The following is a 55426-nucleotide window of genomic DNA, read 5'->3' as shown; positions in this document are numbered from 1 at the left end:
ATTACGCAAAAGCCGCAACCGACTTCGCAAGCGCGTCGGCTGAAGTTGCTGCTGAAAACCTGGCTGCTTTCGCTGAGATTGCGAAAAAAGTTCAGACCGAAACCGTTGAGCTGCTGATGGCGGCTGGCAAAGACGCTGCAGAAGATGCAACCGCAGCTGTCAAAAAAGCCACCAACGAGGTGACTGCTGCAGCAAAGAAAGCAGCAACTGCAAAGTAAGATAAGACTGCGACTTAGCACCCATTCCTCCCAAATGGTGCAATCGCTGCGGGCAGGTCGCTTGACCTGCCCTTTCTTTTTGTTCTGCAGTCGCATAACCTCTGCTGCAACGCATCATCCTTGGGGAGGGTACAGGGTGTCGGAACAAGAAAAACCTCTGCTGATCAAGCGTTATGCCAGCCGTCGGCTGTATAACACTGAGACCAGCGATTATGTGACGCTTGAAGATATCGCGGGCTTTATTCGCGACGGGCGTGAAGTGCAGATCATCGACCTGAAAACCGGCGATGACCTGACCCGCCAATATTTGCTTCAAATCATTGCCGAACACGAAAGCCGTGGCGAGAATGTGCTGCCGGTCAACGTGCTAAATGATCTTGTCCGTAGCTACATGGTGCCGGGCGGGGGTATGATGCCGCAATTCCTGCAGAGCTCGTTCGAGATGCTGCGTGAAAGCCAGTCCAAGATGATGGAAAACATGAATGCGATGAACCCGATGTCACAGATGCCGGGTTTCGACGCGATGCAGGCGCAGCAAAAGGCTTTCCTGAAGGCCATGACCGGGGGGTTGGCTGGCAACTGGTCCAGCCCCGAGCAAAAGGCTGATGCACCGTCCGAACCAAAAGAAGATCTGGACGATATCAAAAAGCAGCTTGCCGATTTGCAGCAGAAGCTTTCAAAGCTGAGCTGATTTTACCGATGCGCTGGCTGTTTGTGCTGTGCGCGGTGCTTTGGGCATCCCAGACTGCAGCACAAGGGCAGTTCACGTCGATCTGGGAACCTGTCTGCACATTAGGACAGGATTCCGCTGCGGGCTGCGATGAAATCCGCGCGCGCGAAATTCTGGACGCTTCGACTGAACCTTGGCGCGCGATAGGGCGCGTCAACTTTGCCAGTCGTAGCCAACGGTCGCACTGCACGGGCGTTCTTGTCGCCGAACATTTGGTTCTGACCGCAGCGCATTGTCTGTTCAACACTGCCCGTCAGCGCTGGATCCCTCCTGGCAGCATCCGCTTTGCTGCGGGGTATCAACGCGGTGAGGCCATTGCTGTCTCATCCGTCGCTGCCTACCGACTTGATGCAGAGCAGGGTGTTGGAGGTCGTTTCAACAATCGCGCTGATCTGGATTGGGCCGTATTGGAGCTGGACCAACCGATTGGAGCTCAGCTGGGCTTTTTCCCAATTTCCCAGACAGCTGAGAGGGGCGGTTCGGTCGTAGGGTATCCCGGATTACGCCCGCATGTGCTGAGTCTAACGGGCTCATGTGCCCCAAACCCGTCAGGTGATGGGCTTTTCCATGGGATTTGCCCGGTCATGATGGGAGATTCTGGTGCACCGTTCCTCGTACAAACCGATGCGGGCCTCGCCGTTGCAGGAATACTATCGCGTATTGCACCAACCCCCGATGGGATTGATGCATTGTTTCTGTCAATACAGGAGTTCGATCTGGGCAGGCGTTAGAGTTAGGTGCCATAAACCGGCATCGGACCAACAACTTCACCAATCGAGGCCAGTAGGATGTCGCCAATGACGTCCAGCTCTTCGCGTGTCAGGCGCACAGGCAGGCGCACATCACAGGCCTTCATCAACATTGCGCAGGTCTGCGGCAGATCAAACTGCTCGGGTAGGAACTGCCAGTTCCAGAAGGCGCGGGCATTGTCCTGACTCATGCCAAACACCTGCACTTTGACGCCACGCGCTTCGGCAGCAGCGGCGAAGGCGCGAATTTCTTCGTCGTTAAGGTCAACCAGATTGAACTGGATTGAATCCGGTGCGCGCTGCTCGGGTGCTAGCGGGGCAGGGACATCGAAATAGGGCGACGTGTTCAGACGATCAGCCACATAGTCATGGTTTGCCAGCCCGTCCCGCACGCGGCGCGCCAGTTCGGGAATCTGAGGACGGATCACTGCGGCGCTGAGGTTGCTCATGCGCAGATTGTACAGTGGCAACCGGTTCTGCCAGCGGGCAAAGGCCTGTTCCAGCTCGGGCGAACCTGAGTGCTTTTTCCAGTTATGCTCGTACGCACCCGACATAATGACCGCCTGAGCAACCAGATCAGCATCATCGCTGACCAGAATGCCACCTTCACCGGCGTTGATCATCTTGTAGGATTGGAACGAGAAGCAGCCGACCTTGCCGATGGTGCCAATATTGCGCCCATGCCATGTGGTACCCAATGAGTGGGCTGCATCTTCGATCACCGGGATATCGCGTGCGTCACACAGCTCCATGATGGCGTCCATATCCGAAGTATGACCGCGCATGTGGCTGATGATCACCGCCTGCACGCTGTCGAGCTTGGCGGCGAAGTCGGCCATATCGACGCGATAATTGTCGCCGACTTCGCACAGAACCGGAATGCAATCCGCGTGCACGATTGAAGACGGCACGGCCGCAAAGGTAAATCCGGGAATCAGAACCCGCGCATCGCGGGGTAAGCCCAACGCTTTGAGCGACAGAAATAGCGCTGCGGAACAGGACGAAACAGCGAGCGCGTATTTCGTGCCGAGTAGTTCTGCGAACTCTGTTTCCAGCAGGGCGACAGGCGCATCCTGCGGTGCGGTATAGCGGAACAGATCACCAGATTGCATCAGGGCGTCGATGGCGTCTCGGGCGGCTGCGGGGATGGGTTCGGCGTCATGAACGTTGGGTACAAGCGTCATATTTGGATTTCCCGAATTTTATCTTTGGGAAATATAAATTCGATGCACAGACAAGCCAAGTCCCAATTCGCATCGTCAGCGAGATTTCACCAATTCGTCGTATTGGTTGTGTTCAGATACCCAGCCTGTCGCGCATCGCGTACCAAGTCATCGCCAAGACCAACAGGGGCGTTCGCAATGCGGGTCCACCAGGGAATGGCAGCGCAGGAACGCGGGCCATGGTATCAAACCCCTCAGCCTGTCCCTGAATCGCCAGTGCCATGAGTTGCCCCGCATGGGTCGCAGTGCCAACGCCGTGACCGGAATAACCCGAGGCGGACAGGATATTCGGTGCGATCCGGGCGAGGTAAGGCATACGCCGCATGGTGATACCGAGGGTTCCACCCCAGGCATAGTCAATCTTGACGTCTCGCAGATGCGGGTAAATCTCGGTCATCGGTTTGCGCACCTTGGCGGCGATGTCCTCCGGGAAACGATAACCATAGCTTTCGCCGCCCCCAAACAGCAGCCTTCCATCTGCACTTAACCGGAAGTAGTTCACCACGAATTTCGTGTCAGCAACGGCGATATCCTTGGCCAATAACTTTTGCGTCTCAGCGCCCAGTGGTTCGGTTGCCGCGATGAAATTGTTGATGGGCATCACGCGCGATGCAACTTGCCGGTTCAGATCGCCGAGATATCCGTTGCAGGCCAGAATAACGTGATCTGCGGTGATCTTGCCTTTTTCCGTGCGCACAGTCACGCGAGCGCCCTGATCGATGCCAAGAACCTCGGTGTCTTCATGCAGTCGTAACCCCGCTCCGACCGCGGCGCGCGCAAGGCCAAGCGCATAGTTCAACGGATGCAAATGCGCCGCACCATTGTCCAGATACCCACCCGCATAGGCAGGTGAGGGACAAAGCCCGCGCGCGGCATCGGCGTCCAGGGCTTCGATTTGGTCGTATTTGTATCTGCCCGACAGATGCGCCGCATGATTATGTAGCTCAGCGCGCTCCGAGTCGTTGAAGCCCAGAACCGCAATTCCTGGCTTCAGATCGCAGTCGATCTTGTGCTTCGAGATCAGAGATTTGACCAGATCCTTTGCATCTTCGGCCAGATCCCAAAGCTTTAAGGCGTCGTCATCGCCGACGAGCCGCTCAAGATCCTCTTGATCCATCCGCTGTGCGCTGCCCAGTTGGCCTCCGTTGCGACCCGAAGCGCCAAAGCCCACGCGGTGAGCTTCGAGCAGGACAACATCGAACCCGGCCTCGACCAAATGCAATGCGGCCGAAAGGCCTGTATATCCGCCCCCGACAATGCAGACGTCTGCGGTGTGGTCGCCTTCAAGTGCCGGATAACGGTCGAATGGATGCGCAGTCGCGGCGTACCAGCTCGGCGGGTACTCCGCCTTGCGATCATTGGAATACAGCAGGTTCATCGCGTCGTTGCCTTAGACGTTCATCAGCAGATGCTCGCGTTCCCATGGGGAAATGACCTGCAGGAACTCTTCGTACTCAGCACGCTTGACGATGCCGTAGACGCGGGCGAATTCAGGACCCAGAACTTCGTGCAGGGCGGTGGCTTCATCAAACAAGTCCAGGGCTTCACCCATGATCTGAGGGATATCGCCGTCGCCTTCGTAGGCGTCGCCGTAGAATTGGCGGCGAGGGCGTTCTTGCTGAGTCAGCCCTAAATAGCCACAGGCCAGTGACAATGCGATGCCCAGATATGGGTTGCAGTCCATGCCTGCGATGCGATTCTCGACCCGGCGTGCCTCGGGGCCGGACAGAGGTACGCGAATGCCGGTTGTGCGGTTGTCGCGCGCCCACTCAAGATTGATCGGCGCCGCATGGTCTTTGACGTAGCGGCGATAAGAATTCACATACGGCGCCATCACCGCCAGCCCTGCGGGCAGGTGGTTCTGTAAGCCGGCGATGAAGTTGTAGAAGGCGTCCGTTTCTCCGCCCTGAGGGCCCGAGAAAATATTCTGACCCGTTTCCATATCGATAATCGAGTGATGGATGTGCATGGCCGAGCCCGGCTCATCCTCGATTGGTTTCGCCATGAATGTTGCAAAGCAGTTGTGACGCAGGGCGGCTTCGCGGATCAGACGTTTGAAGTAAAATACCTCATCGGCCAGTTTTACAGGATCGCCATGGCGCAGATTGATCTCCAACTGCCCGGCCCCGCCTTCTTGCGTGATCCCATCGATTTCAAACCCCTGAAACTCGGCAAAGTCGTAGATGTCGTCGATCACCGGCCCGAACTCATCGACCGCCGTCATCGAATAGGCCTGCCGCGCCGCCGCCGGACGGCCCGAGCGGCCCATCATCGGCTTGATCCCTTGCGCCGGGTCTACATTCGGCGCGACAAGGAAAAATTCCATCTCAGGGGCGACAACTGGCTTCCATCCTTTGTCATGGTACATCTTCACAACGCGTTTAAGCACATTGCGCGGGCTGAAGGGGATCGGTTCCCCATCCCGGTCGAACGCGTCGTGAATCACCTGCAACGTCCAGTCACCCGTCCAGGGTGCGGCGGACGCAGTTGAGAAATCGGGCTTCAGGATCATGTCGCGTTCAATGAAACCATCTTCACCTGCGGCTTCGCCCCAATCCCCAGTAATGGTTTGGTAGAAAATACTGTCAGGTAGATGAAAATAGGATTGCTTTGCGAATTTCGACGCAGGGACCGCCTTGCCACGGGCGATGCCGGGCAGGTCAGAGATGATGCATTCAACCTCATCCAGCCGTTTGCCTTCGAAATAGGTGCGTGCCGCCTCAGGCAGCTGATCTGTCCAGTCGGCCATCAGGCCCTCGCTTTCTTTAGGAACTCCGCCATGTGGTGGCCGATTTTGGCATTATCATCCGGGGCATCATGCCGGTTCGCCGCCGCCTGCATCAAGGCATCAGGAACCACGCCTCTACCTCGGGTCTCCATCAAGCCCTGAATGAAGTCATTTCCATATTCAGGATGGGCCTGCACGGTCCAGATCGTATCGCCATAGGTGACCATGGCGTTTTGGCAAAAGTCATTCGTGCCAGTGACCACAGCGCCTTCGGGCAGTTGGGTCACCTGATCCTGATGCCATGCGTTCAGAGTGACGGTCTGGTCGCCAAAGCGATAGTCCGTACGACCAACCGCCCAGCCGCCATAGAATTTTTCCACTTTACCACCAAGGGCTTGCGCGATGATCTGGTGGCCAAAGCAAACGCCGATTAGCGGGTTTCCGGTTTTCTGAATATCCCGGATCAATTGTTCGAGCGGTGGTATCCACGGGTGATCTTCGTAGGCACCATGGCGTGAGCCCGTGATGACCCATCCATCCGCCTGATGTGCGTCCTCAGGAAACTCGCCATCGACGACTGCATATGTCTGGAATTCGAAGCCGTTCCCGCCCAGCAATGCACGAAACATTCCATCATATTCCCCGAATTGATCATACAATTCGTCGGGTGGGTGGCCGGTTACAAGGATGCCGATTTTCATAGTTCACCAAATTTGATCAAATTTATTCTAACGGAGCAGAACGAGGCGGGCAAGAGGCTCATACGCTCTCAAGATAGCTAAGCCAGTGGCTTTCTGGGGCCCGCTCTGCGAAGCGCGCGATTTCCTGACGTTTTGTCATCGCCATGTTGCGGATCAGGTCAGCAGGGAAGATGCGCGCAACCAACGGGTCTGTCTCAAATGCGGAAATTGCCGAGGACCAGTCGGGAGCAAGCTGCGGAAGGTCTGCAACCTCATAAGCATTTCCGGATATCGGAGCAGGTGGCTGCAAGCCGTCCTCTATACCAAGCAGCGCGGCACCTAGCACGGCGGCCAGCATGAGATAGGGGTTGATGTCTCCCCCAGCGACGCGATGTTCGATCCGTCGGGCGGCAGGGGCTCCGCCCGGAATGCGCAGGGCGGCTGTGCGGTTCTCATAGGCCCAACTGGCACCAGTGGGGGCGTGCGCGCCGGGTACAAGCCGTGTGTAAGAGTTTCCGTGCGGCGCGAAGATCAGGGTTGAGCCGGACATCGCGGCCAGACATCCCGCAACTGCTGAGCGCAGCAATTCGGTGCCTTTGGGCCCACCGTCGTCAAAGATATTTTGGCCATCAGCGTCGATAACCGAGAAGTGCACATGCATCCCGTTGCCAGCATCCTCGGCGTAAGGCTTGGCCATGAAGGACGCAGTGAATCCGTGTTTTCGTGCAAGTCCTCGGGCCAACACCTTGAAAAGCCACGTATCATCCGCGCACCGAAGCGCGTCCTGATGGTTCAGGTTGATCTCGAACTGACCGACACCGCCTTCGGATATTGCGGTTTGAGCCGGGATACCCATCGCGGCGCAACCATCATAAAGATCGGTAAAGAACGCATCGAATGCATCCATCTCGGCCATGCATAAAATGGCATCATCGCTAAGGCGGCGGCCGGTGATCGGGTTGAGCGGGGGTGTTGGTTGCGTGCCCGACGAGTCCAGCAGAGTGAACTCAAGCTCAGTCGCCGCGACCACGGACCAGCCGCGCTGGGCATAGCGACCAAGCACTGCGGAGAGGGCGTGGCGCGGATCGCCAAAGAAGGGCGTATGCTCATCATCATACAGGCACATCGGCACGAGGGCACTGGGCGTGTCGAGCCATGGCATGGGCACTGGACCACGCTCTGTCGGATACAAAACGCCATCGGCATCACCGCTTTCGAAGACCAACGGGCTGCCTTCGATATCAGCGCCCCAGAGATCGACATTGAGCGCTGAGAATGGCATGCGAACAGCACCCTTATCCAGCTTGCTGGCATAGGAGGGCGGCACGCGTTTGCCGCGCATCTGTCCGTTCAGGTCACAGGCGGCGACGCGAAATGTGTGCAGGGCGCTCAGGTCCATTTAGGGCTCCGTGGATTTGTCACGAGAGGTTTAAATCAGGATTGGCGCGTTGTCACGAAATTTGATCAAATTACGATTCAACGCTTTTTGCGATGAGAACCGAAACTGTAAATCTTCCAGCTTGTACAGGGATCAAAACCGCTTTCTTCCGAGTTGTCCAACATTCAGGCACCTGATTGTGCCTGGCGCGGTGATCCCTATAGTCTCGGGTATGTTCATCTTTCTTACTATTGCGTTACTGGTCGCAGGCGGGATCGGCTATTACCTCTGGTCCAAAAAACAGGCCCGCGCGGCGCTGCTGGCGACCCATCTGACCTCGCATCAGGGTGAAATTATCGAACAACAGGTGCCCATCATCCGGCGGCTACCCGCCTCATTGCGCAGCCACCTGGATGGCAAAGTGAATCTGTTTCTGGATCAGGTCAGCTTTTACGGCTGCGACGGGCTGGAAGTGACCGAAGAGATGGAGCTGTCGATTGCGGCGCAGGCCTGTCTTCTCGTGATCAACAGCGATCTTTGGTATGACAATCTGACGACCATTCTGATCTATCCCAATGCGTTCAAGTCAAAGCAGCAGCGACGCTCGGGTTATGTAGTCTCGGAGAAAGAGATCGTACGAACCGGAGAAAGCTGGGATCGCGGGCCGGTCATTTTGTCATGGGCACACAGCCGGCAGGGCGCGCTGGATGATCGCGATGGGCAGAATGTGGTGCTACATGAATTTGCGCATCAGATTGATGATCTGTCCGGAGGTACGAATGGTGTGCCGATCCTGAGCGAAGGGCAGAGTTTTGCCGAATGGGAAAAGGTTTTCCTGACCGCCTATGACGCGCATGTCCACGCTGTTGAGAGCGGGCGGCACACGGTAATCGACCCCTATGGTGCGACGGGGCATGAAGAGTTCTTTGCGGTCTCGGTCGAAGTATTCTTCGAACGCCCCCGTGCGTTGAAGCACGAGGTGCCAGAAGTCTACGAGCAGCTTTCGAAACTGTTCCGACTCAATCCAGTGGACTGGGCTTAGCGGGCAAGGTTCAGGCGGAACCGCATCTTTGCTTTTCGCTCTGCTGGCAGGTGGCGGTTCAAGCGTTTGTTGATCATGCCAAACCCCCAAACGATCACCAGCGTCAACAGGATGAAATAGAATGCCAGAATCGGGTAGGGGATGAACGGGTTGAACGTCTTGTCCGCGAAATAGCTGGCGTAGTACAGCGCATCGCCCCTTTGCTGCCAGGCCGGGAAGGCCGAGAAGAAGACCAGCGTAGTTGCGTGGAACAGAAAGATCGCCTCGTTCGTATAGGCGGGCCATGCCAGCCGCAGCATGGTGGGCCAGACGATGCGGCGGAACCGGGACCAGCCCGACATGCCGTAGGCATCTGCCGCTTCGATGTCTCCCTTGGGGATCGAGCGTAGGGCGCCATAAAAGATCTCGCCCGAATAGGCGGCTGTGTTCAGGAACAGCACAATCAGGGCGCCCAGCCAAGCCGAGGTCAGAGCGTCGAACATCGGGTAAGTTTTCTTCAGCGACAAGAAGAAGAAATATGCAAAGAAGAACTGAATGAAGAGCGGCGACCCCCGGAACAGGAAGATGAACCACTCGGACGGTTTGCGCAGCCATTTGTTGGTGGATGCTTTTCCAACGGCTAGCGCAGTGGCCAAAAAGAACCCGGTCGCCAGCGCCATCGCGCCGAAATAGACGTTCCAGATCATACCCGAGCCGATCAGGGTAAACTGCTCACACAATGTGAAATCGGTCTTGGGCAGAAGGCGTTCACCGAAGCCAAGCGAACGGAGGCCATAATCCTGTATGGTCTGGATGCAGCTCATGCGGTGGTCTCCTTACGCAGAAGCTCGCCGCCTGATGTGGCCTGACCGTGGGACAGGCGACGCATCAGTTTTTCAAGCCCGAGTTCCGAGAAACGCGTCATGCCAAGGTAGAAGATCAGCAATCCAAGGAAGTACCACATGCGCCAATCGCCATGGGGGTACTGCGTGAATTTCGAAGTTTTTGTGCCGCCCAATTCGCGGGCCCAATAAACGATATCTTCGACCCCCAGCAGGAACAGCAGGGGGGTCGCCTTGATCAACACCATCCACAGGTTGGACAGACCGGGCAGGGCATAAACCCACATTTGAGGAACAAGGATTTTCCAGAATGTCTGGCGTCGGGTCATGCCGTAGGCTTCTGCCGTTTCCAGCTGCGCATGCGGCACGGCGCGCATGCCGCCGAACAAGACGTTGGCAGCGAAAGCGCCGAACACAATGGAAAATGTGATGACCGCGAGGAAAAAGCCGTAGGTTTCGTGCACCCATTCAGGGGCGCTGCCCAGTGGTAGTTTGGCGGCCTGACAGACGAGGAAATCGTTGCCCTGACGGATCGGATCGGTCCAGTCGGGGCAGAGAATCTTGTGTCTTACCCACTCAAAACCCTGATCCAGAGCGATCACGAAGAACATGAAAAAAGCAATATCGGGCACGCCGCGTACTATCGCGATATACCCTTTGCCCAACCAGCTAACCGGCGGGATATGTGAGCGCGCTGCCATGGCTCCGACAAAGCCAAAACCCAATGCAACCGGGGCGGTGACCGCCAGCAAGGCCAGCACCTTGAGGAATGAGGCGTAGAACGACCAGTGGACACCGTTGGTCAGGTAGCATGAGAACCAACGGAATGTACCCAGCGTATCGGGATCGGAGCAGTACGAGAAAATGGCGGGCCTCTTAGACTGGCAAGGGCGCTGCAGCGACGCGCCCAGCGTTCAGGGCGCGCCACTTGGATCATCAGATCAGAAGGTCGAGGACACTTCCCACTTGGTGATCAGCTCGTTCAGGCTGCCATCGTCCTTCATGGATTGGATCGCTGCGTTGAACTTTTCTTTCAGTTCACCGTCCGATTCACGGATGCCCATGCCGACGCCACCGCCTAGCGGTACGTCATCGGCAACAAATTTCAGCTCACCGTCTTCTTCGACGATCGGTGCGAGGAAGGATTTGTCAGCCAGCACAGCATCGGCTTCGCCGTTGCGGACGGCTGCGATGGTTTCTTCAGGGCTGGCGAATTCGACCAGAGTTGCACCGGATTCAGCAATGTAACCCGCCTGAATGGTCCCGGTCTGAGCCGCGACAACTCCACCTGCGACGTCAACGTCATCGGACAGCGCAACATAGGCAGACGGATCCGGTGGTGTATAGTTCTGGGTGAAGTCGATGACTTCGTCCCGCTCGTCGGTGATCGACATACCAGCGATGATCACGTCATAGTTGCCTGACACCAAGTTCGGAATGATCGAATCCCAGTCGTTCTTGACCCATTCGCATTCCAGATTCGCGCGCTTGCACAGCTCATCGCCCAGTTCACGTTCGAAACCGTCGATCTCGCCCGCGTCGTTGATGAAGTTCCAAGGCGCATAGGCGCCCTCGGTGCCCATGCGCACGGTATCGGCCATGGCGATACCGGCGGTCAGCGCCAGTGCTGCAGTGGTCAGAATCAGGTTTTTCATTGTTACTCCCCTTATTGGTTCTGTCCGTTGATTAAGCCGCCTGAGTGGCGGAGAGAAAGCCCTGAAGCCGTTCGGATTCAGGGGTGGTGAATAGATCTTCTGGCAGGCCCTCTTCTTCAATCAGGCCCTGATGCAGGAAGACGACGTGGCTCGAGATATCCGCAGCCATCTTCATGTCGTGGGTCACGATGATCATGGTGCGGCCTTCCGCAGCCAGATCCTTGATCACCTTGATCACTTCCTGTTCCAGTTCGGGATCGAGCGCCGAGGTCGGTTCATCGAACAGCAGCGCCTGCGGTTCCATGCACAGCCCCCGCGCTATGGCGGCGCGCTGTTGCTGTCCGCCCGATAGCTGTGCCGGATAAACATCGCATTTGTCGCCGATGCCGACCTTTTCCAGATACCTGCGAGCGCTGTCCTCAACCTCAGACCGATCTCGGCCCAGAACGGTGACGGGGGCCTCCATCACGTTTTGCAGGATGGTCATATGCGCCCACAGATTAAACTGCTGAAACACCATCGACAGATTGGTGCGGATGCGTAGCACCTGTTTGGGGTCGGCTGGACGACGGTGATTGTGGCTGCCGGTCCAGCGGACTGGTTCGCCTTTGAACAGAATCTCGCCTTCTTGGCTGTCTTCCAACAGGTTGCAGCAGCGTAATAGGGTGGATTTCCCCGAGCCTGAAGACCCGATCAGCGAGACAACGTCGCCGCGATGCGCGGTGATATCCACGCCCTTGAGCACCTCAAGTTGGCCAAAGCTTTTGTGAAGGTTCTTGATCTCGATGACGGGAGCGGCGTCTGTCACGGGCTGTCCAGATATGATTGGTGTTGGTGCGGTAATAGGGCTGAAAAATCGGGCTAATGCAATGCGCAAATAACAAGTTCACGCTGAGAAATAGCCAATTTGGCCAATGACGCTGTCAGAATTGTCAGTTGGTTGGGCGATTTGCGTGCCGTTAGGGCGAATAGACAGGTAAGCTTATGAGATTTGCAGTGACGGTTCTCAGGCTTTCGACACCACCATCATATGAACGATATCCAATGCCAACATTGCGGACTTTTCAGTCATTCAGTCGAAACGTGTGAAGGCAGAAGAATGGATCAAATCGTAAGATGGGCAATTTGCTCGAAGTCACAATGGGTGTTGCAAGAGCGATCCAAGCTGAACCTATTCGGGTACACGTAACCATCGAACTGAAGCTTGTCACACAAACCGCAAATAGTGGCCTCAGCAAAGCGATGAGCTTAAGCGACACTTTCAATCCAAATATTACTCGACCGGTGACCAATTCGTGTCTGGATCATAAGCAGAAATTTCAGATGCAATACTGAGTGTCTCTGGGCCAAAATCTGCCTCGTAGACTATGCCGTTTTCGCCCACCAGAAAGGAATGAATACCAGTTTCTCCGTAGTCTGCCGGTATTGCCAGCAAGGCATGTCCTGCAACAAAGTGATCCCCGACGAAATAGGGGTAGGCACCCCCTGGAGCGTTAGGGCCCTGCTCTTGCAGGATTGTGTAATAATAGCCAAGAAACGGTTCGGCTTCATAGTCAACCTGACCGTCACTCCACCCCGAAGCTGCGGCGCGGGCAAGCGCTGCACCGACAAAGCTGTCTTTTCCAGGCCAGAAGAGACCGTTCTGCTCTTCCGGATCGGAAATGATCGTCTGAGCGAATTCCATAACGCCATTCCCGTTATGGTCCACAAGACGGAAAGCTGCCTGCAGGTCAACATAGGCCTCAAGCAATTCGATCACTTCCAACTCATTCAAGCCTATTTCACGAGCTGAAAGTTCCTCGATCCCAGCCTCCAGGTCAAAGCGCCAACCGTCATCTTTACGCAGAATTGGGATAGGAAAAGGCCAACCGTCTTCACCTAGAAGAAGTACAACGCCATCGTCCTCAGGCCGGAAACGATACCCCTCGGCATACATGCCAAGCACTTCCTGCCTTCTTTCTTGATCTTCCGTCGGATCACCCGTTCCAACCAGATCCTCGGCTTCAGGCCCGAAAATTTCGATCAGCTTGCTCTGATCATTAGCCTTCAACGCATCAACAAAAGCATCCAGTGCGGTTTGCGGCGTATCAAATCTGGCTCCTTCAGAGAGGGCCGGGCTTGTGGTCGCGGCAAGCAACAAAATTGAAAATACTGAGCTACGCACTTTACCGTCTCCGCTTGCCTTTAGCGGCGTGTCCACGCTTGGACGCGCTTTGAGTTCTGCTGCCGGACGCCTTTTTCTTCATCGCTTGCCCTTTTGATGCCGCGGGCTTGCGCTGCGTCGATGCGGCTTTCTTCGCTTGCGGCTTCTTGGCGGTCTGCGGTCTTTGTGCGACTGGCTTTTTCGCTGAATCGGGACGTTTGGTGCGATCAATGGCTTGTTGCTTTGCGGCAGCCTTGTCCCGATCAGCGTTGTTCCGGTTCGCCAAGGCACCGCCTGCTACAGCCCCTGCACCCGCACCGACTGCGGCTGCAGCCGCCCCGCGGTCCCGGCTAATATCTGCAGCACCGGATTCTCGGCTCAACTTTGCACGCAGCTCATCCGTGCGACCGTCAGGACGGTTAACCGGCAAGTCGCTACGGCCACCTTCGGGTCTTTTGTGGTCCGCTATTTTGTTTCGGGCCTCCTGTTGCCGGTCAGGATCGGGGTTCCATCCGATATCCGTTCGGTCACCTAAATCTATATCATTGCCGATATTGACGTTGCCATCCACGTCTATGTCGATGTCTGGATTTCTATAAATCGGACCGCCGCCCCAGCCACCGCAATTTCGGCACCCCCAGTAGTCGTTCCAATCATCGTCGTCGTCGAAAATTTCGTCGATCAGGGCAACAGCGCCAAAAGTCAGTAGTGCTGCGCCCACAACATCCCCGGTTGACGGGCCAGTATAAATCGTCTCGGGATTGTATTGTGGAACGTATACCGTCTCGGGTTCTGTCGGTGTAATTACTACGTTGTCATCCTCAGACACTTCGACAGTTTGCTCGGGCCCTGAAACAAGAGCGCCGCTGTCAATTGCCTGATCCCGCATGACCTGCACCGCATCCATCACATCGTCGGACTGGGCCAACATGGCAGTGCCAACTGTCTCGGTCCAGTCGATATGGGTGGCCATCTGACCAACAACTTGGGGGAACGCCGTTGCCAACACACTGACAGAAGGATCCCATCCCATTGCATCGATTTCCGGTTCTAGTTCAACAGGGTCGCGGTCGGCGTTATCGAGCAAATACCGTTCAGCCTTAACAATTTCCAATGGCTGGGTTGCCGCGACAAATATCTGTATGAGTAACGTGTCGGGATAAAGAGCAACCGGGGCGACCAATGTCTGCAACTCAGCGTCAGTTAGCAGACTGGACGAGGTCGCCGAGGTATCATCTTTTGCCGCTACATCTTCGGACGACTCTTGCGTTAACGCTGAAGTAGATACGCAAATACCGAATGCAATTAATAGAAACCTAAACATATTGCGATCCTTCGATTTCTTGAAGGATCACCTAAGACTGCGATTCTGGCAACCGATCAGTCAATAAACGGTTGTGGGATAATAATCGACACCCGATCAAGTTTAAGCGATTGTCCGCTTCGGGCTCGAAGCCGACATCAACCTTTCTCAGCTCAGGTAAAATTATCCAGCAGCTTCGTAGTTGGGCTTTTCGCTTGGCCGTGCTGCAATTGGCTCAGGCCTTGGCTGCTTTTTGCCGTGCCAGTGCCGAATCCACGTCGCTGACACCCAACAGGCTTACGACGAGACGCAGCAGCGAATCCTCTTCTCCGCTGCGGTGTCCATCTGCCAATGCAACCGACCACATAGCCTGCACCACGGCTAGGCGATCATCATAGGCAATGGCCTCTTTGATGGCGCGGGTAAAGCGGACGGTGTCGGGGGCTTCGGCCTCAAGATCTTCAGCACGGGCGCGCAAGGCGGCGGCTTCGAACGGGGACAGGCCAAAACGTTCAGCCGAGATGCGGTCGATCCGGGCCATTTCGGTATCGGCATAGTCATTATCGGATCGTGCAATGCGCACCAACAAGGAGGTGAGGGCCAGACGGGCGTCATCTTCGACAAGCGGGTCGGGCTGCGGCTGCGTGAGCCGGGACAGGAAATCACTGAACATGGTCAAACATATAGAGGCTGCTCAAGTCGCTTCCAAGCGGCTTTGTATCCGTTCGCGTGCGGCCTTACTGTCGTTGAAGCTGAGACCCATGGCAATGCGGGCTTCTTCGACGATCTTGACTTCTCCTTCATCCGTATTGCCGTCGGCTAGCACCACCTCCCAAAGCGCGTCCAGAGCGGCCAGACGTTCGTTCAGATTGGTGGTTTCGCGGATCAGCTTGCCGAACGTGTCGGTTTCGGGGGCGGCTGCGTGCAGCTTCTCACAAGTGGCGCGGACCTTGGCGGCCTCAATCGCGTTGTGCTGGTAGAGACGCGCAAGGATGCGGTCGATCAGGCTGATCTCTTCCAGCTTATAGTCGCGATCGGCCTGTGCCACGCGCACCAGCAGCGCCCCCAAAGCCAGTTCGGCATCAGGATCGGGCAACTTGTCATGTTGCGGAGGCCGGAAGGCCTGGAAGAATTTTTTCAACATGAGGTCAAGATATTCCGTAATTCGAGGCGCGCCAAGCGGTGCTAGCCCTCATAGCCCTGAATAATAACAAGATCGGCGGTTGATACCGGATCACGAAGGGCTTTGGCGGCCTGATATCCTGCACTTTCATAACAGGCCAGGGCCTGTTCATAGCTGGGAAACTCGATCACGACTGTACGGGCGCGGGCTTTGCCCTCGACCTCGGTTCTTTCACCGCCACGCACCAGAAATTTGCCGCCATATTCGGCAAAAGGGGCCGCGTTGGCAGCGACATACGATTTGTAGGTTTCGATGTCGTCTACATCGACATGGGCGACCCAATAACCTCTGGCCACGGCAATTCCTCCGCTGGTATCTGATGCAAGGTGCGGAGGAACCGCATAAAATGCAATCCCTTAAAAGTGGATCAACCGCCTGTTTGCAGCGCCTCGCGGGCTTTGTCCTGCAGCCAAGCGATCATTTGCCGATAAGGCACCGGGCCATAGCTGATCCGGGCTACACCGAGTTTTGCAAGCGTTGGCGTATCCGGCGTGCCGGGCAGGGCGATGATGTTGACGGGCAGGTCGGTGGCCTCGCAAAGCTGGCCAATCATCGCTTCGTCTTTCAGGCCCGGTGCAAAGAAGCCGCTGGCCCCAGCATCGGCATAGGCTTTGGCGCGGGCCATGGCATCATCCAGCATCGCCTGGTCATGCGTTTCCGGAGCCGCCTTGAGGAAAATATCGGTGCGGGCGTTGATGAAAGCAGGCACACCCGCAACATCGCAAGATTCGCGCATGGCGGCGACACGCGCGGCTTGGGTTTCAATGTCGTAAAGTTCTTTAGTACCAACAATTTGGTCTTCGAAGTTGAAGCCGATTACGCCGGTTTCTAGCGCGCGTTTGACATTGGTCGATATGCCGAAAGTATCTTCGGCATAGGCGCCTTCAAGATCCATCGTAACCGGGATATCGACCGCCTCAACAATGCGGCGGGCGTTGTCCAGCGCCGCATCAAAGGGAATGTTCTGCCCATCCGAAAACCCCTGTGCCATCGCGACCGGAGCGCTGCCGGTCGCGAGTGCCTTGGCCCCCGCATCGCGCACAGCGGCGGCGCTGCCGGGGTCCCAGATATTGTAAAGGATGACCGGATCGCCCTTCTTATGCAGGGCGGCAAAGGTTTCTGCTTGGGTAATCTGATCGGTCATGGCCGGTCTCCTGTCGCTGCTATGGCGGCAGTTAACCGTGTAACTGGTCGGCGCGTAAAGATATTTCGCGCCGAGGGGTACAAATCTGTTATCGGCCCGTGATCAGACCAGACGCGAGGTGTCTTTCGCGGCGCGCACGAACTCGCGGAACAGCGGGTGCGGGTCGAAGGGTTTGGATTTCAGTTCCGGGTGGTACTGAACGCCGATGAACCATGGATGGTCCGACCATTCGACGATTTCCGGCAGGCGACCATCCGGGGACATGCCCGAGAAATTCAGGCCTGCCTTTTCCAGTTTGTCGCGATACTTGATGTCGACCTCGTAGCGGTGACGGTGGCGTTCCTCAATCTGGGTGCCGCCATAGACTTCCGCAACCTTCGAGCCTTCGGCCAGAACCGCGTTATACGCGCCCAGACGCATGGTGCCGCCCTTGTCGTCGCCGACTTTACGTTCGACCTTGTGGTTGCCCTGCACCCATTCCTTCAGGTGGTAAACAACGGGTTCGAAACGCTTTTTCCCGGCCTCATGGTCGAATTCTTCCGAACCCGCCTCGGTGATTCCCGCCGCGTTGCGTGCGGCTTCGATCACGGCCATCTGCATGCCCAGACAGATGCCCAGATAGGGCACCTTGTGCTCGCGCGCGTATTGAGCGGCTTTGATCTTGCCTTCGGTGCCGCGTTCGCCGAATCCGCCGGGGACGAGGATTGCGTGGAAGCCTTCCAGATGCGGGGCGGCGTCTTCGGTATCGAACACCTCGGCATCGACCCATTCGACCTTGACCTTGACCCGGTTGGCCATGCCGCCATGGGTCAGGGCCTCGGCAATCGACTTATAGGCATCTTCCAACTGGGTGTATTTTCCGACGATGGCGACCTTCACTTCGCCTTCGGCGTTGTGGATACGGTCGCTGACGTCTTCCCATTTGGCCAGATCGGGCTTGGGGGCCGGGCTGATCTGGAACGCGTCCAGAACCGCCTGATCCAGCCCCTCGCGGTGATAGGCCAGCGGGGCGTCGTAGATGGTGGACAGATCCTGTGCTGCGATCACGCTGTCGGGGCGGACGTTGCAGAACAGAGCCAGCTTTTCGCGCTCTTTCTTTGGGATTGGGCCTTCCGAGCGACACACCAGAATATCGGGGGCCAAACCGATCGAGCGCAGCTCTTTCACCGAGTGCTGAGTCGGTTTGGTTTTCAACTCGCCCGACGCCTTGATGTAGGGCAGCAGCGTCAGGTGCATGAACAGGCACTGTCCGCGCGGCTTGTCCTGACTGAACTGACGAATGGCTTCAAAGAAGGGCAGACCTTCAATGTCGCCCACAGTGCCGCCGATCTCACAGAGCATGAAATCGACCTCATCCTCGCCAATGGCGATGAAATCCTTGATCTCATTGGTGACGTGCGGGATCACCTGAATGGTTTTGCCGAGGTAATCGCCACGGCGTTCCTTTTCCAACACATTGGAATAAATCCGGCCCGAGCTGACCGAGTCGGTTTTGCGTGCGGCCACGCCGGTGAATCGTTCATAGTGGCCAAGGTCCAGATCGGTCTCGGCCCCGTCATCGGTCACGAACACTTCGCCATGTTCGAACGGCGACATGGTGCCCGGATCAACGTTCAGGTAGGGGTCCAGCTTGCGCAGACGCACCGAATACCCTCGGGCCTGCAACAGCGCGCCCAGAGCCGCCGAAGCCAGTCCTTTGCCCAAGGATGAAACCACACCACCAGTGATGAATATAAAACGCGCCATGTTTTTTCGGCTGCTCCCGTGAGACGTCATTATCAGCTGCCCGGCGGTTCAAAAAAACCGCTGCATCACGGGACTTCACATATAAAGGATTCGCGCACATAGCGCAAGAGAACCGCAAGATGCTGTTGCAGTTCCCTTATGAATTTCTAGGTTTTGTGGCTTAGTCGGCAGCCTGCGGGATCAACGGAGCGTTGTCGCCTTGCGCCGGAGGCAGCAATTCATCCGCCGATGGAACCGCCGGAGTGCTTTCCTCAGTCGCTGCAGGGGCCGGTACACCCAGACGGTCGATCACCGAGCTGCCCGAAGATTTCTGAGCCGCAAGAATCGTCAGCGTGATCGAAGTCACGATGAAACACGCAGCCAGAATCCAGGTCAGCTTGCCCAAAGCAGTCGCCGCCGCGCGGCCGGTCATGGCGCCGCCGCCACCGCCACCCATACCAAGGCCGCCGCCTTCGGAACGTTGCATCAGCACAACGACAATCAGGCCCAATGCCAGAAGAAGGTGGATGATGAGAACGACGTTTTCCATGGTGGTCCTGTACAGCGTGGCGTGTATCGCGTGGTACTTATGCAAGTTTGCCAGCGGGGGCAAGTCACGAGTTGGCATCACGAGCAGTGATGTTTCATATCACACCAAAGAGACTGGACAGGGTGCGGTTCTGTCGCGCAGGCTGCGCCCCATGCCACATGATGATCACGACCACCCGCACGCCCTGTTGCCCCCTGAACCCGCGCTTCGCGTCAAAGCGCTTGAAACGATTCTGACTCGCAAGGGGCTGATCGATCCGGCCGCTTTGGATGAAATCATTGATACTTATCAAAACAAGATCGGTCCTCAGAACGGCGCGCGTGTTGTTGCCAAAGCCTGGAGCGATCCTGCTTTCAAAGCCGCGCTGCTGGAAGACGCCACTTCGGTCGTGGCCGATCTGGGGTATTACGGGCGGCAGGGTGAGCATATGGTTGTGGTGGAAAACACGCCCGAGCAGCACAACATGGTCGTGTGCACTCTGTGCAGCTGTTACCCGTGGCCGCTGCTGGGTATCCCCCCCGGCTGGTACAAATCCGATGCCTACCGCGCCCGCGCCGTACGCGAACCACGCAAGGTTCTGGCCGAATTTGGCGTGACGCTGCCCGAAGATACATCCGTACGGGTGTGGGATTCGACCGCTGAGATTCGCTATCTTGTCCTGCCGATGCGACCGGAGGGGAGCGAGGGGCTGAGCGAGGAAGAACTCGCCGCGCTGGTAACCCGCGACAGTATGATCGGCACCGGGCTGCCCAAGGTGCCTTCATGACGCGGGTTCATGACATGGGAGGGCGTTTTGGCGATGGCGCGGTTGTGCCGGAGGCTGAGGACGCTCCGATCTTTGCGGAAGACTGGCACGGTCGGGCGCTGGCGGTAACACTCGCTGCGGGATTTCTGGGGCAATGGAATATCGACGTCTCACGCCACGCGCGTGAAAAACTGTCTCCGAAAGACTACGCGCGATTTTCTTACTATGAGAAGTGGATATCCGGTCTAGCCGATCTTTTGGTCGATAAGGGTGTCCTGACGCTTGAAGATTTGCGCGGTGTGGACCGAGATGGTGCCCATCCATTGGCAGAGCGCACCCTGAAGGCTGAGGCAGTTGTGGACGCTTTGGCCAAAGGTGGACCCGCGGATCGCCCGTCGAACGTCGAAGTTCAGTTTGAAACCGGGCAAGCCGTCCGAACTCTGGGCCAGAGCGCAAATCGCCTGGTTGAGGGCGGTCACACCCGACTTCCGGCCTATGCCTCGGGCGCAAAGGGTCGCATTCTCAGATTGCATGGCACCCATGTGCTGCCGGATTCCAACGCCCATGGATTGGGTGAGGCCCCTGAGCCGCTTTACGCCGTCGCGTTTCCCGCCTCGGAGCTTTGGGCAAATCCTGAGCATCCGGCGGATGAGGTCGTATTGGACCTGTGGCAATCTTATCTGGGGCCCGCATGAGCGATTGTATCACCCAATCGGCCCCGGAGCCGATTTTCGCCGAGCCCTGGCACGCGCAGGTTTTTGCAGTCACCGTAGCTTTGAACGAAACGGGCCGGTTTGATTGGTCGGACTGGGCAGAGCGGTTTTCCATTACTTTGAAACGGAACGGTCTCAAAAAAGAACTGGATGGTGGTGACGATTACTTTCACGCTTGGTTGGAGACCTTGGAGGCGCTGCTGGCTGAGCAGGGAGAAGCACCCACTGATGATGTCCAGGATCTTCGCAATGCATGGGAAGAGGCCTATCTGACAACACCCCATGGTCACCCCGTACACTTGCGCTAAAAGCAGAAGGGGCGCTGCCCCCGCCGCCCGTCCGGGCGACTCCCCCGGGATATTTAAAGCCAGATGAAGCAGGGCTTCCGCTCTTCATCTGGCCATATCTACCTCCGCCGAAAGCATCGCGCGCAGCGTGATTTGCATCTGCGGCGAAATATCGGTTTCCCTGCCGTCTGTGCCCCGCTATATGAGCCGGGTTTGAATATTCAGCGCAAAAGGACCGGATATGGCCAATGTGGTTGTTGTCGGCGCCCAGTGGGGTGACGAAGGAAAAGGCAAGATTGTCGACTGGCTCAGCGAGCGTGCAGACGTGATCGCGCGTTTTCAGGGTGGACATAATGCCGGGCACACACTGGTCATTGAGGGCGAGGTATACAAACTGCACGCGCTGCCTTCGGGCGTGGTGCGCGGCGGCAAGCTGAGTGTGATCGGCAATGGTGTTGTTCTTGATCCGTGGCACCTGATCAAAGAGATCGGAACAATCCGTGCACAAGGCGTCGATATCACGCCAGAGACGTTGATGATCGCCGAAAACACCCCACTGATCCTGCCGTTCCATGGCGAGTTAGATCGTGCGCGCGAGAGCCAGAATTCAGTCGCCAAGATCGGGACAACCGGTCGCGGGATCGGTCCGTGTTATGAAGACAAGGTCGGGCGTCGCGTAATTCGGGTGGCTGACCTGGCCGATGACGCAACGCTGGCGCTCCGGGTGGATCGGGCGCTGGTCCATCACAACGCGCTGCGCAATGGTTTGGGGCTTGATCCGATTGATCGGGACGCGTTGATCGCGCAGCTGAAAGAGATCGCGCCGCAGATTTTGCCTTTCGCAGCACCGGTGTGGAAGGTGCTGAATGAGAAGCGCAAGGCTGGCAAGCGTATCCTGTTCGAAGGCGCGCAGGGCGCGTTGCTGGATATTGATTTCGGGACCTATCCGTTTGTGACATCGTCAAATGTGATTGCAGGCCAGGCCTCAACGGGCGTCGGAATCGGACCGGGCTCGATCGACTTCGTTCTGGGCATCGTCAAGGCTTACACGACCCGCGTGGGTGAGGGGCCTTTCCCGACTGAGTTGGATGATGCAGATGGCCAGCGTCTGGGCGAACGGGGACATGAATTCGGAACGACGACGGGTCGCAAGCGACGCTGCGGGTGGTTCGACGCCTGTCTGGTACGCCAAACCTGCGCGACCAGCGGTGTGAACGGCATTTCGCTGACCAAATTGGATGTTTTGGATGGGTTCGAGACACTGAAAATCTGCGTTGGATACGAGCTGGATGGCAAACGTCTGGACTATCTGCCGACAGCCGCCGACCAACAGGCGCGATGCACTCCTATCTACGAAGAGATGCCGGGGTGGAGCGAATCAACCGAAGGTGCACGTAGCTGGGCTGATCTGCCAGCCAACGCAATCAAATATGTGCGCCGGGTCGAGGAACTGATCGATTGCCCGGTTGCCCTATTGTCCACCAGCCCGGAGCGGGAGGATACCATTCTGGTTACCGACCCGTTTGCAGACTGATGAGCGGTAGCGACAAGGCTGGCCTTAGCTACAAAGCACGGCGGCGCTGGTCTCTGGTACTGCTGCTGGTCGGGTTGCCAGTCTATATCGTTGCGGTTGTGACTATCGTGAACTGGCTTGACCGCCCGCCAATCTGGCTGGAGCTTTTGGTCTATGTCGCGTTAGGCATTCTATGGGCATTACCCTTCAAGTTTGTCTTTCGTGGTGTGGGTAAAGAAGACCCAGATCAGGATCAAAACTAGACTTTCCGACTGCCGTTGCGTCATTCGCGAGGCACGCTGACTGCAGCTTAAATGCGTTGCAGGTAAGGGCGGTTAGGGTATGAACAAAGGGCTTTTCGCGGCGTTCGCCGTGTCTTGTGCCGCATATGGCGCTCAGGCTGGAGACTGGAACTACACGGTTGCACCCTATGTTTGGGGACCAGAATTCAGGACCTCCCTTGATATGGGGCCGAACCCGCCGGTGAACGGGGACACCTCGATCTTCAATATTCTAAAGGGGGCCTTTCTGATTGCAGGCGAGGCCCGAAATGGCCGATGGTCCATTGGAGGCGAGTTCAATTACCTGAACCTTGGAGACGATGTTTCCATCGGACCATTTGACAACGCCGCTAGTTGGGAGCTTGAGGGCACCATGACCTCGCTGGGAGCCGGTTTCGCGGTTTATGAAGATGAACAGTCGCGGCTGGAAGCGATTGCCGGGCTGCGCCATTGGGATCTTGATGTCTTAACCACGGTGCTGGATCGCACATTCAGCACGCTGACCCATTGGTTGGAGCGCGCTACAGTTGTGCTCTGAACGATCGATGGAGTGTCACCGCGATGGGAAACATTGGCGGCTTTGGTTATTGTTCAGAGTTACGGTGAGATGCGCTGGTACAAGCCAGCTAGAAAAGGCGACCTAGCATCAGCGTCGCCGGTGGGTACCGCCATCTGGATGTTGAGTTTCAAGATGGACGTGAATTGAACGATCTGATCCTGACCGGCCCCTACGTGGCGTTGGCCTTTTTATTCTAATCTGGTTGGTCGCGTCGAAGCCGCGCTATTAAAAGAATTAGGGCCAGAGTATCCTCTGGCCCTACTACGACTCGAGGGGGGTAATGCATACGCTGGGAACTAGCCCGCGGCGCGTTCGTCGTCATTGGGGCGGAAGCCGATTTCGGTTGAGGCGGCGAATCGACCACCTCCGGCTTTCTCGATCTTTCCATCGCGAAGCAACTGACCGAAGGAGCGCAAGCTTTCTTCGCGATTAAACGCATCTTGCTTAAGCGAGCGGACCTTGTTCATAAGTTGCGGGCGCGAGAACTGCTCTTGACCTTCGATAAAGGACAGATAGGCAGCTGCAGCTTCAAGCAGATCAGGCAGCGACTGGGCGCCCTGTTCCTGTGCGAAAGTGGCAAATCCGCCTTCTTCTTCACCCGTGTCTTCATCAGTTGAAGTGATCCGGCGCGGCGTAACAGGGCCAGTATCGGCGTTCTCGGTATCGATGCGCTGTTCGGCAACCAGCTTCAAGGGGGCAGCCGATTCTGGGGTCGGGCGCTGGCTGGTGACTTCAACCGCGGGACGACGTGGATTGACGACTGAGGCCAGATCGCCGCGAAAATCATCTTCGGGTGTCTTTGTCTTGTCGCCTACGGCTTCGCGTTCGGCCTCGGTTGCAGCGACCGCAGCGCGCAAGTGCGAGTAGGTTTCACGCTGATCGCTAGTAGCGGGATCGTCCAGCTGAACATCTGCTTCGTCCATTAGGCGCGAGACGTCTTCATCTGGTCCGGATATACTGGGCACGTCGGCTTCAGCAATTGCTTCGAGTTCGGATTCAACAAGCGCGATCTCATCCAACAAAAGCGCTTCTTCCTCGACCGAGATGATGCCGTGCTCGATTCCGGTCAATGCCTCAGAGGCAACGCTGCTGGCTTCATCGCCTAGAATGTTTGATGGGTTTTCTTCCCCGACTTCAGGCGCCTCATCATCCAGATCAGAAAACAGAACGTCGTTTTCCGTTACATCAGCTGTGGCAGGTTCCGACGCTTCGATTTCTTCAGCTTCATCCGCCGATTCCGCGGTAGCGACCAATGCACTTAGATCGTCGGAGGTCTCCTCAACCGTTTCATCTGAGGTCTCTTCAACCAATTCATCTGAGCTTTCTGGTTCCGTAACATGAGCCGCCTCGTCGGCCTGTGCTTCGGCTAACTCTTCGACATGTTCCGGTTCGGCAGTCAGCTCGGGCTCGGGCGCAGGGAAGGTATCTTCTTCTGTTTCCTGCAAGTCGGCGGGATCCAATGCGCCTGCTTCAAAGGCGGCAGAGATGGCATCAACCTTTGGCTTCACAGGCTGAAGATAGCTGGAGTCTTCGTCCTCTGAATAGCCGGGGGAGACTTCTTCGGAATGCGAAACCACAGCCCGGATGCGCTGGAGTTTGGCCGCAATACTGTCCGCCGCTGGGCTGTCCACTGCAGCAGCGGATTGTGCCGCGACGGGCGCAGGGGCGGGGGGAACGGCATCGGTGGTCTGAACAGGTGCAGGCTCAGGCGTGCTCGCGACTGCAGCGGGGGTCGGTACTGCAGGGGCGTCGGTCTCGGTCGCGCGTAGCAGCAGACCGCTGTCGTTCTGACTGGCTTCTACCTTTCGTGCGACATCGCGCTGGGCGATGCGGGTCAGCATCTCGGCATCGGGCTGAGGGGGCTCAGAACCAAAATAGCGGTCGTCCGCCGCGAGATCCCGGAAATACTCGGCTATGGCTTTCATCGTTTCAAATGAATCGTCGAAACCTTCGAGCGTGCATGAAAAGGTTCCGTAGGAAACGGTAAGTACCTTGTTGTTCTGTACCATCAGACGCATGTCCTTTACAAACTACCAGGCCGATCGCCAGACACAGCAGCAGCAATCGACTCGAAACTCTAGTCATGAAGCTACCATTTTGTGGTTTCATTATGTCCAAAACCGGGAATTATGGTCAATCTTGTGGAATCTGGGGTGATTGTTCAGGCTGAAATGCCAATCGGTCTGTTTGGCGGGGGGGAAATCACGTCTGAAGATGTGAGTCTGGTCCTGAATCGCGTCAAAAGCACTGTTGCAGCGGATGGGGGCGCTGCCGCGTTGATTGATTCGGGCCGAATACCGGATGCGGTGATCGGCGATTTCGATTCGCTTTCATCCAGTCTTCGCGCGCAGATACCGGCTGATCGGCTGTATCCAATATCCGAACAGAACAGCACCGATTTCGACAAAGCCCTTCGAAATGTCAGTGCCCCGGTTGTCCTGGCAGCGGGATTTATGGGCGCTCGGGTTGATCATCAGTTGGTCGCGTTCAATACACTCGTTCGCTTGCAGGACCGGCCCTGTATCCTGTTAGGGGCACGCGAGGTAGTGTTTCACGCGCCTCCCCAGATCCGGCTGGAATTGACGGCTGGAGATACCGTTTCTCTGTTCCCTTTGCGACGGGTGACCGGGCGCAGCGATGGGCTTGAATGGCCGATCAACGATCTGGTGCTTGAACCGGACGGGCGGGTCGGAACCTCGAACCGGGCACTGGGCGTACTCGCACTTGAGGTGGATGCGCCGGGTCTGCTTGCGATCCTGCCGCGCACCGCGTTGGATCAGGTCATGCAGGCGTTTCTGTCGGGCCAGACCGGGCATTGGCCCGCTCGTGCAGGATGACATAAAGCCCGGCAGCGATAGTGATGCCGATGCCAAGCGCGGCAAGGCCGTTGGGCAGGTCGTGGAAAATCAACCAGCCAATCAGGGTGGCGACGGGAATTTCAAGATATTGCATCGGGGCGAGGGTCGCGGACGGTGCATAGCGCAGCGACCACGTCATCAGAAGATGTGCCACAGTGCCCAGCACGCCGATGCCCAGCAGCAGCCAAAGCGTTTCACCCTTGGGCATCGTCAATGACATGGCGGGCAGGTCAGCCTGAGAGCCCACATAGACGATCGGCAACAAGAGAGCTGTCGCCATAGCCCCCGAAACCGCTTGCAGCGCAACCGGGTCTGTTTCTTTGGCAATCTGGCGTGTGACCAGCATGAACAGGGCAAAGACCACGGCGACGATCAAAGGCAGTAACGCAGGAGCGCCAACCTGCGCAAAGCTAGGTTGGATGACGAGCAAAGTGCCGATGAAACCCACGACACAGGCAATCAGGCGGCGCGGGCCGACTTGTTCGCCAAGAACGTACTTGCCCAGCAGCAGCATGATAAACGGCATCACAAAAGCAATGGCGACAGTATCGGCCAGCGGCATATATTGCAGCGCGGTAAACATCGCCGCGATCCCAACAATGTGCAGCAGCGTACGGACCATCGTCAGACGCAGGACCATTGGTGTCATCCGCCACGGCTTGCCGGTCACAGCGATGAGCGGGATCAGGATCATCGCTTGCACGCCGAACCGCACCAGAACCAACAAACCCAGAGCAATGGTTTCGCCCAACAGCTTCGCCATCCCGTCACCAAGCGGAGCGAGCACGCAAAAGCCGAGCATCAATACGATGCCAAAAACGGGACGATCCTGAGTCATGTGCGCGACGCTAGCGTTTTCGCGGCAGAGGGGGAAGCTCTGATCTCAGGTATCGGATAGGGGTTGGACTTTGGTGTAATCTGGGCCGATGCAGGTGGGCAGGCCGTCATGGAGTTGAAGCCAGCTAAGCTTTTCCTCGTGCGCGACATGCAAGGTCGGGGTCAGCGCCTCGGGGTTTTCTAGCGTCGCAACATAGAGGTGCATCACATCCGACATCACGGTAGACCGAAAGGATATAGGCGTACCGCAACTGGGGCAAAAACTGCGCTCGACCCCGGGAGAAGAGTTAAACCTTTTCGGCTGTTCACCAGTCCAGCGCCAATTGCCGTCGCGCGCCCCGAAATAGGTGGTCATCGGGGCCGCGCATTGGCGACGGCAGCTATCGCAATGGCAGGTGACACAGGACAGAACCGGAGGGTCAACCTCGTATCCGATCTTGCCGCATAGGCAATGTCCACGCATGTCACCCGCTCTTTCTCGCTGTCAGATCAGCAGTTCGGCACGTTGACGGCCAGCCCGCCCAATGAGGTTTCCTTGTACTTCGCGTGCATATCCTCGCCGGTCTGGCGCATAGTTTCAATGGCTGCGTCCAGGGGCATGAAGTGCTTACCGTCACCGCGCAGGGCGAGTGACGCTGCCGAAACGGCCTTGATCGCGCCAAGGCCATTGCGTTCGATACAAGGCACCTGCACCAAGCCCGCGACCGGGTCGCATGTCATGCCGAGGTGATGTTCGAGCGCGATCTCGGCGGCGTTTTCCACCTGCTCGGGCGTACCACCCATCACAGCGCACATGCCGGCGGCAGCCATGGCCGAGGCACTTCCGACCTCTGCCTGACAGCCCGCCTCGGCGCCCGAGATCGAGGCGTTGAACTTGACCAGACCGCCGATGGCGGCCGCGGTGAGCAGGAAATCCTCGACATGGCTTTCGGACGCGCCGGGGACATGATCGAGGTAATAACGCAAGACTGAAGGCAGCACGCCTGCCGCGCCGTTGGTAGGTGCGGTGACGACTTGCCCACCGGCGGCGTTTTCTTCGTTCACGGCCATCGCATAGACGCTCATCCAGTCGTTTATCGTATGCGGCGCGTTCAGGTTCATGCCGCGTTCGGCCAGCAGGGCATCGTGGATCCCCTTGGCGCGGCGACGCACACTAAGTCCACCGGGCAGGATGCCATCGGTTTTCAAGCCGCGCTCGATACAGTCATTCATGACCTGCCAAAGACGTGCCGTGCCTTTGGCAAAGCTATCCGCGCAACCGCGCGCGATTTCATTTTCGCGCTTCATCTGAGCGATGCTTTTGCCGTTGTCCTTGGCCATCTGCAGCATTTCCGCCGCGGATTTGAACGGGAAGGGCACAGGCGCACCTTCGTCGGTTGCCTTGCCTTCAGCCAGTTCTTCTTCGGTCAGGACAAAGCCGCCACCAATGGAATAATAGACCTGACGCAATATGACATCGCCTTGTGCGTCGGTGGCCATCAGGATCATGCCGTTGGCGTGGCCGGGCAGATTGTTGTCGTAGTCAAATATCAGATCGGCCTTAGGATCGAAGCTTAGCGTAGGCAACCCTTCTGGGGTTACCGTATGCGTATCGGAAATCTGCGTCAGCGCGGCCTCGGCCTTATCGTTGTCATACGTGTCGGGCACGAACCCGGCGAGACCAAGGATCGTAGCGCGGTCAGTCGCGTGGCCGACGCCGGTGAAAGCAAGCGATCCATGCAATGAGCCGCGCAAACCCGCAAATTCAAACGGTGATGCACGCATCAGATCAAGAAACCGTGCGGCGGCGACCATAGGGCCCATGGTGTGTGACGATGATGGGCCAATGCCCACTTTGAACATATCGAAAACTGAGAGAAACATGTCAGGTAGCTGAGCCTTCTGGAGGGGTGGCGTAGGTTGGAGATGTGAACGGCGTCGCCCCCAAACCCTCGGCGGCGATGACCGATCGGGTTGCCGGGCGAAATTCGAGTTGATGCAGTATCTTTTGCAAATAGGGTGTGTCGGCCAGCTGATACCAACTGCGGTCAGCCTTGGCGGGATAAAGCGCCATCCAGCGCATCATGCAGGCGACATAGACGGTCAGGGCCGAGGGCACCTGCGTGTTGAACCAATCGGGCGCGCCTTGGGCCAAATCATCCAGCCGCTTCAGATGCTGGCGCAATCTGGGGCGAATACTGGCACGCAACGCTTCAGCCTGTGCTGCGTCGATGTATTTCTCAGCGTAGAACAGGATGCGCAGATCGGCATGCAATGTGTTTGAAGCAAAGAACAGCCATTTCAGAAACGCCGCCCGATCGGCGCTTTCGGGCGCGGGGGCCATCTGTCGGTGCGTGTCGGCCAGCCACAACAGGATTGCGGCAGTCTCGAAAATTGGTCCTTGTGGTGTTTCCAATACGGGAATCAGCCCATTGGGATTCAGTGCACGATAAGCGGCACTGTCTTGTGCGTTACGTGTGCGATCGACCAGCGCCGTCTCATACGTCAAGCCCATCTCTTCCAAAGCCAATCGGATTATCAGCGAGGCATTGTCGGGGGCATAGTGAAGGCGATAAGTCGATTCCATGACGTCTTTCTAGAGTGTCTGGCGACTAGTATAGTGATCGATTACGACGTTTCCTATAGGAAACTCGTCGTTAAGTGTTAAGTAAGCGCTGCGATCGAGTGAATTGCCTCTCGCAGTTGCGCGGGGCATTCCCTATAAGTCCGTCAATATTCTGAGGGGAAGCTGCCATGATCAAGGATTTGTCGCCCATCGACAAAGCAAAATATGTTGCGGCCTGCCGTGCCGCCGATCTTGTCCAAAGTGGAATGCGCGTGGGCCTGGGGACCGGATCGACCGCCGCGTGGCTGGTCCGGCGTCTAGGCGAGCGGGTGCGCGACGAAGGTCTGTCGATCAAAGGCGTTCCGACCTCGACCGCAACCGCGCAATTGGCGCGCGAAGAGGGGATCGAGGTTATCTCGCTGGATCAGGCTGGGTGGTTGGACCTGACCATAGACGGCGCGGATGAATTCGATGGTGAATTCAATCTGATCAAGGGCGGCGGTGCTGCGCTGCTGCAGGAAAAGATCGTGGCCACGGCCAGCGACCAGATGGTGGTGATCGCCGATGCCGGCAAAGAGGTCGAGACGCTGGGCGCGTTCCCCTTGCCGGTTGAGGTGATCCCATTCGGCTGGCAGACCACCCGCACGCTGATCGAAGAGGCGCTGGACACGATGGATGTGCTGGGCACGTCGGTTACTTTGCGGATGAATGGCGAGGCCCCCAAGGTCACGGATGAGGGCAATCACATATTGGACCTGCACCTCAAACGGATCGGAAATGCGCGGCAGTTGGCGCTGGTGATGAACCAGATCCCCGGCGTGGTCGAGAACGGGTTGTTCATCGACATTTGCGACAAAGTAATCGTCGGCCATGGTGACGGGCGCGTTGAACTGCGCGACCTCAATGAAGGCACTGTGCTGACCAACATGCTGGGCGAGGGTGGGGACAACCTGTTCTCCGATCTGGCAGATTAAGGTCAGGTCAGATAGCGCGGCGGGTATCTGATGAAATCTTGATATTTCAGCGCTCAGGGGTTGGCAGTTTGAATTTTGCGCCCAGATATCCACTGAATATTAGCCACGCGGCAAGCAAAGGAACGCATGTATGAGCTTTGACTATGATCTGTTCGTCATCGGAGGTGGCTCGGGTGGTGTACGCGCGGCGCGTGTAGCTGCGGGTGAGACCGGTGCCAAAGTGGCGCTGGCAGAAGAGGATCGTTACGGCGGAACCTGCGTGATCCGCGGCTGTGTGCCCAAAAAATTGATGGTTTTTGCCAGCGAATTTTCTGGGATGGTCGGAGATGCTCAGGCATTCGGTTGGGATGTTCGGCCCGGTGAGTTCGACTGGAATTTATTCCATGGCAAGTTGGTGACCGAGTTGGACCGTTTGGAGGGCGTTTATCGCAACATCCTTAAAAACAACGGTGTCGAAAGCTTTGATCAGAGGGCCCGTGTGGTCGATCCGCATACGGTTGAACTGGCTGACGGGACGCGCAAGACCGCCAAGCACATCCTGATCGCCACGGGTGGGCGTCCGGTTGTGCCCGAGTTTCCCGGCTCGGATCTGGCGATCACCTCAAACGAGATATTCCATCTGGAAAAATTACCCGAAAACATCCTGATTGTGGGTGGCGGCTATATCGCAAGTGAGTTTGCCGGCATCATGAACGGATTAGGGGTGAAGACTACCCAGTTCTATCGTGGACCTCAGATTTTGCGCGGCTTCGACGAAGAAGCGCGCGGTCTGATCTGCGACGAGATGCGCCAGAACGGCATTGATGTGCGCCTGGAAACCAACGTAGTCGAAATGACCAAAGATGGCGACAAGATCCGTGTCAAAGCCACAGATGGCAGTGAAGATCAGTTCGATGTGGTGATGTATGCCACCGGCCGCGCACCCAATGCAGATGATCTTGGGCTCGAGGCGCTGGGTGTCGAACGCGGTCGCAAGGGCGAGATCATCGTAGATGAATACAGCCAGACCGGCGTGCCATCGATCTACGCCATTGGCGACGTGACGGATCGGGTGAACCTGACTCCGGTTGCGATCCGCGAGGGAATGGCCTTTGTCGAGACGGTTTTCAAGGGCAACCCGACCCCCGTGGACCACGAACTGATCCCGACCGCGATCTTCACGCAGCCAGAAATGGGCACAGTAGGCCTCAGCGAAGAAGAGGCGGCGGCGCAGGAATCGATCGAGGTTTATGCGACCTCATTCAAGCCGATGCAGAAATCATTTGCAGGAGGCTCGCAGAAGGTTCTGATGAAGCTGATCGTGTCACAGGCGACGCGCAAGGTGCTGGGTTGTCACATTGTGGCTCCGGGCGCAGGCGAGATGATCCAACTGGCTGGAATCGCCGTTAAGATGGGGGCTACCAAAGAAGATTTCGACCGCACCGTTGCAGTTCACCCAGTCATGGCCGAAGAACTGGTGACAATGCGGCAACCTGTGCGCACGGCTTGATTTGCAAGCGCGCGCACACACGTTACAAGGGAACCCGTGATCACACGGTCCAAGATAAGGGAAAAGATACATATGGCGGGCAACAGCGGCGGCCCCTGGGGGGGCGGAGGCTCATCCGGAGGCGGAGGAAATCGGGGTAACAATGGGGACGGGCGTAAGCCCCCCGAAGGCGACGGCCCGCAGATCCCCGAGATCGACGAGCTGATGAAAAAAGGCCAGGAGCAGCTGCGCGTCCTCATGGGCGGTCGCGGCGGCGGTGGCCGTGGGACCAATGGCAATGGCGGCGGCGGTGGTCCGGCATTTACCAAGGGCACGATTGCAATTGGTGTGTTGGTGGCAGCAGGTCTCTGGGCTGCGGCGAGCTTCTACACCGTTAAACCCGAAGAACAGTCTGTTGAGCTGTTTTTGGGCGAATTCTCGGCTGTTGGAAATCCAGGTCTGAATTTCGCGCCTTGGCCTCTTGTCACCGCAGAGGTGATTCCGGTCACCCGCGAACAAAACGAAGACATGGGTGGTGCCCGCGGCAGCGACGATGGTCTGATGCTGACCGGGGACGAGAATGTGGTCGATATCGACTATCAGGTCGTCTGGAACATTAACGATCCGGCCAAATATCTGTTCAACCTCCGCGATCCGCGCCAAACGATCCGTGCTGTTTCGGAATCGGCCATGCGTGAGATCATCGCGCAAAGCGAGCTTGCACCAATCCTGAACCGGGATCGTGGCATTATTGCCGACCGTTTGCAGGAACTGATTCAGGCGACAATGGACAGCTATGATTCAGGTGTGAACATCGTCCGTGTGAACTTCGACAAAGCCGACCCGCCGCAGGACGTGATTGCCGCGTTCCGTGATGTTCAGGCCGCCGCGCAGGAACGCGACCGGTTGCAGAACGTGGCGGATGCTTATGCCAACCGCGTTCTGGCCGAAGCGCGGGGTGAAGCCGCTCAGGTTCTGGAAGAGGCTGAGGCCTATCGTGCCCAGCAGATCAACAGCGCAATGGGTGAGGCCAGTCGTTTCAGTGCGGTTTTGGAAGAGTACTCCAAAGCGCCGGATGTAACCCGCAAACGTCTGTACCTGGAGCGGATGGAGCAGGTTCTGGGCGATGTTGACAAGATCATTCTGGATGAAAACTCCACAGGATCAGGGCAGGGCGTCGTCCCGTATCTGCCGCTGAATGAACTGCGCCGTAGCCCTGCAGGGGAGAGCAACTGATGCGTAAATCGACAATCATTCTGCCGATCGTATTCGTCGCAATCGTCGGCATCCTGTCCTCGATCTTCATCGTGGATGAGCGCGAGCGCGCGCTGGTTCTGCAATTTGGCCGCGTTGTTGCAGTGAAGGAAGAGCCGGGCTTGGCGTTCAAAATCCCGTTGATTCAGGAAGTGGTGCGCTATGATGACCGCATCCTGTCGATCGATGTGCAGCCGCTGGAAGTTACGCCTTTGGACGATCGCCGTCTCGTGGTTGACGCCTTCGCGCGCTACCGGATTTCGGACCTGAACCAGTTCCGTCAGGCGGTCGGTGTCGGTGGCATCCCGGTTGCCGAGGATCGCCTGGACCGTATCCTGCGCGCTGAAACGCGTGAGGTTCTGGGTTCGGTATCGTCCCGTGATATTCTCAGCTCGGACCGTGCTGCGCTGATGCTGCGAATCCGCAACAGTGCGATTGCCGAAGCGCAGGCTCTGGGCGTTAACGTGATCGACGTGCGTCTGAAAGCCACCGATCTGCCGCAGGCGAACCTCGAAGCGACGTTTGACCGGATGAAGGCCGAACGTGAACGTGAAGCCACTGACGAACGTGCCCGTGGTAACGAGGCGGCGCAGCGTGTACGCGCGCAGGCCGACCGGACCGTGGTTGAACTGGTGTCCGACGCAAATCGCGAGGCTGAGATCATTCGCGGTGAAGCGGATGCCGAACGGAACTCGATCTTTGCCGAAGCTTATGGCGCAGACCCGGAGTTCTTTGAATTCTACCGGTCGCTCACAGCTTACGAAAACGCCCTGCAAGGCGGCAACAGTTCGTTGATCCTGAGCCCGGATTCAGAGTTCTTCAACTACCTTGCTTCTCCGACCGGGCGTCGGGCCCCGGCTGCTGCGGCATCTGAGTAATGGGTATGATCCTTCTGGCCTTTGGGCTGGTACTGATTGTTGAGGGGCTGGCCTATGCGCTGGCCCCTTCGCTTATTGAGCGCATGCTTGAGGCGCTGAGAACTCTGCCTGAACAGGCGCGGCGTTTGGCTGGATTGCTATGTGTCGTCAGCGGTTTGATCCTGTTGTGGGGCGCATATCAGGTCGGTTTTTGATGCGATGGTTTCACGCACCGGTGATTTCCCCGCGATCCCGAGTTGCGGGCTTGGCCAAACTGACTACATTGGTTGCTAAGAAGGGTGATCTTTGGTTGCCCGCAAAAGAAGTGTCGACAAGGAGACCCCAAGTGCAGGCGAAAGCGCGCAGTGTGTCCGTCCGGCGGGACGATGTTATGGTAATGATGCGGCTTATGTGGCTGGCCTTTTTGGGGATGCTGCTGGTTCTTGCACAGTCAGTGGCCGCGCAGTCGCGCGGTGACAGTCTGGCACCGCTTGCTGAAAAGATCAGCCCTGCGGTGGTCAATATTACCACCTCGACCCTGATTGAAGGTCAGACCGGTCCGCAGGGGATCGTGCCCGAAGGCTCTCCGTTCGAGGATTTTTTCCGCGAGTTTCAGGACCGCAATGGCGGGGATGACGAAAACCGCCCGCGCCGCAGCAACGCGCTGGGCTCGGGGTTCGTGATTTCGGAAGACGGGTATATCGTCACCAACAACCACGTCATCGCCGAAGCCGATGAAATTCTAGTCGAGTTCTTTCCTGGTGATGGTCAGCCTGCAGAAGAGCTGGTTGCTAAGGTGATCGGCAGGGACGAAAAAACCGATATCGCGCTGCTGAAGGTCGAAGCCGAAGGGCCGTTGAAATATGTCCAATTCGGAGACAGCGATACAGCGCGCGTCGGGGATTGGGTGATTGCGATGGGCAATCCGCTTGGGCAGGGATTTTCGGTCTCGGCCGGGATCGTGTCGGCGCGAAACCGGGCGCTGAGCGGGTCGTATGACGACTATATCCAGACAGACGCGGCGATCAACCGCGGGAACTCGGGCGGTCCGTTGTTCAACATGAATGGCGAAGTGATCGGTGTGAATACAGCGATCCTGTCGCCCAATGGCGGCTCGATCGGGATCGGGTTCTCGATGGCCTCGAACGTGGTGATCAAGGTTGTCGATCAGTTGCGCGAGTTTGGTGAAACCCGCCGCGGCTGGCTGGGCGTGCGCATTCAGGACGTGACCGAGGATATGGCCGAGGCAATGGGTCTAGACAAACCCGGCGGCGCGCTGATCAGCGATGTCCCGGACGGCCCGGCCAAAGACGCCGGACTGTTGGCCGGAGATGTGATCATCAGCTTCGATGGTGTCGAGGTCGAAGACACGCGCGGCCTTGTACGGCAGGTGGGTGAGACCACGGTAGGTAAATCCGTGCGCGTCGTTGTGCATCGTGACGGTGGCACGCAAACCGTGCTGGTGACGCTGGGGCGTCGCGAGGATGCCGAGCGCGCTGAAGAAGGTGATGAGCCAGAAATCGAAGCACCGGCGGAAGAGGATAAAGACATTCTAGGTCTGACCATTGCTCCGTTGGGCGACAGCCAGCGCGAGGAATTGGGGCTGGATGCCGATGCCGAGGGCCTGTTGGTCACCAATGTGGATGAAACTTCGGAAGCCTTTGAGAAAGGCCTGCGCACCGGCGATCTGATCACAGAGGCGGGGCAGCAAAAAGTGACCTCAATTGCTGATCTTGAGGCCCGCATGGAAGAGGCGCGAGAGGCTGGGCGTAAATCGCTGTTGCTGCTGGTACGGCGTGGCGGAGAGCCTCGATTTGTGGCGCTGAGCCTGGCACCGTAAACAGCATTCCAATCAAAATTTATGAAGGCCGGGTGAATATCCCGGCCTTTCTTCATTTATTCATACTTTGTTAAGAAAGAAGCCATATGCCGGGGAAGGCATATGGCTCTTGTACAGGGAGAGGTCGGTGGACAGATATCGGGGATGATAAAACCGACCTCCTACGGTAACAGGATTGACCTTAGGGCAATCTTGATGCCGCGTATGTGAAGCGGATCACATCCGTGCAACTTTAGATCAGATCAGATTCGGCAAGTTGCCGTAGTGCGTCGAAATCGTGGATTTGCAGACCTCCACGCGAGGCTTCGACCACATTGTCGCGCTTCCAAGTCGATATGGTTTTTGACACCGCTTCACGCGTTGCACCGACGAATTCAGCCAGTTCGCTTTGTGACAGCGTGATCCGAGCCGTCGGTGTGTCTTGTTGACCTGCCAAATGCAACAGCTTGCGCGCCAGTCTTATCGGCATTGGCAGGAACACCTGCTCGTTCAACTGATCGCCCATCCAACGCATGCGCACCCCCGCGAGGCGGATCAAGTCGACCGCGAGATCGGGGTTCTTTCGGATCTGTTCCATGACATCCTTGTGTCGAACGCGAAGGACTTTGGCAGGCCCTGCTGCGGTGACAGTGGCGGTCCGGGGACCGCTGTCGAACAGAGCAATCTCGCCGAACACTTCGCCAGCGCGCATCAGCCTAAGCGACAGTTTACGTCCGCTCATGGCCAAAAAGGATACCTCGAGCTTGCCGGACAGGATCGCATAAAGCGCCTCTCCTGGGTCGCCTTGTTCGAACAGTACATCGCCCCGGTCGAGCGTCAATTCTGTGGCCTGGGCCGCCAGCATTGTGCGCAGCTCTTCAGAGGCTTCGGATAGGAATCCGCTATTGGGGAAAGCCATCATGCGGGCGATTGTCTCCGGAGTTGAGTGGTGCGGGTGGTGCCCCAGCTTTCCACAGCTTGCGTTCTAAGCCAAGAAAATTCATCAGATATTAACGCTGAGTGATCCGACCAGTTACTGATCCGGGTCATCCATATAGCGTTGCAGCATGCTGAACTGCATCATCAGGAACGCCATCAGCGCGATGGGAAAGCCGAAGGTTTCGATCTTGACCCAAAGGTCGGTCGACATTGTTCTCCAGACCAGTTCATTGGCGACCGCAAGCACTGCAAAACAGGCACACAGTCGGCGCGTCAGGATCATCCAGCCTTCGTCACGCATGGGCAGCATTTCGTCCAGAACATAAGCCAGGTAGGACTTTCCCTGCAAAAGACCGATCCCAAGGATGGCGGAAAAGAAGCCATAGACCAGCGTTGTTTTCATCTTGAAAAACCGCTCGTCATTGAACCAGGCGGTAAGGCCACCGAAGAAAATCACCATGAACGCAGTGAAAATCTGCATGCGGCTGAGCTTGCCTGTGAGGTACCAGAGGATGCCCATTGCGGCGAGCATCAGCGGTACAAACAGGATGGTGGCGACGATAAAGCCCGAATACTCGGTGCCACCGATCACGAAATTGTCATCACGCAGGCGCAGGTAGATGAAGAAGAAGGCTAGCGGAGGCCCAAGTTCCAGAACCTGTTTGAGGAAAGGGTTGATGTCTTTTTTCTCTGCCATGATTCCAACCTACTGCTTACCCGCCCATTTCAACTATTACGGCACCGAGTGCAATCAATGCCATTAACGCAATGCGCCTGGGGCCGACGGTTTCTTTTAGCACTAGCCAACCGATGAGCGCGGCGAAGACGGTTGAGGTTTCGCGCAGGACGGCGGCTTCTCCGACCTTGTCGAGCCGCGTGGCCAACATGACTGCACCAAAAGACAGCGGTGCGACGATACCGCCGACAAAACCGCGTAGCATCAGGGGGCCGAGTGCTGGTCGGTGAATCATGGCACGGTATCGAAGCGCGGCGTATATCGGCATGGCGGCTCCGTCGATCATGAAGAACCACGCGAGGAAGGTGAACGGGTCGGCTGTGGCGCGTATGCCGTAGGCGTCATAGGTCGTATAGAGCGCGACAAAGAGGCCAGTGGCAAGCGCCAGTACCAGCGCGATATGTAGCGTGTCACGATTGGTCTCAAGATAGCGCAGGTTATAGGCGGCGAGTCCGAAGATACCTGCCAGCAAAGTGGCCACACCCAGCCATTGAACACCTGTGAATGTCTCGCCAAACAGAATATAGGCCCCGATTACGGTAAACAGCGGGCCAGTACCGCGGACGACCGGATAGACAACCGTGTAGGAGCCTTTGGTATAGGCCAACGCCTGCAGCACCTTGTAACCGATATGGATCACCCAAACGACGCCAAAGATGGGCCACATATATGGTTCGGGCCATGGGACAACGAAAAAGGCGAAGGGCATCGCCATAAGGCAATAGCAGGCATCGATCGCTCCACGCGACATCCACGGGTCATGGCGCCCCTTTTGTAGCGCGCCGAAGACCGCATGCAGGAAGGCCGCCATCAGCGCGAGGGCGAGGGCGAGGTGGTGGCCTGCTTCGGTGCCTTCGAGGGAGATTAGCCAGTCGCTCAAATCGGGGCTTTCGCTTGGGCGGAGAGAGTGGGGGGCTGTCTGCCCCCCACGCCCCCCGAAGGTATTTTTGGCCAGATGAAGGGGCGGATCAGGTTTGCAGGCCGGTGAGGGCGGCGGCGAATTCTTCGGGGTCGAAGGGGGCGAGGTCGTCAATCTGCTCACCGACGCCAATCGCGTGGATCGGCAGACCGAACTTGTCGGCGAGGGCGACCAATACGCCGCCTTTGGCTGTGCCATCGAGCTTGGTCATCACGAGGCCCGAGACATCGGCGAGGTTGCGGAAGGTTTCGACCTGGCTAAGGGCGTTCTGGCCGGTGGTGGCGTCCAGTACCAGCAGGGTGTTGTGCGGGGCCGTGTCGTCGACCTTGCGGATGACGCGGACGATCTTGGCCAGTTCCTCCATCAGGTCAGCGCGGTTTTGCAGGCGGCCTGCTGTATCAATCATCAGAAGGTCGGCACCTTCGTTTTGCGCTTTGGTCAGGGCATCGAAGGCCAGCGAAGCGGGGTCGGAGCCTTCGGGGGCGGTCAGCACGGGCACGCCAGCGCGGTCTCCCCAGACCTGCAACTGCTCGACGGCGGCGGCGCGGAAGGTGTCTCCGGCGGCGATGACGACCTTTTTGCCTGCGGCTTTGAACTGGCTGGCGAGCTTGCCGATGGTAGTGGTTTTGCCTGAGCCGTTCACGCCGACAACCAGCACCACTTGTGGGCGCTTGGGGTAGATTGGCATTGGTTTGGCCACAGGGTCCATCACACGCGCGACTTCCTGCGCCAGCAGCTGTTTGATTTCCTGGGTCGAGAGTTTGCGGCCAAAGCGCCCCTCTGCCATGTTGGACGTAACGCGCAGGGCGGTGTCGACGCCCATGTCCGAGGCGATCAGAAGCTCTTCGAGCTGTTCCAGCATGTCGTCGTCCAGAGTGCGGCGAACAACCGTGCGGTCTTCGTTGCGGGTAAACAGGCGGCCCAGCAGGCCTTTGGAATCGGGGACTTCCGGGGGCGGAGGGGCCGGTGTGGGATCAGCCGGGATCGGAGCTGGGGGTTCGGCCGGTTGTGGCACAGGCGCAGGCTCCGGCACTTCGGGAACCGGTTGCGGTTCTGGCTCGGGGTCAGGGATCACGGGGTCAGGTGTGGTTTCATCGCCGCCATCCTCGACAATCGCATCCAGCCCCTCTTCGAGTCGCGACGAGGATTTGAACAGCTTGTCCTTGAGCTTTGAGAAAAACGCCATTTTTGGTCTCCGCAGGTGTTCCCCTCACCTAATGCGGATTGAAGGCAGTTGCAAAGGGTCAGGTGAAGGTGATCAGAAACCCGGCCTGCGCCCCCCAATAGAGCGGCCAGACCAGATAGGGCGTAAGCTTCAGGGCCGGGTGCTTGGCGGGCAGCAGAAACTTTTCAGTCGCAAGGGTCAGGTCCGAGGCGATGAAGGCCATCGCGGCGGGCAAGGCCCACCGTAGGGCATCAGTATCGGGAAGCGCGAGAACGGTGATGCCCATGCCCAGGATGATCGGGATATAGGCGAGGACGGGGATCTTTAGGTCTCCGGCGCGCGGGGTGAGAAGCGTGGCCATAACGATGCCCAGAATGATCAGGGACCAGAAGATCGCGGGGTGATCGAAGATCAGTTCGAGGTTGCTATCGGGATGGGTCAGGAACAGAGCAATATAAGCCAGATGGCCAGCCGCAAATGCGCCGATGCCTGCCATGAATGTGCTGTTGGTTTCGCGTGACAGAAGGGCATCCCCGATGGCGCAGAGGGTGAGCGCGAGGATCAGAAGCCATGGCGCATTTGCCAGTAGGGCGCCACCGGCCAGCAGGGCGACCGACGCTGTTTTCAGGGTGCTACGCAGGGTGCTAGCCGGGCGCGCAGTGAGCGGCATATAGGCCAGCGCGCAGGCCGCAGCGGCCCAAAACAGAAGTGTCGTCATGGTGCATCCCCGATGTTTTTTGGGCAATCTCGCCATGATCACGACGGTGCATCAAGGCGTGACGTTGAGTTATCTTGCCGATTTGGCAGAGCCGGAAAGGTTGAATGGTACTCGGTAGCAGCATCTGACAGACTGAAGACATGTTCAGAGCTATTATGATTCTGCTGACCTTCGTGGCGTATTCCGTTGCGGCGCAGTCGCCTCTGACTGCGACTGAGTTCGATGCGTATACCCGTGGGAAGACCTTGTTTTACGGGTTCGGTGGGCAAGCCTATGGGGTCGAGCGGTATCTTCCTAATCGTCGTGTGATCTGGTCATTTCTGGATGGCAAATGCATGGAAGGGGTCTGGTACGAGCAGGAAGATCAGATCTGCTTTATCTATGAGGATCAGTTGGCACCGCAATGCTGGGTGTTCACGGAGTTTGGCGGTGGGTTGATCGCGCAATTCGAAGGCGATCCAACCGCGACCGAGTTGTACGAGGCCGAGGATATTGGCGAAGAGATGCTGTGTTACGGGCCGGATGTCGGGGTATGATGTCAAGCGTCGGTTGGCCTTAGCTCTTCGTAGCCAATCATGACATGTCTTTTATATGCAGGTCTTTCGGTTAACGTGTCGTAGTATCTGCTAAGATGCGGGAGCGTCGCGCGGTCTATTTCGATATCGTAGTAGCGGTAGAGCACGTGGCCGAATTGGATATCGGCCAAAGTGAACGTATCGCCCGCCAGATAGGGTGAGTCGGCAAGCAGAGTGTCTGCTATGGTTAGCTTGATCTCCAGATCGATGACGGCCTGTCGGATTGCCTGATCGTCCCGCTGTTTTGCAGGGGTGCGAACCACTTGCCAGAAAATCGGGACGGTAAACGCCATTGCGACGTTTAGTTTTGCCCATTCCGCCCATTTGTCGATCTGTGCGCGCTGAATGGGATCTGATGGCCAGAAAGTTTCGTTCCCATATCTGGTAGCAAGATACCGCAGGATGGCGCCGGTTTCCCAGAGCGGTGCGCCGTCACCATCTCTTAGAACCGGAATCGTTCGGTTTGGGTTCAGGGCCTGAAACGCCGCGCTGTCCAATCCGCCAAAGCGATGACCCAGATCGTGGCGCTGGTACTCCAGATCGAGTTCGCCGACACACCACATGAGTGCCTGAACATTGGATGATGTTTTACGGCCCCAGATCGTCAGCATTGATTAGAACAACGATCCCTGATCAGGCGGTGCCTGTTTGGGTTTTTTGGTCGATGCTTTGCCCTGTGTTCCGGTTTGGAGGCGACCATCGGCGAATTCGATCTCAAGTGCCGTGTGACCGGCGGCCTGTGCTTTGGTTGTGATGACTTCCCCGTCGGCGCGCACGACGGCGTAGCCACGCCCGAGCGTCGCCTTGTAGCTCAGCGTTTCGCGCAGGCGGTCAGTGGCCTCCATCTGCTGGCGCAGGCGGTCCAGCCGCGTGGATTGCGCGGCGTTCAGGCGATCGCTCAGTCGGTTGAGGGTATCGCGCCGTGTTTCCAGCTCGCGCTGGATCGGGCGAAGAGACAAGCGCGAAGACAGATTGCGCCAGCGGTCTCGGCGGGTTTCGACGAAACTGCGCAGGGTCGAGGGGCGCAGACGGGCCGCGCTATCGAGCAGTTTGACGCGACGGTTCTGAACACCCCGGATCAGCGCGTTGGGCAGGCGCTCGGATATCTGGTCGAGCCTTTGGCGCGGGCTTTCCAGCAGCGTATCGGGGCGGGGCAGGGCTCGAGACAGGTCGCGCAGACGCTGGCTGCGGCGTTGCACGGCATCTGTGGAGGCGCGCGAAAGGCGGGCGCCTTGTTCTCCGGTCCACGCCAGCAGTTCCATGCGGACCGGTACGGCAAGTTCGGCAGCGGCGGTTGGCGTGGGCGCGCGGCGGTCCGAGACATAGTCGATCAGGGTGGTGTCGGTCTCGTGCCCCACGGCCGAGATCAACGGGATTTCTGACGCTGCAGTCGCGCGCGCGACGCTTTCTTCGTTGAAGCCCCAGAGGTCCTCGATTGATCCGCCCCCGCGCGCGACGATAATCAGGTCGGGTCGCGGGAGGGCCCCGCCCGGTGTAAGTTGATTGAAGCCTTCGATGGCGCGGGTCACTTCAGGGGCGCAGTTTGCCCCCTGAACCGCGACGGGCCAGATCAGAACTTTGCGCGGGAAACGATCGCGCAGCCGATGCAAGATGTCTCGGATCACCGCACCGGAGGGCGAAGTGACGACGCCGATGATCTTGGGCAGGTAGGGTAGGCGTTTCTTGCGTTCAGCCGAAAACAGCCCTTCGGATTCGAGCTGTTTCTTGCGCTTTTCCAGCAATGCCATAAGTGCGCCTTGGCCGGCGACGGCGACCTCATCGACGTTCAGATTGTATTTCGACTGGGCTCCGAAAGCTGTGAGACGTCCGGTGACGACAACTTCAAGACCTTCCTCGGGAACAACCGACAAACCTGATATCTGCCCTTTCCACGTGGTGCAGGCCAGAACATTCCGGTCGTCCTTAATGTCGTAATAGAGATGCCCTGAGCGCGCCTTGAACACCCGCCCGACCTCGCCGCGTACACGGATTCGGCCAAACGTGCCTTCGAGCGTGCGCTTCACCTCACCCGAGATGTCCGAGACGGTGTATTCGGGGGTGTTTTGGCCCGGAAACGGGTCATCAAGCAGGTCGGACATTTCAGCGCCTTGTGTCAAATCTCTGCGCAGCTTAGAACGCCGCGCAGGCAAGGCCAAGCAGATCGGAGCGTTTCATGAATATCCTCATTCTCGGCAGCGGCGGGCGCGAACACAGCCTTGCTTGGGCGGTGATGCAGAACCCTAAATGTGATCGCCTGATTGTGGCACCGGGCAACGCCGGGATCGCGCAGATCGCAGATTGTGCTGCGCTGGATATCGAGAATGGTGGCGCAGTCGTCAGTTTTGCCGAAGAAAACGCGATTGATTTCGTAATTGTCGGCCCTGAGGCTCCTTTGGCGGCGGGGGTTGCTGATCGGTTGCGTGAAGCAGGCGTTCTGGTCTTTGGTCCGTCAGCCGAAGCGGCGCGGTTAGAGGCCTCAAAAAGTTTCACCAAGGAAATCTGTGACGCATCTGGCGCGCCGACAGCGGGTTATGCCCGGTTCACGGAAGCAGAACCAGCCAAGGCTTATATCCGCGCGCAGGGTGCCCCGATCGTGGTCAAGGCCGATGGTCTGGCTGCCGGGAAGGGTGTGATCGTTGCAATGGATGAGCAAACCGCGCTGGACGCCATTGATGACATGTTCGGCGGTGCCTTCGGTGGCGCGGGGGCCGAAGTTGTAATCGAAGAATTCATGGAGGGCGAGGAGGCTTCGCTTTTCGTTCTATGTGATGGTGAGGATATCCTGTCGATTGGCACGGCTCAGGACCACAAGCGTGTGGGAGAGGGGGATACCGGACTGAACACCGGCGGCATGGGTGCGTATTCTCCGGCCCCGGTTTTGAGTGCCGCGATTGAGGCCCGTGCAATGGATCAGATCGTGCGCCCGACCGTAGCTGAGATGACGCGGCGGGGGACGCCATTTCAGGGTGTGCTTTATGCAGGGCTGATGATCAAGGATGGTCAGCCCAAGCTGGTGGAATACAATGTGCGTTTTGGCGATCCGGAATGTCAGGTTTTGATGATGCGGCTGGGCGCGCAGGCGATGGATCTGTTGCACGCTGCGGCCGAAGGGCGGCTGGGTGAGACGCGTGTGAACTGGGCTGAGGATCACGCGATCACCGTCGTGATGGCCGCAAAAGGATATCCCGGCACCTACGAGAAAGGCACTGCAATCAAGGGATTGGAAGACCTGCCCGAGGACAGCCGGAACATGGTCTTCCATGCGGGTACTAAGGCGGCTGAGGGGCAGATTCAGGCAACAGGCGGTCGGGTTCTCAACGTGACCGCGCGCGGGGACACGCTGCAAGAAGCGCGCGACCGGGCTTATGCGATGGTAGAAGGCGTGGATTGGCCCGAAGGCTTCTATCGCCGTGATATCGGTTGGCGCGCGCTGTGATCTGATTTCCGGGCTATGCCCGACTTGATTGATTGCAAGTAAGGGGCATTGCCCCCTCGGCCTTTGGCCTCACCCCCCCCCCAGGGTATTTATGGCCAGATGAAGACAGGATCAGCACTTTAGCGCTGCGGTCAAGTCATCGCGTTTTCTGAGCGGGCCGAGATCAGCGGTTTGCCAGCCGTTCTGGTATGAGACGCTGATGATGCGCGTCCAGTTCGCGTTTGCAACGATTAACTCTGGGGCACCGTCGCAATGACGTAGGCCGCCCGAGATGAAGTCCTCTCCGATTTTGTGATTGGTGAGGCTGGGGATCGACAGGATTTCGGTCAGGGTGCCGTTTTCATAGCGCCAGATCCGCAGGGTTTTAGCGAGGTGTGGGCGGTCGACATAGGCGATCTCGATATGGCCGTCACCATCGAGGTCGGCGGCACCGATAGGGGCAAGCCAGCGATTCCGGGTTCCGATATAGGGGGTGGCGGCGATCAGACCGCCGCCGTTGTAGATTGCGAGCCGGGCACCTTTGTCACGATGGCTTTCAACCACTAGCGCTTCGCGAAGGCCGTCATTGTCTATGTCGACAAGACGCGGCTTAATATCTTCAAAGACCCGTTCCTTGGGCAAGCGGATTGTGTATCGCGCCGAATTGGGTGCGTATTGCAATACAAGCGCGCCGTATTCGATCTGATCACCGAGCACGCCGTGCGGGTATCGAGCGGTGGGCTCGGCGTATTCCGCCGATCCCAATGGCTCATACTGCCATGGTTGCTGTGACTGAGCTTTGATCGGACAAATCCCCAGCGCGATTGCTAGGACCATGACCGACCAGGAAGGCATCAGATTTGTTTTTCGGGCATCTGGACAACCAGCCCGTCCAGCGCATCGGTGACCTTGATCTGGCAGGTCAGGCGCGAGCGCTCAGTGTCGGGCTCATAGGCAAAGTCCAGCATGTCTTCTTCCATGTCGTCCTTGGCCGGGATTTTCTCGACCCAGTCAGGGTGAACATAGACATGGCAAGTCGAGCAGGCGCAGGCGCCACCGCAATCGGCCTCGATGCCGGGGATATTGTTGTCACGGGCCCCTTCCATGACTGTCAGTCCGTTGGCGACCTCGACTGTATGTTCGGTACCGCCATGCTCGACATAGGTGATCTTTGCCATTGCGTGCGTCTTCCTTTTTTGATGTTCGAACTCTTCCTTAGTGGAGGCATTTTGGTCTTTCTACCCTCAATTGCGATTCCTCCAGCTGAGACTGGACATTCTTAATGTTTGTTCTTCTTTCATTCTCAAGCTTGTTGCCCCTGTTCAGCCCGTTTCTCAAACCAGCGATTGGTACCGTACATCGCCCAGTCTGCCGACTAATCGGCTAGATGATCTGGCTGTGGGTGCGCGAGTGGCAAGAGCGGTACTTGCGGTCATGCGGCAGAGGCCAGAACGGCCAAAGGGGAGATCAGTGTTAAGCTCAAGGATGAGACCGGAAGCGTGAATGTTTTGGTCTGGCTAAAGATCTACTAACCGTTCCGTCGTGCGGTGATCTCGGGGCTTCTGCTGCGGGTGGAGGGCTAGATAAGAGGGGTATTCTGTAGCCCTTGTATTAGCTCAAGTGATCGAAGATATCTTGCGCATGTTGGATGTGTTGGTGGGGGTGAATTGTAGGCCGTTAGCGACAAACAGGGCCGCCACGACGGCGTGCTGTATCGAAATGGAAATGCCCCTTGTGATAACGGTCCGCTTCGGGGCCGAGCACTGTGCCGAACAAACCGCAGGCACCTGCGTGAAGTTCTCGCATAACGTTGTTCGTCCTTTCGTCCGACCACCCATCTCGGACGGTAATCACGGTTCCATCCATCAGTACAAAGGACGAAATATCGATTGCGCGCCCCCGCGCATGTTCTGATATCCGCGCTCGAGGCATGTTATTCTGCGTCTTACACGCATAGTGGCCTGCCAGTCGCAATCCCTTCAGTCCACCACCCCGATCCGCAAAGACTGGTTTGGCTGTATTTTCCAGCCAAGTTTTTAGTTTAATAGCGGTCTCACAATCCATTAGCGCCAACTGGCTTAGAAGTACGTCAGACACCATGCGGAGGCTTACAGGTTCGGCAATGCCGCATCCCCGGTATCTCCCTCTAATTGGTTTGAGATTTGCGCCAATAATGGTCCAGTCGCCACATACCGCTCCGCGTTCACGCATCTTTTCGCGCCCAACCTCAACCTGGTGGAATTTGCATGGGCGTAGACGTGGTCTGGGGGATGCTGTCAGCTCTCGCCTAGAATTGGTGGTGACGATATCATCGTCTATCAGCAGGTCCAGCTCGAATGGTGGTTCGTGCGCCAATAGCTCGTGTGGTTCAGCCTGAGCAGGTTCCTCGCAGTCAGGCGCGGCGCTTGCCATACAAGCGCATAATACAAGCAAAGGAGTCAATACTCGCATAAAATAACTCGTTCCCTTTCAGGTCCGGCCGAGTTCATCCTGACTGACTTCGAAGCATCTGTCGAGGCGAGTCATGCGGATTGAGTATTATCCTTTTCCTACTAAAGATTTGATTATAGTCAGGAAACGCTATCGCTTGAATAAATTGCCCTGTGCCTGCTCGCCACGGTTGTCAGAGCGCAGCTCGGCATGCAGCGCGCGACCTTCCTGAACGCCGGGGCGGGCGTTCATCATGTTCAGCCAGCGGGAGAAGTGGGGTTTGTCTTCTAGCACCTGTTGTTGCCCTTCCCAAAGGCTCGCCCAACCCCAAATCGACATGTCGGCGATGGAGTAGAAATCGCCTGCGACATATTCGTTTTCGACTAGCCTCCGGTCGAGCACACCGTAGAGGCGCCCGACCTCAGTGCGGTAGCGGTCTTTTGGATAGGGTAAGTCCTGCGGCGGGTCCAGTTGAGGGGCGTATTTCAGGAAGTGATGCGCCTGTCCGGCCATGGGGCCGACGCCACCCATCTGCCACATCAGCCATTCTTCGACGGCGATCCGGTCACGCTCGGTTTTGCCGTAGAACCGCCCAGTCTTGCGGGCGAGGTACATCAGGATTGCACCGCTTTCAAAGACGGATACCGGTGCACCGTCGGGGCCATCCGGATCGACGATAGCGGGCATGCGGTTGTTAGGAGAGATTTTCAGGAATTCGGGGTCGAACTGGTCGCCTTTGCCGATGTTGATCAGGTGGGTTTTGTAGGGCAGTTCCATCTCTTCCAGCGCGATGGACACTTTCCAACCGTTGGGCGTGGGCCAGAAATACAGATCGATCATGGGGCCTCCTCAGGTTGAAGCGATGATGAAGCTTTTTGAGCAAACGGCAAGAGCCTGCTCGGGCCATTTACGAAAGCGTGACCCGAAGCGGGACGGGCTTGACGAGGCCTGGGACGGGGCGTAAACGCATGCCTACCACGTGGCGATTTGTTACCGGATTGCGGGCCACGCTAAACAACACCGCTAAAAGGTCAGGATGAAAGACCCCTTTCGCTTGGCCGCGTCTGGGGTTTTTTGTTTGCCTCCCAAGTGGGGCTGAAAGGAATGAGATGAGCGAGAGCTGGAACAAACGCACCCAAGCCGTCCATGGCGGCATCCGCCGCAGTCAGTACAATGAGGTTTCTGAGTCGATCTTTCTGACCCAGGGGTTTGTCTACGAGAACGCCGAGCAGGCCGAGGCCCGGTTTATCGAAAGCGGCCCGGATGAGTTCATCTATGCCCGCTACGGCAACCCCACCGTTTCAATGTTCGAGCAACGTATAGCGGCTTTGGAAGGCGGCGAGGATGCTTTTGCTACCGCCTCGGGCATGGCGGCAGTGAACGGTGCGCTGACTTCGATGTTGAAAGCTGGCGACCATGTGGTTTCAGCCAAAGCTCTGTTTGGGTCCTGCCTGTATATCCTTGAAAACATCCTGACACGGTTCGGTGTTGAGGTGACGTTTGTGGACGGTACCGATCTGGCCGCATGGGAGGCCGCGCTCCGACCTGACACCAAGGCGGTATTCTTCGAATCCATGTCGAACCCGACGCTTGAGGTGATCGATATCGCCGGTGTGTCGAAACTGGCCCACGCGGTTGGTGCCGTTGTAATCGTAGACAACGTATTCTCGACGCCGGTGTTCTCGCGCGCGATCGAGCAGGGCGCGGATGTGGTTGTCTATTCGGCAACCAAGCATATTGACGGGCAGGGCCGCGCGCTGGGCGGTGTGATCATCGGCACCAAGGATTTCATCCGTGGCACGGTCGAACCCTACATGAAACACACCGGCGGAGCACTGAGCCCGTTTAACGCCTGGATCATGGTCAAAGGTCTTGAAACCATGGCCCTGCGCGTGAATGCGCAGGCAGACAGCGCCCAGAAGATTGCTGAGGCGCTTGAAGGGCATCCCGCACTAGAGAGGACACTGTTCCCCGGGCTTAAGACGCACCCGCAGAACGCATTGGTGCAGGATCAACTGGGCGGCAAAGGCGGCACGGTTCTGTCGCTGGATATCAAGGGCGGCAAAACCGCAGCGTTTGCGTTCCTGAATGCGCTCACGATCCCCGTGATCTCGAACAATTTGGGTGACGCCAAGTCGATCGCGACGCATCCGGCCACCACCACGCATCAGCGCCTGAGCGAAGAACAGCGCGATGAGTTGGGTATTACGCCCGGCCTTGTACGTCTTTCGGTAGGGCTTGAAGACGCGGCCGACTTGTTGGCAGACATCGAACACGCTTTGGCCTGCTCGCAGGGCTAGGATCGGGATCATGACGCTTGGTTAGGTGGTGCAGAACGACTCGATTGGGCGTTTTTGGTTGAAAAACGACGGTTTTCTGGCTGCAAATTCGATCCGGGCGGCTAAATTCATTGTATCGCCTTGGACTGGTAAAATAAGCTTGGTCGTATATAGTCTTGCGGCTTAGGAAGGGACTCCTGCCAATGAATGTTCATCCGCGCGAAATGGACGATACCCCTGACCACGATCAGGCGGCTGAAGCTCTCAAGGTATTGCGCGAATGGGCGAAATCGGCCACGGCTGCCGAAATCAGTCAACTTGACCCGGCGGTAGCGCAGCTTGCCCCTGGATTGACGCAATCAAATTATCCATCTCTGTCGCGTGAATATCCGGAAGGATTTGAGGTTGACGCAGAGTACAGGGCGTCATTGCCCGACCTGCAAAATGGGCCATCCAGCCTGATCCGGGGTGCAAAGCAGCAGATCCAGCATGTTGGCATATCGAATTTCCGCCTGCCGATCCGGTTTCATCGCAAGAACGGCGCTGACCTGACGCTTGAGACTTCGATCACCGGCTCGGTCAGCCTCGAGGCCGGAAAGAAGGGCATCAACATGTCCCGGATTATGCGGTCTTTCTACAAACATGCCGAGCGTACATTCAGCTTTGAGGTCATGGAATCCGCGCTGAGCGACTATATGACCGATCTCGACAGCTTTGATGCGCGCATTCAGATGCGGTTTTCCTATCCCGATCGAATCGAAAGCCTACGGTCTGGCCTGAGCGGTTATCAATACTATGATATCGCGCTGGAATTGGTCGAGCGCGGAGGCGAACGGCTGAAGATCATGCATCTGGACTATGTGTATTCGTCGACCTGTCCTTGTTCGCTAGAGCTCAGCGAACATGCGCGTGCTAAACGCGGGCAGTTGGCGACACCGCATTCGCAGCGATCAGTCGCTCGGATATCGGTTGTGGTGGATTGCAATGCAGATTGTCTGTGGTTCGAAGACCTGATCGCGCTCTGCCGTCGTGCGGTTCCGACCGAGACACAGGTGATGGTCAAGCGCGAGGATGAACAGGCATTTGCTGAGCTGAATGCGGCTAATCCTATCTTTGTGGAAGATGCCGCGCGGCTGTTCTGCGCCGAATTGCAGGCAGATCACCACATCGGTGATTTTCGTGTGATCGCAAGTCATCAAGAAAGCTTACATAGCCACGATGCAGTTTCGATTTTGACCGAAGGGCCCACCTTCGATTCTGCCAGCCTTGACCCGAGATTGTTCACGACTCTGTTCCACGTGGGCTGATAAACGTCGCGGAAGTTGCTGGAATAGCATTCAAAATTTTCTCATGAGCGCTTTATTGCCGCAATGCAGCAAGAATTGCTGCATGTGCGATACGAATCGCGCTAATCTGCTTGTGAGTGCAGCTGCTGCAGGCCCGAACACGCGGTAATGCAGCTCGAAAGGAAGCCGGGACGTGCGACGCCTTGGACCGCGAATCTGCCTACCTGCCCGGGTGATTGGGGCGGATGGGGTCTCTTATTCTCTTTCCGGCTGCCTCGGTTTTATCAGGAGAGACATGCAATGAATCCGATTTCTCAATCATTAGAATATCAGGCGGCAGCCATACGTTCGGCAGGCTATGTTATTGCCAGCCAGTTGGAAGTCCTGCAGATCATGACCCGCGCGGCGTTTGAGCTGCCGATGACTCAGTTGCAGGGAGTGTCCAAAACTGACGCACCAGCAGCGGCAGCTCGGAAGGGTGCGCCCACTAAACCAGCTACCACGAAACGAGCAAAATCGGCGGCAAAACCGAACGTGGTGTCTTCAAAGCCGGAAACGACTGCAAAACCGGCAGCAGCTCCAAAGGCAAAAGTTGCGCCCAAGCCAACGCAGGTGGTTAAGGCTGCACCCAAGGCGGCGGCCAACTCTGTGTCAACCAAAGCCAAACCTGCGGCAAAAACAGTGCAGGCTTCGCCCGCAAAACCGGTGGCGGCAAAACCTGCGCCAGCGAAGCCTGCAATCGCAAAATCGACACCTACCAAATCCGCGGTGTCCAAACCGGGCGTTGCAAAAGCATCACCGGCCAAGCCAGCAACAGAAAAAGTGACCACTTCGAAAAACACAGCGGTAACTGCAGGGCAGACCGAACCGGGCGCGCGTCGGACACGTACACCGTCTAAGCCACCCGCAATGCCCGCAGCAGCTACAAAATCCGGCTCGTAAGTCGGATCAACTGCTTGACACTGTCGGGCTGGCGCGCCAACGCTGCCCGTCATGATGGATCTTCGCCCGGTCGGATATGTGATTGGCCTGCTGGTCGCCATTCTAGGGGCGACCATGCTGCTGCCCATGCTTGTCGACATGATCGAGGGGCGGGGCGAGTGGCATGTTTTCTTTGAAAGCGCGGTCATCACGCTGCTGACCGGCAGCGTTCTTGCGATGAGCTGTTCGAACGGGGTGGGCGAAGGTCTGACGATCCGTCAGACCTTTTTGCTGACTTCGGGCGTCTGGGTGGCGTTGCCGGTTTTTGGCGCCATACCCTTTGTATTCGGCGAGACCGAGCTCCGCTTTGTTGATGCTTATTTCGAGGCGATGTCGGGGCTGACCACCACCGGGTCGACTGTGATCTCGGGGCTGGATGATCTGCCACGTGGCCTGTTGTTGTGGCGGGGGGTCCTGCAATGGCTGGGTGGCATTGGCATCATCGTTGTCGCAATGGTTTTCCTACCCGAACTGCGCGTAGGCGGAATGCAGATCTTCCGCTCGGAAGGATTTGAAACTATGGGGAAGATCCTTCCTCGTGCACAAGAAATTGCAGGTCAGATTTCCCTGATCTATGTCGTTCTCACAGTGGTCTGCATCCTCGTATATGCCGGTCTTGGGATGAGCTTCTTTGACGCTCTGGTCCATGCGCTGACCACGATTTCCACGGGCGGGTTCTCCAACTATGATGCATCATTCGGGACTTTTTCGGGACCTGCTGAATACGCCGCCGCCGTTTTCATGATCCTCGCGGCCTTGCCATTCGTACGCTATGTCCAATTTGCCAACGGCAATACGAGTTCGCTTTGGCAAGACAGTCAGATCAGGGCATTTCTGGCAACGATTGCGGTTCTTGTGGTTCTCATGTCGATATTCCTGACATCGGTCTTTCCACACCATTGGGAACAAGCTTTCCGCGAGTCGCTGTTCAATATCACTTCGATCATCTCGGGTACCGGCTATGCCAGCGTTGATTATATGGGCTGGGGCAGCTTCCCGATCATGCTGTTCTTCCTGATCGGCCTAATTGGCGGTTGTGCGGGCTCTACCGCATGTTCGATCAAAGTGTTCCGCTATCAGTTGCTGTTTGCCTCGATCAAAACGCAGATCAGCCGCATCCGGTCTCCGCATGGTGTGTTCGTGCCGCGATATGACGGGCGACCCATAGGGCGCGATGTTCTGACCTCGGTCATGAGCTATTTTATGTTCTTCGCGCTTTCGATGGGGGTGCTGTCCTGGGCTCTGGCACTGACTGGACTGGACTTTATCACCTCGGTTTCGGGTGCCGCAACTGCACTGGCCAATGTGGGTCCTGGGTTGGGTGATCAGATCGGCCCTGCAGGAAACTTTGCCGGACTCAACGACAGCGCGAAATGGATGCTGATTGTAGGTATGTTGGTTGGGCGGCTAGAGCTGCTTGCCGTTTACGCAATATTTACTGTTCAATTCTGGAGAGACTAATGAAGCGACCGCTTGGTGCGCAGATATCGCACATGTTGAAAGATCGCGGCGTTGATGTGATTTTTGGAATTCCCGGCGTCCATAATCAGGAAATGTACCGTGGTATCGAAGAAGCTGGCATAACGCATGTACTGGCGCGCCATGAACAAGGCGCTGGGTTCATGGCTGATGGATACGCGCGCGCCTCTGGCAAGCCTGGTGTGGCTTATGTGATCACCGGTCCTGGCCTGTGCAACATCATGACGCCAATGGGCCAGGCCTATTCGGATTCAGTTCCAATGCTGGTGTTGTCCTCTTGCCTTGACGATGTTCAGTCACGGCGTGGACAGTTGCACCAGATGAAAGATCAACGCGGCGCAGCGGACACCGTGGCAGACTGGTCCTGCCAGGCAGACGATGCTCAGGCCGCATATCTGTTGGTTGAACGAGCGTTCGAAGACTTTGAGTTGTCGCGACCACGGCCCAAGCATATCCAGATCCCAATTGCTCAGCTGGAAGCTGAAGCTGAGCCGGCACCATTCCCGAACCAACCCGCCTTGCGTACCAAGGCGTTGCCGCCTGACGTCGCTCCTGTTTTGTCTTTGCTCAATATTGCGCAGCGGCCATTGTTCATTCTAGGCGGTGGTAGCCGCTCCAACCTGTGGCGGCAGATCCTGACGGAGCTAGGTGCTGCCTGTTTCACCACATTTGCCGGACGAGGGCTTGTTGGGGCCAACTATCCGCTGGATTTCGGATCGATGTTGCCTCGTCCGGGCAGCGCCGAGGCCATCGCCTCGGCCGATCTTGTTGTTGTTGTCGGGGCAGAGCTGGGAGAGGTTGATTTGTGGCGTGATCGATTGGGCCATTCCGCCCAGCTGGTACGCGTTGATCTCGACCCCGAAGTGTTGTCCGACCACCATAGGGCGACAGTCAAGATTCAGGCTGATGGCGAAAGCTTCGCATATGCGTTGTGGCAATCCGTCGAAAAGGTTCAACCGGCAGGCGGATGGTCTCAGGATGAAGTAAGTGAGGCACGCGCGCGCTGGCGTGCGGAAATCAACGCCGAACTACCGGGCATCGTTCAGGTGTCCGACGCGCTGCGCGAGGCGATGCCGGTCGAGACGATGATCTATTCGGATATGACGCAGTTCGCTTATGTCTCGAAAGAGATCTGGGACATGCATTATCCTTATCACTGGCATCACCCAACTGGGTTCGGCACACTGGGATATGCTCTGCCCGCAGGCATCGGTGGTGCCATGGCGCGACGTGGAAAACCCACAGCGGTGATCGCGGGCGACTATGGTTTCCACTACACGATGCAAGAGCTTGGCGTCGCAGTGGAGTTGGGCCTGCCTCTGCCCACTATTCTGTGGGACAATGGCAAGCTAAAAGCGATCGAAGACAGCATGGTGCGCAGTCAGATCGCGCCCAACGCCGTGATCGCGCGCAATCCGGATTTCTGCAAACTGGCCGAGGCCTTCGGGGCCCGATCGGCAGAACCGGGTAATCTGGATGAGATGCAGGCGGCAGTTCGCAAGGCGTTTACTGCTAACGGCCCAACTCTGATCAGAATTACGCCGGAAATTCTGTGAGGCATAAAAAAAGGCGCTGCACCTCGGTCCAGCGCCTTTTCAGTGATGTCAGATATTCAGTCCCAGCAATGAACTAATACAGTCATTCCACTGGCCCGGCGGCTTAGCTCGTTTGGTGAGATCTGGGTCGAGTTTTGTGCGGTTTGGCCGGAAACACCCGCCTTGTTCAGGACTTCTGTCAGGCGATCGACATTTGCCGCAAGGCTAACCGAGTCGGGCAGGGTGCGCCCCTCAGATGGGGTGGGTAGCAGCATGCCGACCACGTTGCCGCTGTCATCAAAGACCGGCCCGCCCGCATCCCCGGGCTGCGCGGCCAGCGCCAAACGTTTGACGCCATCTTCGCCGTTCAAGCCACGAATATCGGCGATCTCGCCAAAGGTCAGGGTGGGGGCGCCCAAAGCGCCTTCGTAAGAAAAGCCCGAAACCACAACCTGAGACTGAATGCGAGGTTGGTCTGATTGGAATTCGGCGACGCTGATTGGGGCCAATGTCTGGCTGGGGCGCAGAACGGAAACGCCAAGATCAGCGTCTTGCCATGCGACCTGAACATCCTGACCACCGTCCAGAGTGATGCGGTTACAGCTGTCGGAAGCCTCCGAAACAGTCAGGACTGTCCCGTTGTTATCGGCGTAGAATCCGGATCGTGACAGTCGCGGTTTGCGGACCTGAAGACCCGAGACCAGATCAATGCGTTGTTCGGCCTCCGCCCCGGCACTGGCATCGAGCACCGCATCCGTGGGGGTGAAGCTAGCGCGCATTGCGGCCATAACGCGGGCGCGTCGCGCTTCATCGCCTTCAGGCCAAACCAGAGTGAATCCCTTGATCTTCCCGTCCTTCAAGGCCGCCTGAGTGTACGAGATTATTCCCTGGCTGCGCCCCTCTATCGTAAAACTGTTACCGCGTAAGGCGCGTTCGCCATCAAGCGGAACAATCTCAAGCGATTGCATCACTTGATACAGCGCCCGA

58 protein-coding genes and 1 riboswitch (2 of these 59 running past the window's edge) are annotated in these 55426 nt (G+C 57.4%); of the genes, 23 read left to right on the top strand and 35 right to left on the bottom strand.

Annotated features, from left to right (window positions below; translation table 11 throughout):
- The 3 genes from ACR0IU_RS03025 to ACR0IU_RS03015 all read left to right on the top strand — a co-directional run.
- Window positions 1-218, top strand: the 3' end of a protein-coding gene (locus ACR0IU_RS03025) for a phasin family protein (RefSeq protein ID WP_029621740.1). It extends 229 nt beyond the left edge of the window; the window shows 218 of its 447 coding nt (coding positions 230-447); the start codon falls outside the window, past its left edge; the stop codon is at window positions 216-218.
- A gap of 136 nt (window positions 219-354) precedes the next feature.
- Window positions 355-909, top strand: coding sequence for a polyhydroxyalkanoate synthesis repressor PhaR (gene phaR, locus ACR0IU_RS03020; protein WP_480715200.1), 555 nt, complete (start codon window positions 355-357; stop codon window positions 907-909).
- Between the two features lie 8 nt (window positions 910-917).
- Window positions 918-1679, top strand: coding sequence for a trypsin-like serine peptidase (locus tag ACR0IU_RS03015; protein WP_480715199.1), 762 nt, complete (start codon window positions 918-920; stop codon window positions 1677-1679).
- Between the two features lie 2 nt (window positions 1680-1681).
- On the opposite strand, the gene ACR0IU_RS03010 is transcribed toward ACR0IU_RS03015, so the two are convergent.
- From ACR0IU_RS03010 to ACR0IU_RS02990, 5 genes are all read right to left on the bottom strand, one after another.
- Entirely contained in the window at window positions 1682-2881 is a 1200-nt protein-coding gene (locus tag ACR0IU_RS03010) for a DegT/DnrJ/EryC1/StrS family aminotransferase (protein ID WP_480715198.1), read from the bottom strand.
- Between the two features lie 112 nt (window positions 2882-2993).
- A complete protein-coding gene (locus tag ACR0IU_RS03005; protein ID WP_480715197.1) occupies window positions 2994-4298 on the bottom strand; it encodes an NAD(P)/FAD-dependent oxidoreductase in 1305 nt (434 codons plus the stop codon).
- Window positions 4299-4310: 12 nt separating this feature from the next.
- On the bottom strand, window positions 4311-5669 hold the full coding sequence (locus ACR0IU_RS03000) for a glutamine synthetase family protein (protein WP_170731847.1): 1359 nt from the start codon (window positions 5667-5669) through the stop codon (window positions 4311-4313).
- Window positions 5669-6349, bottom strand: a complete 681-nt coding sequence (locus tag ACR0IU_RS02995) for a type 1 glutamine amidotransferase (RefSeq protein WP_480715196.1) — start codon at window positions 6347-6349, stop codon at window positions 5669-5671. The genes ACR0IU_RS03000 and ACR0IU_RS02995 overlap by 1 nt, the downstream gene beginning before the upstream one ends.
- A gap of 58 nt (window positions 6350-6407) precedes the next feature.
- The gene (locus ACR0IU_RS02990; RefSeq protein WP_480715195.1) at window positions 6408-7727 is read right to left on the bottom strand and encodes a glutamine synthetase family protein; all 1320 of its coding nucleotides are present in this window, start codon (window positions 7725-7727) and stop codon (window positions 6408-6410) included.
- Window positions 7728-7938: 211 nt separating this feature from the next.
- Here ACR0IU_RS02990 and ACR0IU_RS02985 point away from each other — a divergent pair, with 211 nt between their 5' ends.
- Window positions 7939-8748: a M90 family metallopeptidase gene (locus tag ACR0IU_RS02985; protein ID WP_480715194.1), complete on the top strand. Its 810-nt coding sequence runs from the start codon at window positions 7939-7941 to the stop codon at window positions 8746-8748.
- On the opposite strand, the gene ACR0IU_RS02980 is transcribed toward ACR0IU_RS02985, so the two are convergent.
- The 12 genes from ACR0IU_RS02980 to secG all read right to left on the bottom strand — a co-directional run bounded on the left by ACR0IU_RS02980 (window position 8745) and on the right by secG (window position 19272).
- Entirely contained in the window at window positions 8745-9551 is an 807-nt protein-coding gene (locus ACR0IU_RS02980; RefSeq protein WP_010439160.1) for an ABC transporter permease, read from the bottom strand. The genes ACR0IU_RS02985 and ACR0IU_RS02980 overlap by 4 nt on opposite strands.
- The gene (locus ACR0IU_RS02975; RefSeq protein ID WP_029621742.1) at window positions 9548-10435 is read right to left on the bottom strand and encodes an ABC transporter permease; all 888 of its coding nucleotides are present in this window, start codon (window positions 10433-10435) and stop codon (window positions 9548-9550) included. Before ACR0IU_RS02975 ends, ACR0IU_RS02980 begins: the two co-directional genes overlap by 4 nt.
- A 75-nt stretch (window positions 10436-10510) precedes the next feature.
- Entirely contained in the window at window positions 10511-11224 is a 714-nt protein-coding gene (locus tag ACR0IU_RS02970) for a transporter substrate-binding domain-containing protein (RefSeq protein WP_010439165.1), read from the bottom strand.
- A 31-nt stretch (window positions 11225-11255) separates the two neighbouring features.
- Complete coding sequence (locus ACR0IU_RS02965; RefSeq protein WP_010439167.1) at window positions 11256-12032, bottom strand: ABC transporter ATP-binding protein; 777 nt, start codon at window positions 12030-12032, stop codon at window positions 11256-11258.
- Window positions 12033-12497: 465 nt separating this feature from the next.
- Window positions 12498-13388, bottom strand: a complete 891-nt coding sequence (locus tag ACR0IU_RS02960) for a DUF2950 family protein (RefSeq protein ID WP_480715193.1) — start codon at window positions 13386-13388, stop codon at window positions 12498-12500.
- A gap of 1 nt (window position 13389) precedes the next feature.
- Complete coding sequence (locus ACR0IU_RS02955; protein ID WP_480715192.1) at window positions 13390-14691, bottom strand: DUF3300 domain-containing protein; 1302 nt, start codon at window positions 14689-14691, stop codon at window positions 13390-13392.
- A 214-nt stretch (window positions 14692-14905) separates the two neighbouring features.
- Window positions 14906-15343, bottom strand: a complete 438-nt coding sequence (locus ACR0IU_RS02950; RefSeq protein WP_170770322.1) for a tellurite resistance TerB family protein — start codon at window positions 15341-15343, stop codon at window positions 14906-14908.
- Window positions 15344-15364: 21 nt separating this feature from the next.
- The gene (locus ACR0IU_RS02945; RefSeq protein WP_170469179.1) at window positions 15365-15814 is read right to left on the bottom strand and encodes a tellurite resistance TerB family protein; all 450 of its coding nucleotides are present in this window, start codon (window positions 15812-15814) and stop codon (window positions 15365-15367) included.
- A gap of 41 nt (window positions 15815-15855) precedes the next feature.
- Window positions 15856-16149, bottom strand: a complete 294-nt coding sequence (locus tag ACR0IU_RS02940; protein ID WP_170469182.1) for a DUF1330 domain-containing protein — start codon at window positions 16147-16149, stop codon at window positions 15856-15858.
- A 71-nt stretch (window positions 16150-16220) separates the two neighbouring features.
- Window positions 16221-16997, bottom strand: a complete 777-nt coding sequence (locus tag ACR0IU_RS02935; protein WP_480715191.1) for an isocitrate lyase/PEP mutase family protein — start codon at window positions 16995-16997, stop codon at window positions 16221-16223.
- Window positions 16998-17099: 102 nt separating this feature from the next.
- On the bottom strand, window positions 17100-18743 hold the full coding sequence (locus ACR0IU_RS02930; protein ID WP_480715190.1) for a CTP synthase: 1644 nt from the start codon (window positions 18741-18743) through the stop codon (window positions 17100-17102).
- A gap of 160 nt (window positions 18744-18903) precedes the next feature.
- Window positions 18904-19272, bottom strand: coding sequence for a preprotein translocase subunit SecG (gene secG, locus ACR0IU_RS02925; RefSeq protein ID WP_480715189.1), 369 nt, complete (start codon window positions 19270-19272; stop codon window positions 18904-18906).
- A 151-nt stretch (window positions 19273-19423) separates the two neighbouring features.
- Here secG and nthA point away from each other — a divergent pair, with 151 nt between their 5' ends.
- The 6 genes from nthA to ACR0IU_RS02895 all read left to right on the top strand — a co-directional run bounded on the left by nthA (window position 19424) and on the right by ACR0IU_RS02895 (window position 23349).
- The gene (gene nthA / locus ACR0IU_RS02920; RefSeq protein WP_319546885.1) at window positions 19424-20038 is read left to right on the top strand and encodes a nitrile hydratase subunit alpha; all 615 of its coding nucleotides are present in this window, start codon (window positions 19424-19426) and stop codon (window positions 20036-20038) included.
- Window positions 20035-20712, top strand: a complete 678-nt coding sequence (gene nthB / locus ACR0IU_RS02915) for a nitrile hydratase subunit beta (protein ID WP_480715188.1) — start codon at window positions 20035-20037, stop codon at window positions 20710-20712. The genes nthA and nthB overlap by 4 nt, the downstream gene beginning before the upstream one ends.
- Entirely contained in the window at window positions 20709-21038 is a 330-nt protein-coding gene (locus ACR0IU_RS02910; RefSeq protein ID WP_480715187.1) for a nitrile hydratase accessory protein, read from the top strand. Before nthB ends, ACR0IU_RS02910 begins: the two co-directional genes overlap by 4 nt.
- Before the next feature lie 220 nt (window positions 21039-21258).
- Window positions 21259-22551, top strand: coding sequence for an adenylosuccinate synthase (locus tag ACR0IU_RS02905; protein ID WP_010439192.1), 1293 nt, complete (start codon window positions 21259-21261; stop codon window positions 22549-22551).
- A complete protein-coding gene (locus tag ACR0IU_RS02900; RefSeq protein WP_480715186.1) occupies window positions 22551-22793 on the top strand; it encodes a DUF2842 domain-containing protein in 243 nt (80 codons plus the stop codon). The genes ACR0IU_RS02905 and ACR0IU_RS02900 overlap by 1 nt, the downstream gene beginning before the upstream one ends.
- 79 nt (window positions 22794-22872) lie before the next feature.
- The gene (locus ACR0IU_RS02895; protein ID WP_480715185.1) at window positions 22873-23349 is read left to right on the top strand and encodes a hypothetical protein; all 477 of its coding nucleotides are present in this window, start codon (window positions 22873-22875) and stop codon (window positions 23347-23349) included.
- 317 nt (window positions 23350-23666) lie between these two features.
- Here ACR0IU_RS02895 and ACR0IU_RS02890 read toward each other — a convergent pair whose 3' ends face one another.
- Window positions 23667-25379: a hypothetical protein gene (locus ACR0IU_RS02890; RefSeq protein WP_480715184.1), complete on the bottom strand. Its 1713-nt coding sequence runs from the start codon at window positions 25377-25379 to the stop codon at window positions 23667-23669.
- 120 nt (window positions 25380-25499) lie between these two features.
- On the opposite strand from ACR0IU_RS02890, the gene ACR0IU_RS02885 reads away from it, so the two are divergent.
- Window positions 25500-26207: a thiamine diphosphokinase gene (locus ACR0IU_RS02885; protein WP_480715183.1), complete on the top strand. Its 708-nt coding sequence runs from the start codon at window positions 25500-25502 to the stop codon at window positions 26205-26207.
- Here ACR0IU_RS02885 and ACR0IU_RS02880 read toward each other — a convergent pair.
- Genes ACR0IU_RS02880 through ACR0IU_RS02865 form a run of 4 tightly spaced genes read right to left on the bottom strand, consistent with a single transcriptional unit; the run spans window position 26152 to window position 29631 of the window.
- The gene (locus ACR0IU_RS02880) at window positions 26152-27066 is read right to left on the bottom strand and encodes a DMT family transporter (RefSeq protein ID WP_480715182.1); all 915 of its coding nucleotides are present in this window, start codon (window positions 27064-27066) and stop codon (window positions 26152-26154) included. The genes ACR0IU_RS02885 and ACR0IU_RS02880 overlap by 56 nt on opposite strands.
- Window positions 27067-27111: 45 nt before the next feature.
- Window positions 27112-27528, bottom strand: a complete 417-nt coding sequence (locus ACR0IU_RS02875) for a GFA family protein (protein ID WP_480715181.1) — start codon at window positions 27526-27528, stop codon at window positions 27112-27114.
- 26 nt (window positions 27529-27554) lie between these two features.
- Complete coding sequence (locus ACR0IU_RS02870) at window positions 27555-28928, bottom strand: L-serine ammonia-lyase (protein WP_010439206.1); 1374 nt, start codon at window positions 28926-28928, stop codon at window positions 27555-27557.
- 1 nt (window position 28929) lies between these two features.
- Window positions 28930-29631, bottom strand: coding sequence for a glutathione S-transferase family protein (locus ACR0IU_RS02865; protein ID WP_480715180.1), 702 nt, complete (start codon window positions 29629-29631; stop codon window positions 28930-28932).
- Window positions 29632-29798: 167 nt separating this feature from the next.
- Between ACR0IU_RS02865 and rpiA the strand changes: the two genes are divergently transcribed.
- The 6 genes from rpiA to ACR0IU_RS02835 all read left to right on the top strand — a co-directional run bounded on the left by rpiA (window position 29799) and on the right by ACR0IU_RS02835 (window position 36003).
- Window positions 29799-30584: a ribose-5-phosphate isomerase RpiA gene (gene rpiA / locus ACR0IU_RS02860; RefSeq protein WP_010439210.1), complete on the top strand. Its 786-nt coding sequence runs from the start codon at window positions 29799-29801 to the stop codon at window positions 30582-30584.
- Window positions 30585-30714: 130 nt separating this feature from the next.
- A complete protein-coding gene (gene gor / locus ACR0IU_RS02855) occupies window positions 30715-32073 on the top strand; it encodes a glutathione-disulfide reductase (protein WP_480715179.1) in 1359 nt (452 codons plus the stop codon).
- Between the two features lie 72 nt (window positions 32074-32145).
- Window positions 32146-33288 carry an FtsH protease activity modulator HflK gene (gene hflK, locus ACR0IU_RS02850; protein ID WP_480715178.1) on the top strand — a complete coding sequence of 381 codons (1143 nt, stop codon included), beginning with the start codon at window positions 32146-32148 and terminating at the stop codon, window positions 33286-33288.
- Window positions 33288-34184, top strand: coding sequence for a protease modulator HflC (gene hflC / locus ACR0IU_RS02845; protein ID WP_010439217.1), 897 nt, complete (start codon window positions 33288-33290; stop codon window positions 34182-34184). Before hflK ends, hflC begins: the two co-directional genes overlap by 1 nt.
- Window positions 34184-34378, top strand: coding sequence for a DUF2065 domain-containing protein (locus tag ACR0IU_RS02840; RefSeq protein WP_010439218.1), 195 nt, complete (start codon window positions 34184-34186; stop codon window positions 34376-34378). The genes hflC and ACR0IU_RS02840 overlap by 1 nt, the downstream gene beginning before the upstream one ends.
- A gap of 176 nt (window positions 34379-34554) precedes the next feature.
- Window positions 34555-36003 carry a Do family serine endopeptidase gene (locus tag ACR0IU_RS02835; protein ID WP_480715285.1) on the top strand — a complete coding sequence of 483 codons (1449 nt, stop codon included), beginning with the start codon at window positions 34555-34557 and terminating at the stop codon, window positions 36001-36003.
- Between the two features lie 232 nt (window positions 36004-36235).
- Here ACR0IU_RS02835 and ACR0IU_RS02830 read toward each other — a convergent pair whose 3' ends face one another.
- The 5 genes from ACR0IU_RS02830 to ACR0IU_RS02810 form a co-directional block, all read right to left on the bottom strand.
- Entirely contained in the window at window positions 36236-36904 is a 669-nt protein-coding gene (locus ACR0IU_RS02830) for a Crp/Fnr family transcriptional regulator (RefSeq protein ID WP_480715177.1), read from the bottom strand.
- Between the two features lie 111 nt (window positions 36905-37015).
- A complete protein-coding gene (locus ACR0IU_RS02825; protein WP_010439223.1) occupies window positions 37016-37618 on the bottom strand; it encodes an inner membrane-spanning protein YciB in 603 nt (200 codons plus the stop codon).
- Window positions 37619-37634: 16 nt separating this feature from the next.
- On the bottom strand, window positions 37635-38537 hold the full coding sequence (locus ACR0IU_RS02820) for a DMT family transporter (RefSeq protein ID WP_170469241.1): 903 nt from the start codon (window positions 38535-38537) through the stop codon (window positions 37635-37637).
- 88 nt (window positions 38538-38625) lie between these two features.
- The gene (gene ftsY / locus ACR0IU_RS02815; RefSeq protein ID WP_170779100.1) at window positions 38626-39762 is read right to left on the bottom strand and encodes a signal recognition particle-docking protein FtsY; all 1137 of its coding nucleotides are present in this window, start codon (window positions 39760-39762) and stop codon (window positions 38626-38628) included.
- A 58-nt stretch (window positions 39763-39820) separates the two neighbouring features.
- Window positions 39821-40459 carry a lysoplasmalogenase gene (locus tag ACR0IU_RS02810; protein WP_480715176.1) on the bottom strand — a complete coding sequence of 213 codons (639 nt, stop codon included), beginning with the start codon at window positions 40457-40459 and terminating at the stop codon, window positions 39821-39823.
- Window positions 40460-40599: 140 nt separating this feature from the next.
- Between ACR0IU_RS02810 and ACR0IU_RS02805 the strand changes: the two genes are divergently transcribed.
- On the top strand, window positions 40600-40995 hold the full coding sequence (locus tag ACR0IU_RS02805; protein ID WP_480715175.1) for a hypothetical protein: 396 nt from the start codon (window positions 40600-40602) through the stop codon (window positions 40993-40995).
- 2 nt (window positions 40996-40997) lie between these two features.
- On the opposite strand, the gene ACR0IU_RS02800 is transcribed toward ACR0IU_RS02805, so the two are convergent.
- Together ACR0IU_RS02800 and xseA are read right to left on the bottom strand one after the other, a co-directional pair.
- Window positions 40998-41645: a glutathione S-transferase family protein gene (locus tag ACR0IU_RS02800; RefSeq protein WP_480715174.1), complete on the bottom strand. Its 648-nt coding sequence runs from the start codon at window positions 41643-41645 to the stop codon at window positions 40998-41000.
- Between the two features lie 3 nt (window positions 41646-41648).
- Window positions 41649-43133, bottom strand: coding sequence for an exodeoxyribonuclease VII large subunit (gene xseA, locus ACR0IU_RS02795; RefSeq protein WP_480715173.1), 1485 nt, complete (start codon window positions 43131-43133; stop codon window positions 41649-41651).
- 74 nt (window positions 43134-43207) lie between these two features.
- Here xseA and purD point away from each other — a divergent pair, with 74 nt between their 5' ends.
- On the top strand, window positions 43208-44470 hold the full coding sequence (gene purD, locus ACR0IU_RS02790; RefSeq protein WP_480715172.1) for a phosphoribosylamine--glycine ligase: 1263 nt from the start codon (window positions 43208-43210) through the stop codon (window positions 44468-44470).
- A 111-nt stretch (window positions 44471-44581) separates the two neighbouring features.
- On the opposite strand, the gene ACR0IU_RS02785 is transcribed toward purD, so the two are convergent.
- From ACR0IU_RS02785 to ACR0IU_RS02770, 4 genes are all read right to left on the bottom strand, one after another.
- Window positions 44582-45286: an FG-GAP repeat domain-containing protein gene (locus ACR0IU_RS02785; protein ID WP_480715171.1), complete on the bottom strand. Its 705-nt coding sequence runs from the start codon at window positions 45284-45286 to the stop codon at window positions 44582-44584.
- A gap of 17 nt (window positions 45287-45303) precedes the next feature.
- Window positions 45304-45627 (bottom strand): 2Fe-2S iron-sulfur cluster-binding protein, encoded by a 324-nt coding sequence (locus ACR0IU_RS02780; protein WP_010439247.1) that lies wholly within the window; start codon window positions 45625-45627, stop codon window positions 45304-45306.
- Window positions 45628-46126: 499 nt separating this feature from the next.
- Window positions 46127-46861 carry an extensin-like domain-containing protein gene (locus ACR0IU_RS02775; protein ID WP_480715170.1) on the bottom strand — a complete coding sequence of 245 codons (735 nt, stop codon included), beginning with the start codon at window positions 46859-46861 and terminating at the stop codon, window positions 46127-46129.
- A 168-nt stretch (window positions 46862-47029) separates the two neighbouring features.
- Window positions 47030-47719: a glutathione S-transferase N-terminal domain-containing protein gene (locus ACR0IU_RS02770; protein ID WP_480715169.1), complete on the bottom strand. Its 690-nt coding sequence runs from the start codon at window positions 47717-47719 to the stop codon at window positions 47030-47032.
- Window positions 47720-47848: 129 nt separating this feature from the next.
- A riboswitch (SAM riboswitch) is annotated at window positions 47849-47926 on the top strand.
- A gap of 62 nt (window positions 47927-47988) precedes the next feature.
- Between ACR0IU_RS02770 and metZ the strand changes: the two genes are divergently transcribed.
- Together metZ and folE2 are read left to right on the top strand one after the other, a co-directional pair.
- Window positions 47989-49179, top strand: a complete 1191-nt coding sequence (gene metZ, locus ACR0IU_RS02765) for an O-succinylhomoserine sulfhydrylase (protein ID WP_480715168.1) — start codon at window positions 47989-47991, stop codon at window positions 49177-49179.
- A gap of 182 nt (window positions 49180-49361) precedes the next feature.
- Complete coding sequence (gene folE2 / locus ACR0IU_RS02760) at window positions 49362-50465, top strand: GTP cyclohydrolase FolE2 (RefSeq protein WP_480715167.1); 1104 nt, start codon at window positions 49362-49364, stop codon at window positions 50463-50465.
- 404 nt (window positions 50466-50869) lie between these two features.
- Here the strand turns inward: folE2 and ACR0IU_RS02755 are convergent, their stop codons facing one another.
- Entirely contained in the window at window positions 50870-51439 is a 570-nt protein-coding gene (locus ACR0IU_RS02755; RefSeq protein WP_480715166.1) for a hypothetical protein, read from the bottom strand.
- On the opposite strand from ACR0IU_RS02755, the gene ACR0IU_RS02750 reads away from it, so the two are divergent.
- Window positions 51438-52886, top strand: a complete 1449-nt coding sequence (locus ACR0IU_RS02750) for a TrkH family potassium uptake protein (RefSeq protein WP_170779079.1) — start codon at window positions 51438-51440, stop codon at window positions 52884-52886. The two genes, ACR0IU_RS02755 and ACR0IU_RS02750, sit on opposite strands and share 2 nt — an antisense overlap.
- Complete coding sequence (locus tag ACR0IU_RS02745) at window positions 52886-54460, top strand: thiamine pyrophosphate-binding protein (protein ID WP_480715165.1); 1575 nt, start codon at window positions 52886-52888, stop codon at window positions 54458-54460. Before ACR0IU_RS02750 ends, ACR0IU_RS02745 begins: the two co-directional genes overlap by 1 nt.
- Before the next feature lie 56 nt (window positions 54461-54516).
- Here ACR0IU_RS02745 and ACR0IU_RS02740 read toward each other — a convergent pair whose 3' ends face one another.
- On the bottom strand, window positions 54517-55426 hold the 3' portion of the coding sequence (locus tag ACR0IU_RS02740) for a serine protease (RefSeq protein WP_480715164.1). The gene runs 830 nt beyond the window's last position; the window shows 910 of its 1740 coding nt (coding positions 831-1740); its start codon lies off the right edge, out of view; it ends in the stop codon at window positions 54517-54519.

This window comes from Ruegeria sp. CL5 (assembly GCF_056536485.1).
This window is presented reverse-complemented; position numbering and strand designations above follow the sequence as displayed.

Bases quoted from the DNA above. Each gene is read 5' to 3' on its own strand.
- ACR0IU_RS03015 (WP_480715199.1), top strand. From the start codon at position 918: ATGCGCTGGCTGTTTGTGCTGTGCGCGGTGCTTTGGGCATCCCAGACT.
- ACR0IU_RS03010 (WP_480715198.1), bottom strand. From the start codon at position 2,881: ATGACGCTTGTACCCAACGTTCATGACGCCGAACCCATCCCCGCAGCC.
- ACR0IU_RS03005 (WP_480715197.1), bottom strand. From the start codon at position 4,298: ATGAACCTGCTGTATTCCAATGATCGCAAGGCGGAGTACCCGCCGAGC.
- ACR0IU_RS03000 (WP_170731847.1), bottom strand. From the start codon at position 5,669: ATGGCCGACTGGACAGATCAGCTGCCTGAGGCGGCACGCACCTATTTC.
- ACR0IU_RS02995 (WP_480715196.1), bottom strand. From the start codon at position 6,349: ATGAAAATCGGCATCCTTGTAACCGGCCACCCACCCGACGAATTGTAT.
- ACR0IU_RS02990 (WP_480715195.1), bottom strand. From the start codon at position 7,727: ATGGACCTGAGCGCCCTGCACACATTTCGCGTCGCCGCCTGTGACCTG.
- ACR0IU_RS02985 (WP_480715194.1), top strand. From the start codon at position 7,939: ATGTTCATCTTTCTTACTATTGCGTTACTGGTCGCAGGCGGGATCGGC.
- ACR0IU_RS02980 (WP_010439160.1), bottom strand. From the start codon at position 9,551: ATGAGCTGCATCCAGACCATACAGGATTATGGCCTCCGTTCGCTTGGC.
- ACR0IU_RS02970 (WP_010439165.1), bottom strand. From the start codon at position 11,224: ATGAAAAACCTGATTCTGACCACTGCAGCACTGGCGCTGACCGCCGGT.
- ACR0IU_RS02955 (WP_480715192.1), bottom strand. From the start codon at position 14,691: ATGTTTAGGTTTCTATTAATTGCATTCGGTATTTGCGTATCTACTTCA.
- ACR0IU_RS02950 (WP_170770322.1), bottom strand. From the start codon at position 15,343: ATGTTCAGTGATTTCCTGTCCCGGCTCACGCAGCCGCAGCCCGACCCG.
- ACR0IU_RS02945 (WP_170469179.1), bottom strand. From the start codon at position 15,814: ATGTTGAAAAAATTCTTCCAGGCCTTCCGGCCTCCGCAACATGACAAG.
- ACR0IU_RS02935 (WP_480715191.1), bottom strand. From the start codon at position 16,997: ATGACCGATCAGATTACCCAAGCAGAAACCTTTGCCGCCCTGCATAAG.
- ACR0IU_RS02930 (WP_480715190.1), bottom strand. From the start codon at position 18,743: ATGGCGCGTTTTATATTCATCACTGGTGGTGTGGTTTCATCCTTGGGC.
- secG (WP_480715189.1), bottom strand. From the start codon at position 19,272: ATGGAAAACGTCGTTCTCATCATCCACCTTCTTCTGGCATTGGGCCTG.
- nthA (WP_319546885.1), top strand. From the start codon at position 19,424: ATGCCACATGATGATCACGACCACCCGCACGCCCTGTTGCCCCCTGAA.
- nthB (WP_480715188.1), top strand. From the start codon at position 20,035: ATGACGCGGGTTCATGACATGGGAGGGCGTTTTGGCGATGGCGCGGTT.
- ACR0IU_RS02910 (WP_480715187.1), top strand. From the start codon at position 20,709: ATGAGCGATTGTATCACCCAATCGGCCCCGGAGCCGATTTTCGCCGAG.
- ACR0IU_RS02905 (WP_010439192.1), top strand. From the start codon at position 21,259: ATGGCCAATGTGGTTGTTGTCGGCGCCCAGTGGGGTGACGAAGGAAAA.
- ACR0IU_RS02900 (WP_480715186.1), top strand. From the start codon at position 22,551: ATGAGCGGTAGCGACAAGGCTGGCCTTAGCTACAAAGCACGGCGGCGC.
- ACR0IU_RS02895 (WP_480715185.1), top strand. From the start codon at position 22,873: ATGAACAAAGGGCTTTTCGCGGCGTTCGCCGTGTCTTGTGCCGCATAT.
- ACR0IU_RS02890 (WP_480715184.1), bottom strand. From the start codon at position 25,379: ATGGTACAGAACAACAAGGTACTTACCGTTTCCTACGGAACCTTTTCA.
- ACR0IU_RS02885 (WP_480715183.1), top strand. From the start codon at position 25,500: ATGGTCAATCTTGTGGAATCTGGGGTGATTGTTCAGGCTGAAATGCCA.
- ACR0IU_RS02880 (WP_480715182.1), bottom strand. From the start codon at position 27,066: ATGACTCAGGATCGTCCCGTTTTTGGCATCGTATTGATGCTCGGCTTT.
- ACR0IU_RS02875 (WP_480715181.1), bottom strand. From the start codon at position 27,528: ATGCGTGGACATTGCCTATGCGGCAAGATCGGATACGAGGTTGACCCT.
- ACR0IU_RS02870 (WP_010439206.1), bottom strand. From the start codon at position 28,928: ATGTTTCTCTCAGTTTTCGATATGTTCAAAGTGGGCATTGGCCCATCA.
- ACR0IU_RS02865 (WP_480715180.1), bottom strand. From the start codon at position 29,631: ATGGAATCGACTTATCGCCTTCACTATGCCCCCGACAATGCCTCGCTG.
- rpiA (WP_010439210.1), top strand. From the start codon at position 29,799: ATGATCAAGGATTTGTCGCCCATCGACAAAGCAAAATATGTTGCGGCC.
- gor (WP_480715179.1), top strand. From the start codon at position 30,715: ATGAGCTTTGACTATGATCTGTTCGTCATCGGAGGTGGCTCGGGTGGT.
- hflK (WP_480715178.1), top strand. From the start codon at position 32,146: ATGGCGGGCAACAGCGGCGGCCCCTGGGGGGGCGGAGGCTCATCCGGA.
- hflC (WP_010439217.1), top strand. From the start codon at position 33,288: ATGCGTAAATCGACAATCATTCTGCCGATCGTATTCGTCGCAATCGTC.
- ACR0IU_RS02840 (WP_010439218.1), top strand. From the start codon at position 34,184: ATGGGTATGATCCTTCTGGCCTTTGGGCTGGTACTGATTGTTGAGGGG.
- ACR0IU_RS02835 (WP_480715285.1), top strand. From the start codon at position 34,555: ATGGTAATGATGCGGCTTATGTGGCTGGCCTTTTTGGGGATGCTGCTG.
- ACR0IU_RS02830 (WP_480715177.1), bottom strand. From the start codon at position 36,904: ATGATGGCTTTCCCCAATAGCGGATTCCTATCCGAAGCCTCTGAAGAG.
- ACR0IU_RS02825 (WP_010439223.1), bottom strand. From the start codon at position 37,618: ATGGCAGAGAAAAAAGACATCAACCCTTTCCTCAAACAGGTTCTGGAA.
- ftsY (WP_170779100.1), bottom strand. From the start codon at position 39,762: ATGGCGTTTTTCTCAAAGCTCAAGGACAAGCTGTTCAAATCCTCGTCG.
- ACR0IU_RS02810 (WP_480715176.1), bottom strand. From the start codon at position 40,459: ATGACGACACTTCTGTTTTGGGCCGCTGCGGCCTGCGCGCTGGCCTAT.
- ACR0IU_RS02805 (WP_480715175.1), top strand. From the start codon at position 40,600: ATGTTCAGAGCTATTATGATTCTGCTGACCTTCGTGGCGTATTCCGTT.
- ACR0IU_RS02800 (WP_480715174.1), bottom strand. From the start codon at position 41,645: ATGCTGACGATCTGGGGCCGTAAAACATCATCCAATGTTCAGGCACTC.
- xseA (WP_480715173.1), bottom strand. From the start codon at position 43,133: ATGTCCGACCTGCTTGATGACCCGTTTCCGGGCCAAAACACCCCCGAA.
- purD (WP_480715172.1), top strand. From the start codon at position 43,208: ATGAATATCCTCATTCTCGGCAGCGGCGGGCGCGAACACAGCCTTGCT.
- ACR0IU_RS02785 (WP_480715171.1), bottom strand. From the start codon at position 45,286: ATGGTCCTAGCAATCGCGCTGGGGATTTGTCCGATCAAAGCTCAGTCA.
- ACR0IU_RS02780 (WP_010439247.1), bottom strand. From the start codon at position 45,627: ATGGCAAAGATCACCTATGTCGAGCATGGCGGTACCGAACATACAGTC.
- ACR0IU_RS02775 (WP_480715170.1), bottom strand. From the start codon at position 46,861: ATGGCAAGCGCCGCGCCTGACTGCGAGGAACCTGCTCAGGCTGAACCA.
- ACR0IU_RS02770 (WP_480715169.1), bottom strand. From the start codon at position 47,719: ATGATCGATCTGTATTTCTGGCCCACGCCCAACGGTTGGAAAGTGTCC.
- metZ (WP_480715168.1), top strand. From the start codon at position 47,989: ATGAGCGAGAGCTGGAACAAACGCACCCAAGCCGTCCATGGCGGCATC.
- folE2 (WP_480715167.1), top strand. From the start codon at position 49,362: ATGAATGTTCATCCGCGCGAAATGGACGATACCCCTGACCACGATCAG.
- ACR0IU_RS02750 (WP_170779079.1), top strand. From the start codon at position 51,438: ATGATGGATCTTCGCCCGGTCGGATATGTGATTGGCCTGCTGGTCGCC.
- ACR0IU_RS02755 (WP_480715166.1), bottom strand. From the start codon at position 51,439: ATGACGGGCAGCGTTGGCGCGCCAGCCCGACAGTGTCAAGCAGTTGAT.
- ACR0IU_RS02745 (WP_480715165.1), top strand. From the start codon at position 52,886: ATGAAGCGACCGCTTGGTGCGCAGATATCGCACATGTTGAAAGATCGC.